This is a genomic window from Pseudomonas sp. AC083, from assembly GCF_979253165.1.
The window spans coordinates 1-55,070 of record NZ_CEEDDH010000020.1 but is presented as its reverse complement, the minus strand read 5'-3'; the positions used below and the strand labels follow the sequence as shown (position 1 = coordinate 55,070).

At 59.2% G+C, this 55,070-nt stretch carries 59 protein-coding genes (1 of these 59 running past the window's edge); 39 read left to right on the top strand and 20 right to left on the bottom strand.

Translation table 11 applies throughout. The annotated features are described in order from the left end of the window. Positions 1-599 carry the 5' portion of an AraC family transcriptional regulator gene (locus tag AC0IXA_RS23570; RefSeq protein ID WP_471814594.1) on the bottom strand. It extends 238 nt beyond the left edge of the window, so the window shows 599 of its 837 coding nt (coding positions 1-599); it begins with the start codon at positions 597-599; the stop codon falls past the left edge of the window. Positions 600-1,626: 1,027 nt separating this feature from the next. On the opposite strand from AC0IXA_RS23570, the gene AC0IXA_RS23565 reads away from it, so the two are divergent. After that, complete coding sequence (locus tag AC0IXA_RS23565; RefSeq protein WP_471814593.1) at positions 1,627-1,887, top strand: hypothetical protein; 261 nt, start codon at positions 1,627-1,629, stop codon at positions 1,885-1,887. A 79-nt stretch (positions 1,888-1,966) separates the two neighbouring features. Here the strand turns inward: AC0IXA_RS23565 and AC0IXA_RS23560 are convergent, their stop codons facing one another. The 3 genes from AC0IXA_RS23560 to AC0IXA_RS23550 are packed head-to-tail and all read right to left on the bottom strand — an operon-like array spanning position 1,967 to position 5,483. Further along, complete coding sequence (locus AC0IXA_RS23560; RefSeq protein ID WP_110599063.1) at positions 1,967-3,205, bottom strand: nucleoside permease; 1,239 nt, start codon at positions 3,203-3,205, stop codon at positions 1,967-1,969. 42 nt (positions 3,206-3,247) lie between these two features. Further along, positions 3,248-4,330, bottom strand: a complete 1,083-nt coding sequence (locus tag AC0IXA_RS23555) for a sugar phosphate isomerase/epimerase family protein (protein WP_471814592.1) — start codon at positions 4,328-4,330, stop codon at positions 3,248-3,250. Then, positions 4,320-5,483, bottom strand: coding sequence for a Gfo/Idh/MocA family protein (locus AC0IXA_RS23550; RefSeq protein ID WP_471814591.1), 1,164 nt, complete (start codon positions 5,481-5,483; stop codon positions 4,320-4,322). The genes AC0IXA_RS23555 and AC0IXA_RS23550 overlap by 11 nt, the downstream gene beginning before the upstream one ends. Positions 5,484-5,686: 203 nt before the next feature. Between AC0IXA_RS23550 and AC0IXA_RS23545 the strand changes: the two genes are divergently transcribed. Next, positions 5,687-6,700 carry a LacI family DNA-binding transcriptional regulator gene (locus AC0IXA_RS23545; RefSeq protein ID WP_471814590.1) on the top strand — a complete coding sequence of 338 codons (1,014 nt, stop codon included), beginning with the start codon at positions 5,687-5,689 and terminating at the stop codon, positions 6,698-6,700. Between the two features lie 5 nt (positions 6,701-6,705). Here the strand turns inward: AC0IXA_RS23545 and AC0IXA_RS23540 are convergent, their stop codons facing one another. Next, positions 6,706-9,087 (bottom strand): DUF3772 domain-containing protein, encoded by a 2,382-nt coding sequence (locus tag AC0IXA_RS23540; RefSeq protein ID WP_471814589.1) that lies wholly within the window; start codon positions 9,085-9,087, stop codon positions 6,706-6,708. Between the two features lie 165 nt (positions 9,088-9,252). On the opposite strand from AC0IXA_RS23540, the gene AC0IXA_RS23535 reads away from it, so the two are divergent. The 6 genes from AC0IXA_RS23535 to AC0IXA_RS23510 all read left to right on the top strand — a co-directional run bounded on the left by AC0IXA_RS23535 (position 9,253) and on the right by AC0IXA_RS23510 (position 12,408). Beyond that, positions 9,253-9,762, top strand: coding sequence for a CinA family protein (locus tag AC0IXA_RS23535; RefSeq protein ID WP_264364933.1), 510 nt, complete (start codon positions 9,253-9,255; stop codon positions 9,760-9,762). Continuing rightward, entirely contained in the window at positions 9,759-10,277 is a 519-nt protein-coding gene (locus AC0IXA_RS23530) for a hypothetical protein (RefSeq protein WP_264364934.1), read from the top strand. The genes AC0IXA_RS23535 and AC0IXA_RS23530 overlap by 4 nt, the downstream gene beginning before the upstream one ends. Before the next feature lie 7 nt (positions 10,278-10,284). Further along, a complete protein-coding gene (locus AC0IXA_RS23525) occupies positions 10,285-10,740 on the top strand; it encodes a DUF421 domain-containing protein (protein WP_024012534.1) in 456 nt (151 codons plus the stop codon). Between the two features lie 86 nt (positions 10,741-10,826). Continuing rightward, a complete protein-coding gene (locus AC0IXA_RS23520; RefSeq protein ID WP_024012535.1) occupies positions 10,827-11,054 on the top strand; it encodes a PLD nuclease N-terminal domain-containing protein in 228 nt (75 codons plus the stop codon). A 41-nt stretch (positions 11,055-11,095) separates the two neighbouring features. Continuing rightward, a complete protein-coding gene (locus AC0IXA_RS23515; RefSeq protein ID WP_471814588.1) occupies positions 11,096-12,265 on the top strand; it encodes a zinc-dependent alcohol dehydrogenase in 1,170 nt (389 codons plus the stop codon). Continuing rightward, complete coding sequence (locus AC0IXA_RS23510; RefSeq protein ID WP_016774259.1) at positions 12,262-12,408, top strand: hypothetical protein; 147 nt, start codon at positions 12,262-12,264, stop codon at positions 12,406-12,408. Before AC0IXA_RS23515 ends, AC0IXA_RS23510 begins: the two co-directional genes overlap by 4 nt. A gap of 112 nt (positions 12,409-12,520) precedes the next feature. On the opposite strand, the gene AC0IXA_RS23505 is transcribed toward AC0IXA_RS23510, so the two are convergent. Continuing rightward, a complete protein-coding gene (locus tag AC0IXA_RS23505; protein WP_471814587.1) occupies positions 12,521-13,747 on the bottom strand; it encodes an MFS transporter in 1,227 nt (408 codons plus the stop codon). 107 nt (positions 13,748-13,854) lie between these two features. Here AC0IXA_RS23505 and AC0IXA_RS23500 point away from each other — a divergent pair, with 107 nt between their 5' ends. Next, positions 13,855-14,310 (top strand): winged helix-turn-helix transcriptional regulator, encoded by a 456-nt coding sequence (locus tag AC0IXA_RS23500; protein ID WP_471814586.1) that lies wholly within the window; start codon positions 13,855-13,857, stop codon positions 14,308-14,310. Positions 14,311-14,468: 158 nt separating this feature from the next. Then, complete coding sequence (locus AC0IXA_RS23495; RefSeq protein WP_024012539.1) at positions 14,469-14,894, top strand: VOC family protein; 426 nt, start codon at positions 14,469-14,471, stop codon at positions 14,892-14,894. Here the strand turns inward: AC0IXA_RS23495 and AC0IXA_RS23490 are convergent, their stop codons facing one another. Then, positions 14,895-15,809: a LysR family transcriptional regulator gene (locus AC0IXA_RS23490; protein ID WP_471814585.1), complete on the bottom strand. Its 915-nt coding sequence runs from the start codon at positions 15,807-15,809 to the stop codon at positions 14,895-14,897. A gap of 202 nt (positions 15,810-16,011) precedes the next feature. Between AC0IXA_RS23490 and AC0IXA_RS23485 the strand changes: the two genes are divergently transcribed. The 3 genes from AC0IXA_RS23485 to AC0IXA_RS23475 all read left to right on the top strand — a co-directional run bounded on the left by AC0IXA_RS23485 (position 16,012) and on the right by AC0IXA_RS23475 (position 18,808). Further along, positions 16,012-17,352, top strand: a complete 1,341-nt coding sequence (locus AC0IXA_RS23485) for a nucleobase:cation symporter-2 family protein (protein WP_471814584.1) — start codon at positions 16,012-16,014, stop codon at positions 17,350-17,352. Between the two features lie 33 nt (positions 17,353-17,385). Beyond that, positions 17,386-17,895, top strand: a complete 510-nt coding sequence (locus AC0IXA_RS23480; protein WP_016774265.1) for a nucleoside deaminase — start codon at positions 17,386-17,388, stop codon at positions 17,893-17,895. Between the two features lie 178 nt (positions 17,896-18,073). Next, positions 18,074-18,808 (top strand): class I SAM-dependent methyltransferase, encoded by a 735-nt coding sequence (locus AC0IXA_RS23475; RefSeq protein ID WP_122750668.1) that lies wholly within the window; start codon positions 18,074-18,076, stop codon positions 18,806-18,808. Here the strand turns inward: AC0IXA_RS23475 and AC0IXA_RS23470 are convergent. The 3 genes from AC0IXA_RS23470 to AC0IXA_RS23460 all read right to left on the bottom strand — a co-directional run bounded on the left by AC0IXA_RS23470 (position 18,805) and on the right by AC0IXA_RS23460 (position 20,285). Continuing rightward, entirely contained in the window at positions 18,805-19,053 is a 249-nt protein-coding gene (locus tag AC0IXA_RS23470; RefSeq protein ID WP_016774267.1) for a DUF6555 family protein, read from the bottom strand. The two genes, AC0IXA_RS23475 and AC0IXA_RS23470, sit on opposite strands and share 4 nt — an antisense overlap. A gap of 84 nt (positions 19,054-19,137) precedes the next feature. Continuing rightward, the gene (locus AC0IXA_RS23465; protein WP_050977883.1) at positions 19,138-19,344 is read right to left on the bottom strand and encodes a hypothetical protein; all 207 of its coding nucleotides are present in this window, start codon (positions 19,342-19,344) and stop codon (positions 19,138-19,140) included. 176 nt (positions 19,345-19,520) lie between these two features. Then, positions 19,521-20,285: an SDR family oxidoreductase gene (locus AC0IXA_RS23460; RefSeq protein WP_076563347.1), complete on the bottom strand. Its 765-nt coding sequence runs from the start codon at positions 20,283-20,285 to the stop codon at positions 19,521-19,523. 116 nt (positions 20,286-20,401) lie between these two features. Between AC0IXA_RS23460 and AC0IXA_RS23455 the strand changes: the two genes are divergently transcribed. Continuing rightward, positions 20,402-21,346, top strand: coding sequence for a GlxA family transcriptional regulator (locus AC0IXA_RS23455; protein WP_206420537.1), 945 nt, complete (start codon positions 20,402-20,404; stop codon positions 21,344-21,346). A 12-nt stretch (positions 21,347-21,358) separates the two neighbouring features. Here AC0IXA_RS23455 and AC0IXA_RS23450 read toward each other — a convergent pair whose 3' ends face one another. Together AC0IXA_RS23450 and AC0IXA_RS23445 are read right to left on the bottom strand one after the other, a co-directional pair. After that, positions 21,359-22,126, bottom strand: coding sequence for a sulfite exporter TauE/SafE family protein (locus AC0IXA_RS23450; protein ID WP_471814583.1), 768 nt, complete (start codon positions 22,124-22,126; stop codon positions 21,359-21,361). 143 nt (positions 22,127-22,269) lie between these two features. Beyond that, positions 22,270-23,244 carry a hypothetical protein gene (locus AC0IXA_RS23445; RefSeq protein ID WP_471814582.1) on the bottom strand — a complete coding sequence of 325 codons (975 nt, stop codon included), beginning with the start codon at positions 23,242-23,244 and terminating at the stop codon, positions 22,270-22,272. A 143-nt stretch (positions 23,245-23,387) separates the two neighbouring features. Here AC0IXA_RS23445 and AC0IXA_RS23440 point away from each other — a divergent pair, with 143 nt between their 5' ends. The 6 genes from AC0IXA_RS23440 to AC0IXA_RS23415 all read left to right on the top strand — a co-directional run bounded on the left by AC0IXA_RS23440 (position 23,388) and on the right by AC0IXA_RS23415 (position 28,604). Beyond that, positions 23,388-24,254, top strand: coding sequence for a LysR family transcriptional regulator (locus AC0IXA_RS23440; RefSeq protein WP_341637811.1), 867 nt, complete (start codon positions 23,388-23,390; stop codon positions 24,252-24,254). Positions 24,255-24,378: 124 nt separating this feature from the next. After that, positions 24,379-24,939, top strand: coding sequence for a nucleotidyltransferase family protein (locus AC0IXA_RS23435; RefSeq protein WP_471814581.1), 561 nt, complete (start codon positions 24,379-24,381; stop codon positions 24,937-24,939). Positions 24,940-24,980: 41 nt separating this feature from the next. Continuing rightward, positions 24,981-25,460, top strand: coding sequence for an NUDIX hydrolase (locus AC0IXA_RS23430; RefSeq protein WP_471814580.1), 480 nt, complete (start codon positions 24,981-24,983; stop codon positions 25,458-25,460). A gap of 448 nt (positions 25,461-25,908) precedes the next feature. After that, a complete protein-coding gene (locus AC0IXA_RS23425) occupies positions 25,909-26,268 on the top strand; it encodes a DUF6124 family protein (RefSeq protein WP_471814579.1) in 360 nt (119 codons plus the stop codon). A 138-nt stretch (positions 26,269-26,406) separates the two neighbouring features. After that, positions 26,407-27,948, top strand: coding sequence for a T6SS phospholipase effector Tle1-like catalytic domain-containing protein (locus AC0IXA_RS23420; protein WP_471814578.1), 1,542 nt, complete (start codon positions 26,407-26,409; stop codon positions 27,946-27,948). After that, the gene (locus AC0IXA_RS23415; RefSeq protein ID WP_041480571.1) at positions 27,948-28,604 is read left to right on the top strand and encodes a DUF2931 family protein; all 657 of its coding nucleotides are present in this window, start codon (positions 27,948-27,950) and stop codon (positions 28,602-28,604) included. The genes AC0IXA_RS23420 and AC0IXA_RS23415 overlap by 1 nt, the downstream gene beginning before the upstream one ends. A gap of 432 nt (positions 28,605-29,036) precedes the next feature. On the opposite strand, the gene AC0IXA_RS23410 is transcribed toward AC0IXA_RS23415, so the two are convergent. Together AC0IXA_RS23410 and AC0IXA_RS23405 are read right to left on the bottom strand one after the other, a co-directional pair. Further along, positions 29,037-29,996, bottom strand: coding sequence for an EamA family transporter (locus AC0IXA_RS23410; protein WP_016774285.1), 960 nt, complete (start codon positions 29,994-29,996; stop codon positions 29,037-29,039). 168 nt (positions 29,997-30,164) lie between these two features. Further along, on the bottom strand, positions 30,165-31,091 hold the full coding sequence (locus AC0IXA_RS23405) for a LysR family transcriptional regulator (protein ID WP_258606037.1): 927 nt from the start codon (positions 31,089-31,091) through the stop codon (positions 30,165-30,167). Between the two features lie 112 nt (positions 31,092-31,203). Between AC0IXA_RS23405 and AC0IXA_RS23400 the strand changes: the two genes are divergently transcribed. The 11 genes from AC0IXA_RS23400 (at position 31,204) to AC0IXA_RS23350 (ending at position 40,932) form a co-directional block, all read left to right on the top strand. Continuing rightward, positions 31,204-31,956, top strand: a complete 753-nt coding sequence (locus AC0IXA_RS23400) for a 3-oxoacyl-ACP reductase family protein (protein WP_130910843.1) — start codon at positions 31,204-31,206, stop codon at positions 31,954-31,956. A gap of 7 nt (positions 31,957-31,963) precedes the next feature. Further along, positions 31,964-32,560 (top strand): NADPH-dependent F420 reductase, encoded by a 597-nt coding sequence (locus AC0IXA_RS23395; RefSeq protein ID WP_341638020.1) that lies wholly within the window; start codon positions 31,964-31,966, stop codon positions 32,558-32,560. A 49-nt stretch (positions 32,561-32,609) separates the two neighbouring features. After that, positions 32,610-33,002 (top strand): nuclear transport factor 2 family protein, encoded by a 393-nt coding sequence (locus tag AC0IXA_RS23390; protein ID WP_110599097.1) that lies wholly within the window; start codon positions 32,610-32,612, stop codon positions 33,000-33,002. 123 nt (positions 33,003-33,125) lie between these two features. Further along, positions 33,126-34,766: a sensor domain-containing diguanylate cyclase gene (locus AC0IXA_RS23385; protein ID WP_122506957.1), complete on the top strand. Its 1,641-nt coding sequence runs from the start codon at positions 33,126-33,128 to the stop codon at positions 34,764-34,766. Positions 34,767-34,922: 156 nt separating this feature from the next. Beyond that, entirely contained in the window at positions 34,923-36,506 is a 1,584-nt protein-coding gene (locus AC0IXA_RS23380) for an EAL domain-containing protein (RefSeq protein WP_471814577.1), read from the top strand. Positions 36,507-36,563: 57 nt separating this feature from the next. Beyond that, complete coding sequence (locus tag AC0IXA_RS23375) at positions 36,564-36,866, top strand: ArsR/SmtB family transcription factor (RefSeq protein WP_071171906.1); 303 nt, start codon at positions 36,564-36,566, stop codon at positions 36,864-36,866. Between the two features lie 63 nt (positions 36,867-36,929). After that, positions 36,930-37,904: a zinc-dependent alcohol dehydrogenase family protein gene (locus AC0IXA_RS23370; protein ID WP_471814576.1), complete on the top strand. Its 975-nt coding sequence runs from the start codon at positions 36,930-36,932 to the stop codon at positions 37,902-37,904. Positions 37,905-37,932: 28 nt separating this feature from the next. After that, entirely contained in the window at positions 37,933-38,274 is a 342-nt protein-coding gene (locus AC0IXA_RS23365; protein WP_341637804.1) for an antibiotic biosynthesis monooxygenase family protein, read from the top strand. Positions 38,275-38,438: 164 nt separating this feature from the next. Further along, positions 38,439-39,140: a DUF695 domain-containing protein gene (locus tag AC0IXA_RS23360; protein ID WP_341637803.1), complete on the top strand. Its 702-nt coding sequence runs from the start codon at positions 38,439-38,441 to the stop codon at positions 39,138-39,140. 42 nt (positions 39,141-39,182) lie between these two features. Further along, positions 39,183-39,617, top strand: a complete 435-nt coding sequence (locus tag AC0IXA_RS23355; RefSeq protein WP_217863675.1) for a bleomycin resistance protein — start codon at positions 39,183-39,185, stop codon at positions 39,615-39,617. 169 nt (positions 39,618-39,786) lie between these two features. After that, positions 39,787-40,932: an ATP-binding protein gene (locus AC0IXA_RS23350; protein WP_471814575.1), complete on the top strand. Its 1,146-nt coding sequence runs from the start codon at positions 39,787-39,789 to the stop codon at positions 40,930-40,932. A 39-nt stretch (positions 40,933-40,971) separates the two neighbouring features. Here AC0IXA_RS23350 and AC0IXA_RS23345 read toward each other — a convergent pair whose 3' ends face one another. Further along, entirely contained in the window at positions 40,972-42,828 is a 1,857-nt protein-coding gene (locus AC0IXA_RS23345) for an ABC transporter ATP-binding protein (RefSeq protein ID WP_056784851.1), read from the bottom strand. Positions 42,829-43,127: 299 nt separating this feature from the next. On the opposite strand from AC0IXA_RS23345, the gene AC0IXA_RS23340 reads away from it, so the two are divergent. Genes AC0IXA_RS23340 through AC0IXA_RS23330 form a run of 3 tightly spaced genes read left to right on the top strand, consistent with a single transcriptional unit; the run spans position 43,128 to position 45,015 of the window. Then, positions 43,128-43,778: a hypothetical protein gene (locus AC0IXA_RS23340; protein WP_400502929.1), complete on the top strand. Its 651-nt coding sequence runs from the start codon at positions 43,128-43,130 to the stop codon at positions 43,776-43,778. Next, a complete protein-coding gene (locus AC0IXA_RS23335) occupies positions 43,778-44,206 on the top strand; it encodes a phage holin family protein (RefSeq protein ID WP_024012566.1) in 429 nt (142 codons plus the stop codon). Before AC0IXA_RS23340 ends, AC0IXA_RS23335 begins: the two co-directional genes overlap by 1 nt. After that, positions 44,203-45,015, top strand: coding sequence for a DUF3618 domain-containing protein (locus tag AC0IXA_RS23330; RefSeq protein ID WP_471814574.1), 813 nt, complete (start codon positions 44,203-44,205; stop codon positions 45,013-45,015). Before AC0IXA_RS23335 ends, AC0IXA_RS23330 begins: the two co-directional genes overlap by 4 nt. Before the next feature lie 54 nt (positions 45,016-45,069). Here AC0IXA_RS23330 and AC0IXA_RS23325 read toward each other — a convergent pair whose 3' ends face one another. Further along, the gene (locus AC0IXA_RS23325) at positions 45,070-46,176 is read right to left on the bottom strand and encodes a M20/M25/M40 family metallo-hydrolase (RefSeq protein WP_471814573.1); all 1,107 of its coding nucleotides are present in this window, start codon (positions 46,174-46,176) and stop codon (positions 45,070-45,072) included. A gap of 502 nt (positions 46,177-46,678) precedes the next feature. Next, positions 46,679-47,572, bottom strand: coding sequence for a LysR family transcriptional regulator (locus AC0IXA_RS23320; protein ID WP_130930056.1), 894 nt, complete (start codon positions 47,570-47,572; stop codon positions 46,679-46,681). Between the two features lie 131 nt (positions 47,573-47,703). Between AC0IXA_RS23320 and AC0IXA_RS23315 the strand changes: the two genes are divergently transcribed. Then, the gene (locus AC0IXA_RS23315; protein ID WP_471814572.1) at positions 47,704-48,915 is read left to right on the top strand and encodes an MFS transporter; all 1,212 of its coding nucleotides are present in this window, start codon (positions 47,704-47,706) and stop codon (positions 48,913-48,915) included. Position 48,916: 1 nt separating this feature from the next. Here the strand turns inward: AC0IXA_RS23315 and AC0IXA_RS23310 are convergent, their stop codons facing one another. Beyond that, positions 48,917-49,075 (bottom strand): DUF2986 domain-containing protein, encoded by a 159-nt coding sequence (locus AC0IXA_RS23310; RefSeq protein ID WP_024012572.1) that lies wholly within the window; start codon positions 49,073-49,075, stop codon positions 48,917-48,919. Positions 49,076-49,204: 129 nt separating this feature from the next. On the opposite strand from AC0IXA_RS23310, the gene AC0IXA_RS23305 reads away from it, so the two are divergent. The 3 genes from AC0IXA_RS23305 to AC0IXA_RS23295 all read left to right on the top strand — a co-directional run bounded on the left by AC0IXA_RS23305 (position 49,205) and on the right by AC0IXA_RS23295 (position 51,752). Beyond that, complete coding sequence (locus tag AC0IXA_RS23305; RefSeq protein WP_471814571.1) at positions 49,205-49,702, top strand: anti-virulence regulator CigR family protein; 498 nt, start codon at positions 49,205-49,207, stop codon at positions 49,700-49,702. A gap of 152 nt (positions 49,703-49,854) precedes the next feature. Further along, entirely contained in the window at positions 49,855-50,829 is a 975-nt protein-coding gene (locus AC0IXA_RS23300) for a quinone oxidoreductase family protein (protein ID WP_471814570.1), read from the top strand. Then, a complete protein-coding gene (locus AC0IXA_RS23295; RefSeq protein WP_471814569.1) occupies positions 50,826-51,752 on the top strand; it encodes a LysR family transcriptional regulator in 927 nt (308 codons plus the stop codon). Before AC0IXA_RS23300 ends, AC0IXA_RS23295 begins: the two co-directional genes overlap by 4 nt. Positions 51,753-52,124: 372 nt before the next feature. On the opposite strand, the gene AC0IXA_RS23290 is transcribed toward AC0IXA_RS23295, so the two are convergent. Together AC0IXA_RS23290 and AC0IXA_RS23285 are read right to left on the bottom strand one after the other, a co-directional pair. Continuing rightward, on the bottom strand, positions 52,125-52,601 hold the full coding sequence (locus AC0IXA_RS23290; RefSeq protein WP_024012575.1) for a hemerythrin domain-containing protein: 477 nt from the start codon (positions 52,599-52,601) through the stop codon (positions 52,125-52,127). A 254-nt stretch (positions 52,602-52,855) separates the two neighbouring features. Continuing rightward, positions 52,856-53,071 (bottom strand): PLD nuclease N-terminal domain-containing protein, encoded by a 216-nt coding sequence (locus AC0IXA_RS23285; RefSeq protein ID WP_471814568.1) that lies wholly within the window; start codon positions 53,069-53,071, stop codon positions 52,856-52,858. Between the two features lie 189 nt (positions 53,072-53,260). Between AC0IXA_RS23285 and AC0IXA_RS23280 the strand changes: the two genes are divergently transcribed. Beyond that, positions 53,261-55,070 (top strand): beta strand repeat-containing protein (locus AC0IXA_RS23280; protein WP_471814567.1); only part of this gene is annotated, 1,810 nt, incomplete at its 3' end.

The following is a 55,070-nucleotide window of genomic DNA, read 5'->3' as shown; positions in this document are numbered from 1 at the left end:
ACACCACAGGCTTGCGCTAGGTCGTCGAGGCCGATGTCTTCGTAGGTGTGGGCATGCAGATAGTCGCGCGCAACCTGCGCAACCAGTGGCAGGCGCGGATCGAAGTCCTGACGCTTGCGCCAGTCGAGATGGCGGGTGAGGGACGCCAGCAGGCCATCCAGCGCAGTCTGCCGGACGATGCGCAGATCGCCGTCATGTAACACGTGGAAGGCTCGCACGATCGCCGTCGACAGGCGCGGATCGTGGCTCAGGGTGTCGGCAAAGCCTGGCTGACTGTCGGCGGGCGCCTCTTCGAACAGCGCGTGCAGTTCGCGCTCCAGCCAGTGCGGATCGAGGTACAGCATCGAGTAGGTAAAGCCATCCTCGGTCGGCGCATGGCCATCGTGGATTTCTCCCGGCTCAAGCAGAAACACATGCCCCGGCGTACTGCGATGACGCACGCGGCGGCAGTTGAATTGCTGGACGCCCTGCTCGGTAACGCCGACGAGAAAACTGTCATGCCAGTGCGGATCGTAGGCATGGCCACGGAAATGCGCACGAATCGACTCGATCCCGGTATCGACATCCTGCGAGAGAGAGATCCAGTTGCGTTTGTCCATGGGAGCACTCCAGGGGCGGTTGAGCAGGGGCGTTTTTAAAATACCGCGTGGCGGAGGAGAGTGTTTAGAAGATTTGTGCAGGTGAGAGGGGGCGAGTCAGACAGGGTGTCTTGGTTCGGGCGTTACCAGAAAATGCAGGCGAAAAAAAACCGCCTTCGCGGGGCGGTTTTTTAGTAGGCCTCGATTTGCGATCGAAGCCAGGTGCTGCACCAGCCACCCTAACCAGGATTGCCATGGTATGGAGTTTTACCGTTCCTTGCAACGGTTGAACAGCCGTTCGAAACAAGTGCGTCTTCGGCCCTGCGAAGAGTTTATATGTTTATGTTTGTTGAAAGTTGTCTGGCAGAAATAACATTTAACAAAGGCGTGTCGGTGTTTGATGAATAACGGTGTGAGTGACGCTTTTGTCCTGGAGTTTTCAGGTTAATATGCCCGCGCTCAACTGATAGAGCGGCGGAGAGGTTTGGCTGGGGGCGCAAAAGTTTTTACGCCCTTCGACGCGGATTCGCACCCGTGCCGGAATGATGTCTCGAAGGGATTTCAACCGGCCGCCTCACCAGCCACCCTAGCCAGTCGGCTGAAGGCACGCATGGTCCGGTAAGTTTGCTGGAGGTTTGGCCGCTAGCCCTGGAGGCCAAAACGTATGAAGCTTTTGCTGCGTACGCTGAGCCTTGTATGGAGATTGTTGAAAGCCTTGCGCTTTGACGAGTTCCTGCGAGACCGCTTTGACGACCTGAAATAAGGCTCGTCTGAGTGGGGAAGACCCGTTTCGGTTTCGATCGATTCGGGTCTTTTTTATTTGGGTAAACTGTCAGAAGTACGACTTGTCAGTTTGGTGCTTTGCATGTTGTAGGGCGTTTCGCCTGGATGTGTAAGCAACAGCTTAACGGTGTGATAAAAAGCGGCCTTCGTTTCTTCAATCATTGATTGCGTCAATAGCAACCATTAAGTCAATGAAGTTCTCATATCCACGGTGCGGCGTAAGATCGGCTCCATACCCAACCACTGCAACTCGGAGCACATCATCATGAAACGCCAGACTATCCTCGGTATCGCTTTCTCGGTTTTTGCACTGAATGCCTTCGCCGCCACCGAAACCGACCAGCTGTTCAGTGATGCGGTCGCGGCCGCCACTCAAACAGACCGCTTGTTCAGCGACGCAGTAGCCGCAACCGAAACCGATCCACTGTTCAGCGATGCAGTAGCCTCTGATGGCTCCGATCATCTGCAAGGCAATCGGGTCGCCGAAGGTGGCGCTGACCGTCTGCTCGAACGTCGCACCGCTTGAGCGCAACGATGAGCATCGATAACGAATGCCGCCTCAACCACAGGCGGCATTCGTTCTATTCATGCATTACAACTCTGCTCTAAACCGCACTCGGCAGCACAGCCTTGTCGCGGTCGCGGCTCTTGAATGTCGCCCAGAAACACAGCAACACCGCCACGGAAAAACCGGCTGGGAACAGCCAGATGCTTCTCCAGTCATGCCCCGCGCTTGATGTGAAGTGGTCGGTAATCCGTCCCGCGATCCAGAAACCAATCAACATGCCCAATCCGTACGTAGCCAAGGTGATCAAACCTTGCGCCGAGCTGCGGAAGCGTTCCGGTGCCTTGGCATCGGTGTAGATTTGCCCGGACACGAAGAAGAAGTCATAGCACACACCGTGCAGGGCAATGCCGATCAGCAGCATGAATGCCTGATCGTCGTCATTGCCGAACGCAAACAGCACGTAGCGCAACGCCCAGGCAGCCATGCCGACCAGCAGGGCGATCTTGATGCCGAAGCGATGGATGAACAGCGGCAACAGCAACATGAACAGCACTTCCGACACCTGACCGATGGCCATCTTCGCTGTCGGGTTGGTCACGCCTATCTCGGCCAGAAACGGGTTGGCATTCTGGTAATAGAAGGCCAGCGGAATGCAGATCAGGATCGAGGCGAGGAAGAACACCAGATAGCTGCGATCCTTGAGCAAACCCAACGCATCGACGCCGAGCATCTGCTTGAGGCTTGATGAGCCCGCTGCGCTTTTCAGCGGCGCAGTGTTCGGCAGACTGAAGCTGTAAAGCCCCAGCAACAGCGACGCGCCGGCGGACATCAGGAACGTATTGCGCAAGCCTCCAGCCGCGATGCTTTGCTGCGAGTCCCAGGCGAACACGAAGCTGATCACCACGCCGGCGACGATCCAGCCCACCGTGCCCCACACGCGAATGCGCGAGAATTCCAGCGCCGGGTCTTTGATCTGGCGGAACGCCACGGCATTCACCAGTGCCAATGTCGGCATGTAGACCATCATGTAGGCGAGCACATAGGGATAAAACGCGCTGAAGTCTGCCGCGCGATAGAGCTGATAAAGCAACACTGCGCCAAGCAGATGCAGCACTGCCAGAATGCGTTCGGCGTTGAAGAACCGGTCGGCAATCAAGCCAATGACAAACGGTGCCAGAATCGCGCCCCAGGATTGCGTGGCGAAGGCCATGCCGACCTGACCACCGCTGGCGGCCAGCGTTGTCGCCAGAAAAGTGCCGAGGGTGACGAACCAGCCGCCCCAGATAAAGAACTGCAAAAACATCATCACGCTGAGTCGCGCATTCATTACGTTCATTTCAGATCACCGTATTGTTTTTATGTCGGTAACGCGGATGAATCAATCGTCAGTCAGACCGAGCAGGCGTCGGTTGGAAGCAGCGTCAGCGCTGACTCCGGCGAAATCGTCGAAGGCCTTGGCGGTCTTGCTGATCATGTGTCGCTCGATGAACGCCGCGCCTTCCGCCGCGCCCTGTGCGGAGTCTTTCAGGCAGCACTCCCACTCCAGCACGGCCCAGCCGTTGAAGTCGTATTGGCACAATTTGCTGAAGATCGATTTGAAATCGATCTGGCCATCGCCCAGCGAGCGAAAGCGCCCGGGACGCTCGACCCAGCCCTGATAGCCGCCATAGACACCGGAGCGCGCATCGGGGCGGAACTCGGCATCCTTGACGTGGAACATGCGGATGCGTTGGTGGTAGCGGTCGATGAAGCCGAGGTAGTCCATTTGCTGCAGCAGCAGGTGGCTCGGGTCATACAGAATTGCGGCGCGGGGGTGATGATTCACCGCTTCAAGAAACTGCTCGAACGACGCGCCGTCATGCAAGTCTTCGCCGGGATGGATTTCGTAGCACAGATCAACGCCAGCCTCTTCGAAGCAGTCGAGAATCGGCAGCCAGCGTTTGCCCAGTTCGGCGAAACCTTGCTCGACCAAACCGGCCGGACGCTGTGGCCACGGATACACGTAAGGCCAGAGGAGGGCGCCGGAGAAGGTCGCATGGGCCGTAAGTCCCAAACGCTTGCTGGCACGAGCGGCCAGTTTCAACTGCTCAATGGCCCATTCGGTGCGCTCCTGCGGCTTGCCGCGCAACGCTGGCGGGGCGAAGTCGTCGAACAGGCTGTCGAACGCCGGATGCACCGCGACCAATTGCCCTTGCAGGTGCGTCGACAACTCGCTGATCACCACACCGGCGCGGGCGCAGACTGCGCTGAGTTCGTCGCAGTAATCCTGGCTCTCAGCGGCGCGCTGCAAATCGATGAACCGCGTGCCGAGGGTCGGTACCTGGATGGCTTTGTAGCCTTGCGAAGCGGCCCATTCGGCGATGTTGGCGAGGGAGTCGAAAGGCGCTTCGTCGGCGATGAATTGCGCGAGGAAAATCCCCGGACCTTTCAGGCCAGTCGAATTTTGCTGATCACTGTGCATTGTGCTGGGCTCCTGTCAGTGGGCCGGGTATCTCGCTCCACTTTTCATTGCCAAGGTGATTGGCGATCGCGGTTTCAATGAAGGCCATGCCGCGCAGGCCGGTCTCGATGCCCGGTACGCCTGGAGCCTGATGGCCCTCGGCGCCATGCACAATCGCTTCGGCGAGATCGCCGTACAGGTTGGCCATGGCTTCCAGATAACCTTCGGGATGCCCCGCAGGCAGGCGCATGCGTCGGGTTGCGGCGGCACACAGCCACGGCTGACCGACCCCGGAGCGCAGAACGCGCATCGGCTCGTTCAACGGTCGATGAATCAGGCTGGCCGGGTCCTCTTGGCGCCACTCCAGCCCACCCTTGTCACCGTAGACGCGGATCTTCAGCGGGTTTTCTTCACCGGCGCAGACCTGGCTGGCGAGCAATACGCCACTGGCGCCGTCGCGCATTTTGAACAGCATCGCCACATCGTCATCCAGTTGCCGCCCCTCGACATGGGCGCCAAGCATCGCGCTGATGAACTGGATCGACTGGCCGGCAACGAACTCGGCGAGGGAAAACGCATGGGTGCCGATGTCGCCGATGCAGCCGCCGATCCCGGATTGCGTCGGGTCGTCGCGCCAGCCGGCCTGCTTGTTGCCCTGCCCGGCGACATCGGTGCTGAGCCAGCCTTGCGGGTACTCGACGAGGACTTTGCGCACGCGCCCGAGCACGCCGCTGGCGACCATTTCGCGGGCCTGCCAGACCATCGCGTAACCGAGGTAGGTGTGTGCCAGCCCGTAAATTCGCTGGCTGTTGATGACCACCGAGTGCAGCGCCTGCACCTCGGCGAGGTTCAGCGCCGCGGGTTTCTCGCTGAACACGTGAAAACCGGCGCTCAATGCTTCGCGGGCAATCGGGGCGTGCAAATGATTGGGGGTGACGATGACCAGCAGTTGCATGCGCTGCTCGGCGGGCAGGGCGGCCTCGCGGGCGAGCAGGGTTTGCCAGTCGTCGTAACAACGCTCGGCCGCGACACCCAACGCCGCGGCGGTGCGCTGATTATTCTCCGAGTCGCGGCTGAACGCGCCACAGACCAGTTCGAAGCGTCCATCGAGCCCGGCGGCTTGCCGGTGGGCACGGGCAATGAATGAACCTTCACCGCCTCCAACAAAACCCATTCTTATTTTTGCGGCAGCGTACATGGCGGTCGTCTCGGTAGCTGGATGCAATGTTGATATGTGATGTAACCGGTTACATCGTGGGCGAAATCTAGGCTTGAATTAGCCGAGTGTCAAATGCCAGCGGATGATCGACAGCGTTTCGATCGCTCGTCGCCTGCGGTAAGCTCCGCGCCTGATCGGCATGAATCAACGAGGTGTTTTTGTCCAATATTCGCGAAGTGGCTCGGCTGGCCGGGGTTTCCGTGGCGACGGTTTCGAGGACTTTGAAATCGCCCGAGCGCGTGCTCGCGCCAACCCGTGAGCGCGTCATGGCTGCGGTGGAGCAGGCTGGCTATCGGCCGAACCTGATGGCCGTGCAGTTTCGCTCGCGGCGCACCGGCAATCTGGTGATTCTGGTGCCGACCATCGCCAACACCTTTTTTGCCCGGGTCATCAGCGGCGCGCAGCAAGCGGCGCAGGCGGCCGGTTATCGCCTGCTGCTGTGCGACACCCAGGGCCGGGAAGAACTGGAGCGGCAATTCGCCGAGCTGGTATACGCCTATCAGGCCGACGGGGTGATCCAGTTGCGCGCCTACGATCCTTTCGAAAACGCCCCGGCCGACGCCGATGTGCCGCCGATCGTTAACGCCTGCGAAGTGCTCAAGGCCGGGCGTTATCCAACCATCAGCCTGGACAACGTTGCCGCCGCCAAAGCCATGACCGAACACCTGATCGCATTGGGACACCGACGCATCGGCCTGATCAAAGGCTCGAAAAACAGCCCGCTGACTTTGGATCGATTGGCGGGTTACGAAGCGGCATTGCGCGAAGCCGGGATTGCCTTCGATGAAGCACTGATCTGCCATGGCAATTTCAGCCTCGAGGCAGGTTATGCAGGCGCGCAAAAGATGCTCGGCTTGGCCGAGCGGCCGAGCGCGCTGTTCTGCGAAAACGATGAAATGGCCATTGGTGCGCTCAAGCGCATCCGGCAGGCCGGGCTGCGTGTGCCCGAGGATATTTCCTTGGTGGGTTTCGATGACATTCCCATGGCTGCGTACTGCGATCCGCCGCTGACCACCATCTCGCAACCGGCCGAGGCCTTCGGGGCCAAGGCGGTCGAGATGTTGATTGCGCTGATCGAAAAACAGCCGCTGACAGAGCGGCATGTCGTCTTGCCGTTCGAGCTGACACCACGCAGCAGCACGGCCCGCATCGACAACTCGGGCAAGCGCTAACCGAATCACGCCGCTGGCGGCTTCGCCAGCGCAATGCCCGCCGCACCCAACCGCTTCAACACTTCGAACAACAAATCGCTCTTGGTCAGCCCGACGATCCTCGGGCTGCCGACATAGCCGGTGACCGTGAGGGTTATGCCGTCCGGCGACAATTTGCTGAAGCGCACGAATGGTGCCGGTTTATCGAGGATGGTTTCGTTCTCATGATAGGCGTCGAGCAGCAGTTGTTTGACCTGCTCAGGATCGATATCCAGTGGAAACATCAGCTCCAGCGATGCCACACCTTGAGCACTGCCGCCGAGGGTAACGTTGCGCAGGTTCTGCGAGATCAGCTGCGAGTTGGGCACGATCACGATCGAGCGGTCGCTGAGCTGGATTTCCGTGGCACGCACGTTGATCCGGCGGATGTCGCCCTCGACGCCGCTGATGCTGATCAGGTCGCCGACCTTGACCGGGCGCTCGGTGAGCAGGATCAGGCCGGAGACGAAATTCTTGACGATTTCCTGCAAGCCGAAGCCGATACCCACCGACAGCGCACTGACGATCCACGCCAGGTTGGTCCACTGCACGCCCAGCGACGACAGCGTCAGCAGAATCACAAAGGCGTAGCCGATATTGGAAAACAGCGTGCTCAGTGACGCGCACATGCCCGGGTCCATGTCGGTCTTGGGCAGGAACTCGTTGTCGAGCCAGCGGCTTAATGCACGGATCAGCCAGATGCCAATCAGCAGTGCCAGCAGTGCGTTGAGCAGATGCGCCGGGACGATATTCAGCTTGCGCAACCCGGCGCCGCCGAGGATCGACATGATGTTGGTGACCAGTTGGCCCAGCGTGGTGCCGATGCCGCCGACAAACAACGAAATCAGCGCCATCAGCATCAGGCCGGCGCGGCTGACCCCGGACAACAGGATCGACGTCTGCTCAAGGCGCCGGTCGCTGACGCCGAGCAATTGCTTGAGCGCCTGGCCGCTCGCGTGTTTCGGCGAAAACAGGTGCTCACAGGCGTCCTTGACCAGCTGAATCAGCAAGTAGAAGCCCGACAGCACGACATAGCCCCACACCAGCTCATAACTGATGAACCGTGCCAGCGAAACATAGCCGGCCAGCAGCGCAATAGCCGTCACCAACATCGAGAGACTGGCGACGCTGTAGATCAGCCCGGCGAACACGCTATTCGTAGCCGACGCGTCATTGGCTGCGACCAAAGCCTTGCGCACTTTGCCGACGCGCAACAGCATCGTGCCGATGATCGCCAACACCACAATGGAAATCACGCCGCGCCCGGCCATCACGATGTGGCTGCTCATGCCTGTGGCATTGGCGACTTGCACCAGCGTCACCAACACCAGCAACGAGCAGGCGAGGATTCGCGGATAAGGCTTGAGAGCCAGCGCCACTGGATCGGCAATCGACGGCAGGCGCCAGGACGGGTGCGCGGTGGAGAGCAATGCGCGGCTGAGCCCGGTGATCAGCACGCAGGCATAGACGACTTTCTCGAACTCTTCGGAGAAGGTTTCCAGCACCGGCGGCAGTGCGTCGTGGCGGGTGCAGGCGTAGAACAACAGCTTCAGGGCGATGGCGGTGGTGACGAACGTCGCTATGGCTGAGGCGAAGGCCAAAGCGCTTCTGCGCAGTCGGCCCTCCGCCACGCGATGAATGCAGAACCAGGTCAGCCCGCGCTCAGCCAGACGTCGGCCGAAGGTCCAGATCAGCAGCGCCAACAGCACCAGTACGCAGGTGTAAAACCGCTCGCCCGGCGCCCAGACCGTGGCCCATACGTCAGCCACCTGCTCGACGAACAGTCGCAGGCGCTGGCGGTCGTCTTCGCTTGGATTGACCAGCGGTGCCCAGAAATACGGGCTCAATACGCTGCGCGTGCTCAGGGTCAGTTCGCTTTCCAGCAGGGTGCGGCGGATGCCGGCGATTTGCGTGATCAGGTCGGCGGCGTTCTGTTTCAGTGCGGCGAGGCTTTTCAGGGTGCCATCGATCTTGCTTTTCTGCTCCGCCAGCGCCGCCCGCTGGGCGACGATATCGGCTTGCTCGGCGGCCACCTCGGCGTCTGGAGCGGTGCCGAGCACGCCCAGTTGCACCGCCAGTTGCGCCTGTTGCGGCAACAGCGCTGCTGACAATCGATCGACATCGAGAATGAACGCCTGCACCCGATCCTGCGGGCCTTCGAGCTGGTTGTAATTGTTTGCCGCCGAAATCTGCTGCTTGAGCCCGTCGAGGCGTTGTTGCAGGGCTTGCAGATCGCTTTGCGAAATCACCGGCATTGGCGCTGCGCCGGAGTTTGCCGGCGCGGCAACATCCGCCGCCCACAGCGCAGCGCTGCCCGGCATCAGTAGCAGCAACAGAATCAAAAACAATGACTTGAATGAACAACGCATGGGGGCGGCGGGCTCGAGTGGATTACACAGTCTATGAGGGTAGGTGATCGCGCCGAACGGGGCGGAAAACTTTCTCTGCAAGAGGCGCTTACACGCTCATCCAATCCGGCGGAATGATCCGCGCAGCGAGCGGTCAACCGGCAATAACAGCTTCGAGAGCATGCCATGTCCATTGCCAAGGAAACGATTGAATACCTGCGCCAACATTCACTGATCATCACCACCGCCGAATCCTGCACGGCCGGGGAGATCGTCATGTTGCTGTCGGAAGTACCCGGCAGCGGCGAGCTGATCGAGTGCGGCTATGTGGTCTATTCGCCGCAAGCCAAGCAGCGCCTGCTGCACGTCAGCCCGGCGACCATGGCCACCTTCAATCTGACCAGCGTGGAAGTGGCCAGTGAAATGGCCATCGGTGCGTTGCGCGACAGCACCGCCAACGTTGCCGTCGCCACCACCGGCATTCTCGGACCCGACGATATGGACGGCATCAAGGCCGGTACGGTGTGTTTCGCCTGGGCGTTCCAGTTCGATGACAAACATTTTCTGTTCAGCACCCAGCAATGGTTTGCCGGATCGCGCAGTGAAGTGCAGACCCTCGCTTCTGAATTCGCCCTGCAGCAGTTGCCCGATTATCACCGTCGCGCCTTGCGCGGCGAAGGAGGGTGGCGCCGATGAAGCACGACGCTGACCATCCAGATCTGCGCAGTCGGCAGTTCCCGGTGCAGGAGGACATGGCCTATCAGTTGAAGGTCTGGCGCTTCGAGCACATCGGTTGGTACCTGTTGGTGCTGTGCATGCTGCTGGGCCTGCTGGGGCTGTTTTCCCGGGGCGTGCTCAGTTCGCAGGACGCTCGCAGCGATGACGGTAAAGTCCAGATCGAATACGAGATGTTCCATCGCAACGGCTCGACCAACCCGCTGAAACTCAGCGTGCACACGGCGCCTGATGCCACTGTCGAACTCGACATCGGTGGCGAGATGCTCGATGGCTTCAGCGTCGAAACCATGCAACCGGCCCCGGTGCGTATGCGCAGCTCAAAACAGGGCATGCGCTTGTGGTTGCAGGCAGATGCCCAGGGCCAGGCGACGCTCTATGTGACGCTGCGCGGTGACGGATTGGGCCTGTTTCGCAGCCATATCCGCGTGCCGGGCTCGAGCGAAGTGAAGCTCACTCAATTCATTTATCCATAGGTGACCCATGGACTCGGTGTTGCGCGCACTCGCGATGTATCTGGCACTGATGGTGCTGTTCAAAATTGCCGGCCGGCGTTCGCTGGCCGAGCTGACGACGTTTGATTTCGTCCTGCTGATGATCATCGGTGAAGCCACCCAGCAAGCGCTGCTCGGTGATGATTTTTCTCTAACCAATGCGTTTCTGGTGATCATTACGCTGATCGCTGTGGATGTCGGTTTTTCCCTGCTCAAACAGCGTTCCAGTTGGGTGTCGCGGCTGATTGATGGCGAGCCGACGATCATTGTCGAGAATGGCAAGCTGTTGCACCGGCGCCTGCGCCATGCGCGGCTGGTCGAGGCAGATGTCATGGAGGCGGCGCGCTCCAGTCAGGGCATAGAAACCATCGACCAGATCAAATTCGCAATCATCGAACGCAACGGCAAGATTTCCGTGATCCGCCAGGATCCGGAAGGCGGCTGAACCTTTGACGCCGCACGGCCGCAATTTTTTTGAACGCTGAAAAAGCCTCACAGCCCAATGCTTACAAGTCATCGGAGGATTGCGAAATGAACGAGGCAGCCAGTTACTTCTCCATCGCCGTGGCGGTGATCATTCTGCTGGTCGATCTGTGGGCGATTGTCAGTGTGTTTCGCAGCAACAAAAGCGTCGGCGTCAAAGCCGCCTGGGCGATCGGTTTGATCGTATTCCCGGTGCTCGGCCTGATCGTGTGGGGCATCGCCGGCCCGCGCGGCGTCAAGGAAGGGCCTTCGTCGCCGGAACACAGTAAGGGTTAAGAATCCTGATTTGCGCACATCCGGAAAATGGGAGGTGAACGATGAAAGCTGTTGTATTTCATGGCGTCGGGGACATCCGCCTGGACGATGTGCCCGAGCCAACCATTCAAGCGCCGACCGATGCCATTGTCAGGCTGACCGCGTCGGCCATTTGCGGCACTGATTTGCATTTTATTCGCGGCAGTGCGCCGGACATGCAGCCCGGTACGATCCTCGGGCATGAAGGTGTGGGGATTGTCGAAGCACTTGGCGAAGACGTGCGCAATCTCAAGGTTGGCGATCGCGTGCTGATTCCTTCGACCATTGCCTGCGGCAACTGCTCGTACTGCCGCGCCGGCTATTTCGCCCAGTGCGACGTGGCCAACCCCAACGGTAAAACCGCTGGCACGTCATTTTTTGGCGGGCCGAAAACCACCGGGCCGTTCGATGGCCTGCAAGCCGAGAAAGCGCGCATCCCTTTCGCCAACATTGGTCTGATCAAACTGCCGGACGCCATCACCGACGATCAGGCGATTGCCATGTCGGATATCTTTCCCACTGCCTGGTTCGGCGCCGACATGGCGCGGATCAAGGACGGCGACACGGTGGCGGTGTTCGGCTGCGGGCCGGTCGGACTGTTTGCGATTATCAGCGCGAAACTGATGGGCGCCGGCCGGGTGTTCGCCATTGATGGCCTGGAAGATCGCCTCGCTCGCGCGCAGGCTTTGGGTGCCGAGTGCATCAACTTCGAGAAAGAAGATCCAGTTGAAACCATTGCGCGCCTGACTGCTGAAATTGGCGTCGATCGGGTGATCGAAGCCGTGGGCATCGACGCCAACCATTCCCATCACGGCCATCATCATCCTGCGCAGTGGCAACCGGGCGATGCGCCGGCGCAGGCACTGGAGTGGGCGGTCAAGGCTGTGGCCAAGGCCGGCACGATTTCCATCATCGGTGTCTATCCCGCCGGGTTCGACAGCTTCCCGATCGGTGAGGCGATGAACAAGAACGTACGCATCAACATGGGCAACTGTCATCACCGCAAATACATTCCCAAGCTGATCAAAATGACCCTCGCCGGGCGCGTCGATCCAGCGAAAGTGCTGACTCAGGACGAGCCTTTGACTGACGCGATTTCGGCGTTCAAGGCGTTTGATCAACATCAATCCGGCTGGATCAAGGTCAAGCTTGAACCGGGTAGCGATACCACTGCTGACAGGAGATCGTCATGAAAAAAATCTGCGTATGTCTGGGGTTCTGCTCGATGTTTCTGTTGAGCGGCTGCTTCGATTCCAACGATGCACCCAACAAGGACGGTGACAAAAGCAAACCGTCGGTGCAGATGCAGACCGAGAAGCCTGAGGAGGGAAAGTAACTGCTGGCCAATAATCCCTGTGGGAGCGAGCCTGCTCGCGAAGGCGTCGGGTCAGACAATTCGGTGCTGACTGATGCTCCGTCTTCGCGAGCAGGCTCGCTCCCACATTGGTTCATTCGTGTGAATAAACGTACTCCAGCCACACCCAATACATCAGCGCCACAGCACTGATCCCGCCTCCGAGAAAACACACCGCCACCCAGCCAGAGTGCGCATAGGTATACGTCGCCGCGATAGCGCCCAAACCACTGCCCACCGAGTAAAAGCACATATACGCACCGACCAGTCGGCTCTGCGCATCGGGCCGTGCGGCGAAGATCAGGCTTTGGTTGGTGACGTGCACCGCTTGCACGGCGAAGTCTAGGAGGATCACTCCGACGGCCATCGCCAGCAGCGAACTGTCGACAAATGCGATGGGCAGCCAGGACAGCGTCAGCAGCGCCAAGGCGATGCCAGTGGTGCGATTGCCCAAGCCGCGATCGGCCAGGCGCCCAGCCCGTGCGGCGGCGAGCGCGCCCGCCACTCCGGCCAGACCAAACAGGCCGATCTGCGTATGCGACAGCGACAATGGCGGCGCGCTGAGCGGCAGCACCAGCGACGTCCACAACACACTGAAGGCGGCGAAGATCAGCAGGGCGAAGATGCCGCGCACGCGCAGTACCCGCTCAGTCAAAAACAATTCCAATACCGAGCGCAGCAGTCGCCAGTAACTGCCCTGTGCGGGCGGTTTTGCCGAGGCGGGCAGGGTGCGCCATAACAGCAGGGCCAAGCCGATCATCATGACTGCCGAGACAAAATAAACGCCGCGCCAGCCGGCCAGATCAGCCACTACGCCGGAAACGAAACGCGCCAGCAAAATGCCCAGTACCACGCCACTGGTGACGGTGCCTACGGCGGCGCCGCGCTGCTGCGGGCGAGCAAGGCTGGCGGTGTAGGCGACCACCACTTGCACCACCACCGCCAGCAGACCCACCAGCATCATGGCGCCGAGCAGCACTCCCCAGCTCTCGGACAGGCCCACGGCACATAGCGCCGTTGCAGACAACAGCAGTTGGCTGACGATGAGTTTCTTTCGATCGAGCAGATCACCCAGCGGCACAATGAACAGCAGCCCGACCGCATACCCGGCTTGCGTGGCCGTGACCACTACGCCGATTGCACCGGATGAAACCCCGAGGCTGGCGGCCATCGATTCCAGCAATGGCTGTGCGAAGTAAACGTTGGCCACCGCCATCGCGCAGGTGATTGCAAAAAGCAAAGTCTGCAAACGACTCAGCCCGGTCGTTGCGCTGTCAGTTGCGGCTTGCGCATTGACCAGGGTTCGCGTCTGGCAGGGCATCCGTGCTTCCTCGTAGTGTGGTTTTGAATTGAAACCGAGGCGTTGATCTTTATTCATTCGGGTTGTTAAATGCAACCACATTCAATAGCCGATCCATCAGGAACCACATGGCCCGACAACAAACATTGGCGCAGAGCGAATGCCCGGTGGCCCGAACCCTCGAAGCCATTGGCGATCGCTGGGCCTTGATGATCATTCGCGATGCGTTCGATGACGTGCGCCGGTTCAGCGAATTCCAGAAACGTCTGGGCCTGGCCAAGAACATCCTCACGGTCAAACTGAAAATGCTCGTCGAGCTCGGCGTGTTGCAGATTCAGCCCGCGTCCGATGGCAGCGCCTACAAGGAATACGTGCTCACCGACATGGGCCGCGCGGTGTTCCCAATCGTCGTCAGCCTGCGGCAGTGGGGCGAGCGCTTCCTGTTCGCGGAAGGCGAGGAGCATTCGATTCTGCTCGACAATGAACGGGCCGAGCCCGTTGAAACCATTGTCGTACGCTCCAGAGGCGGTGCCGTGCTGAGCCCGGAGGATTGTCACCGACAGGTCGTCAGGCGCGGGCAGTGAAACCGGGCGGATAGCCGTGGCGCGTATCGATAGCCGCGCCTTCTCGTGACATGTCGGGTCGGCGTCTGGCGGGTTTTTGATCTAGGCTGTTTTCGATCCTCGATCAGCAGCGGTGCGCCGTTGCCATATCTCCAGCAACGCGATTACCGGAGTGCCTGATGAGCCTTTCACCTTTCCACCTCGCCATCCCGGTTTACGACCTCGCCGCTTGCCGGCGTTTTTACGGTGAAGTGTTCGGCCTGGAGGAGGGGCGGTCCAGCGCGCAATGGGTCGATTTCAACTTCTACGGCCACCAATTGGTGATCCACGAACAGCCGAAAACGGCTGCCCAGCAAAGCATTAATAGCAACCCGGTAGACGGTCACGACGTACCGGTCCCGCACTTCGGCATCATTTTGCAGTGGGAGCAATGGGAGGCACTGGCCGAGCGACTGAAGTCATTCGGCACGCAATTCGTGATCGAGCCCTACATTCGATTCAAGGGTCAGGTCGGCGAACAGGCGACCATGTTTCTACTCGACCCCTGCGGCAATGCGTTGGAATTCAAGGCATTCAAGGACATGAGTCAGGTGTTTGCCAAATGATCACAGCGTGGTGGTCTGGCCGTTGCGATCGCGTTCATAAACCTTGTTGGCCTGCAGCTTTTCCTTCAGCCAACGCTCGGCCGTGCCCAGCGGCCGTTGGCGTGCCCATAACAGGTCGACGCCGATTTGCCAGTCGGTATGCGGGTACGCCGACAGCTGCAACTCGACCAGTTCGCCATTGCCCAGTTCACGCTGGATCAGTTGGCGCGGCAGGGTCGCCCAGCCGAGGCCGGCGCGGACCATTTCCAGCAGGGCCAGATAGCTTTCCGCTTGCCACAGTTGCGTCGAACGCAGGTATTCACTGCTCGGCAGTTTGCTGGCGTGCGCACTGAACGCCAGGCGCCGGTGCACGTGCAAATCGTCGAAGGTGACGTTGTCCAGTTTCGCCAGCGGATGATCGGGATGGCAGACGTGCAGCATGATCAGTTTGCCCAGTTGCTGGAACGCCAGTTCCCGGGGATAGCCCGGCTGCGAAAACGCCACCCCCAGCACCGCCTCGCCACTGCTGACCAGTTCGCTGACATCGCCGTAGACCGGGTGGCGAATGATCAGATCGACAAACGGGAAGGCCCGCTCGAACGCTTGCAGCACCGGCATGATCGGGCCGTACGGCGTTTCAATCGCCAGAGTCAGGCTCGGTTCGACGCTATCGGAAAGGCAATCGGCGTGGGCCTCGAAGGTCATGCAGCGCTCCAGTACCGCCTCTGCCTGGACCAGCAATTTATGCCCGCTGGCGGTGAGGGCAGGGCTGCGATTGCGGCGGTCGAACAGCTCGACGCCAAGGTCGGTTTCCAGATTGGCGATCGCTGCGCTGATGGTCGATTGCGTCTTGCCCAGCTTGCGCCCGGCGGCGGAGAACGAGCCGCTTTTCACCACCTGGACGAACATCAGCAACTGATCGAGTGAGAAGCGCACGCGGTGTACTCCGAGGTTGAGCGAGACGGCGATTGTGCCGCGTCTTTGCCATCGAAAAAAGCGATGGTTGCCAATTTGTTTCATCGTTAAAAACATTCAAGGATGACCCCGCGTCTTCGAACGCCGGGGCCGATTCTCTCTGTGCATCTGTCCCTGAGCGCCCGCGATTACAACCAACGCTGCCCCTTCAGGAGCTTGTGCCATGACTACACAGCGCGTTCACCCGGTCGACGAGGTGTTGCCCCTGCGGCAGCTGGTCACCTTCGGTCTGCAGCATGTTCTGGTGATGTATGCGGGAGCGGTGGCGGTGCCGCTGATTCTCGGCAGTGCGATGGGGCTGACGTCGGCCCAGGTGGTTTTACTGATCAACGCCAACCTGCTGACGTCCGGTGTGGCGACGTTGATTCAGACCCTCGGCTTCTGGAAGTTCGGCGTGCGGTTACCGTTGATTCAGGGCTGCTCGTTCATTGCGCTGGCGCCGATGATCATGATCGGCAAGGAGTTCGGCCTCAGCCAGATCTTTGGGGCGGTGATCGCCGCCGGCTTCCTGACCATCGCACTGGCGCCGGTGTTCAGCCGCTTGCTGCGATTCTTTCCGCCCGTGGTGATTGGCAGCCTGATCACCATCATCGGTATTTCACTGATGCCGGCGGCGGCAATCTGGCTGGGTGGCGGCAATCCCGATTCGCCTGACTTCGGTCGCCCGGCCAATCTGCTGCTGGGCCTGGCCACGGTCAGTGTGACGCTGGTGATTTATGCGAAATTCAGCGGTTTCATCGGCAACCTCAGCGTGCTCATCGGCTTGTTTGTCGGCAGCCTGATCGCTGCCGCCTGCGGCATGACGCACTTCAATCGGGTCAGCGAGGCGGCGTGGTTCGAGTTGAGCGCGCCAATGGCGTTCGGTCCGCCGGAATTTTCTCTGGTACCGATTCTGATCATGACCCTGGCGATGCTGGTGATCATGGCCGAGACCACTGGCAACTGCCTGGCCATCGGCAAACTGGTTGGCAAACCGACTACGCAGCAGACCCTCGGCAACGCCTTCCGCGCCGACGGCTTGTCGACCATGCTCGGTGGTGTGTTCAACAGCTTTCCCTACAACGCCTTCACGCAAAACACCGGCCTGATTGCGCTTTCGAGCATCAAGAGCCGCTTCGTCGTCGCCGCCGCTGGCGCGATCATGGTGTTGATGGGCTTGTTCCCCAAGCTCGGCGCGCTGATTGCGGCGGTGCCGACGCCGGTGCTGGGCGGCTGCGCGATCGTCATGTTCGGCATGACCACGGTGGCGGGCATACAGGAATTGTCCCGGGTGCAGTTCGAAGGTACACGCAACGCCATCATTGTTGCGGTGTCGGTCAGCGTCGGCGTCCTGCCAATGTCGTTTCCGGCCCTGTTCGAACATGTCGGCCCGACGCTGAAACTGGTGCTCGATAGCGGCATTTTCCTCGGTGCGATCACCGCCATTCTGCTCAATGTGCTGCTCAACAAACAAAAACCATCGACCGACGCCGTCGGCGCTTCCACGGCCGAATTGGCTGACTGACCTTTGTCTTTTCCCACGGCCCAGGAGTTACCCATGAATCAATTCACTCAGCTTGTCCCGGCCGGCGTCAGCGATCTGGACCTGGCATTGCTGCGCCAGACCATCGCCCTGTCGCAGGCGTCGAAACAACGTGGCCGGCACCCGTTCGCGGCGCTGGTGGCGGACCGCGACGGCAAGGTCATTGCCGAAGCGGGCAACAATTCGATGCCGCCGGAAGGTGATCCCACCCAGCATGCCGAACTGGTCGCGGTCGCTGCGGCGGCGAAGCGGTTGTCACCCACGGAGCTGGAGGCGTGCACGCTGTACACCAGCGCCGAACCTTGCTGCATGTGCGCGGGCGCGGTGTATTGGACCGGTGTCGGGCGAGTGGTGTATGCGTTGTCGGAACATGCTTTGCTCGGGCTGACCGGCGATCATCCGGAGAACCCGACGTTCTCGTTGCCGTGTCGCGAAGTGTTTGCCAGAGGGCAGCGCACGGTCAGTGTCTTCGGGCCGATGCTGGAGGCAGAGGCGGCTGAGCCGCATAAAGGGTTCTGGTCTTAGTTGTTATGGATCGTTCCCACGCTCCTGCGTGGGGACGCATCCGCTGACGCTCTGCATCACTTTTACTTCGCCGGGATGACATCCACACATTCCCCAGCGGAATGCCCCCCATGAAATCATTGGATTTTTCTTCTCCACGCTCACCGCGTAGCGTGTCGCAAAGACAAGGAGAATCGCCATGACCCAACCCGCCACTGACGCCGCCGGCAAATTCGACACCTCCCGCGCCAACGAATATGCCCGGCAAAGCCGCATTGCCCTGGCTGGCTACGATGCCTGTCACGACCTGTCGGCCTGCATGCTCGCCGCCAGCCTTGGGCAGTCGCGTCCGGCAAACGTGCTGGTGGTGGGCGCGGGGGGCACCGCGCAGGAAATCATCGCCATGGCCGCGCTGGAGCCGGATTGGCACTTCACTGCGGTCGATCCTTCCGGGCCGATGCTCGATGCTGCGACCGAACATCTGCGCGCCAATGATCTATTGCACAGAGTCCAGATACATCTCGGTCATGTCGAAGACTTGCCGGCCGACGCATCTTTCGACGCCGCCACCCTGATCGGTGTACTCCATCACCTGGGCGGTGACGAGGCCAAGCAACAAATACTGCGCTCCATTCAGGCCCGCCTCAAACCCGGCGCGCCATTGATCGTGGCCGGCAATCATTACGCTTACGCCAGTCAGCCGTTGCTACTGCAAGCCTGGAGCCAGCGCTGGCGACAGCAGGGCGCAACCGCTGACGAGGTGCAGGCGAAACTCGGGAAGATTTTGCAGGGCGCTGATCCGCCGCACTCGGAGGCGGCGGTGCAGGCCTTGTTACATGGTGCCGGATTCGGCGATGCAACACGGTTTTTCAGCAGTTTGTTCTGGAGCGCCTGGCTGACGTGCAAGCTCAGCCAGGCGACCCGATTTGCCTAAGCCTCCGTCCAGTCCAGCGCTGCCGTCTCGCGCCATTTCACGTCGGTGATCCCATAACGCTCGGCCTGGGGTTTGGAAACCACTTTCAATGGTGGTTTACCCGGTTTCGGAATCGGCGCAATACCGGCGTCACAGCTCGCCCAATGCCAAGCGTCGGCGTTGCGCATACTCTTGGCGCGGATGACGAATGATTTTGGCTGGTCGTGATGTTTGTATTCGATGACGAAAATATCGGTGCTACGCATGAGTTCCTCCTTACGCTCATACGTAAATGATTTTGTCCGACAAGAAAAATTCAAAGGATTTTCTGGCCGGATGATCAGCGTCACTCAGCGCTCTAAAACGCGGTTCTTCATGAAGCCGCGCAGGTTCATCAGGAACAGGCAGAGCTGCAGAACGATGAGCGCGTAAGCCCCGGCATGGACGCCCCAGATCACCCACAGCAAATTGCTCAGACTGAAACAAACGAAACCGCTCATGCGCCGTTGCGGTCGTTGCGAACCGATCAGCCACGCGGCCAGAACGGTGACCAGCATCGCCGGCCATTGCACCCAATCCAGATATGCCAACACCCTTTCCTCTGCACAGATTTGCTTGATGCAGAAAGGGTACACAGCAACCGAAGGATGGTCACCGATGAGCCTTGAACCTTGTCCCAACAAAAACCACTTGGATCACAAACCCAAGTGGTCGGAAGTATTCGGCGCTTTAATCAAGCCACCGGAATAGGATTTTCCAGCAGCGACAGGTTGAACTGCTCGATCAACCCGTGCTCGTTCGCGCCCTGGTTGGCTCGCAGCGGCAAGACTCGGTCAACCAGCACTTCGGTAGTGGCGGTTTCCAGCTTGATCAGGGTTTCCTCGATGAACTCGCCCAGCGGCATGGCGCGCTCGTCGCCGCTCTTGTGAATCAGGTCGGTATCAACCCAAGGTGGCGCGATTTCCAGGACCTTGACGCTGGTGTCGCGCAGCATGAAACGCTGCGACAGCGAGTAGGAATGGATCGCCGCTTTGGTCGCCGAATACAGCGCCGTGGTCGCCAGCGGCAGGTAGGCCAGCACCGAGCTGTTGTTGATGATGTAGGCCTCGGGCTGGCGCTTGAGGTGTTCGACGAACGCCGCGCTGACGCGCACTGGGCCGAGCAGGTTGGTCTGCAACAGACCGACGGCCTGTTCATCGTTGTAGTCGCCGGAACCCGCGTTGTCGAAGGGCATGATCCCGGCGTTGTTGATGATCACGTTCAACGACGGATGGCGGCGGATGACTTCGGCGGCGACGTCCTTGATCTGCTGCGCATCGTTGATGTCCAGCTGCACGGTGTCAATGCCCGGATTCGCCTGGGCAATCTCTGCCAGCAGGGTCTGGCGACGACCAGCGATGATGACCTTGTTGCCGCGCTGATGCAGGGCCTCGGCCAGTGCGCGGCCGATGCCGGAAGTGCCGCCGGTGATGAAGATCGTGTTCGCTTCAAGTTTCATGAGCTGCGTCCCGCAAGTGGATTGATTGGTATGTGAGCCATGATGGAGAAAACCTGCTCCGACCTGAATGACGTATGTGGTAGTGTTTCAGGACATTCAACAAACGGAGCGCGACCATGCATCGAGTCGGCTATCTACTCACGGAAGGTTTTCAGGTCATGGCGCTGGCGACCCAGTCGGTGTTCGAGTTCGCCAACATCGTCACGGGCAAAGCCGTGTACAAGGTGCAGAACTTTTCCCAGGCCGGCGGCATCGTCAGCTCCTCGCTGGGCTTGCACGTCGATACGTTGCCGTTGACGCAGGCGGGGCTGGCCGACAGTTGGCTGGTGGCTGGCACGCTGACACCGCTGACGCCGCCCGATGCTGACGTGCTGCACAGCGTGCGCGGGCTCGCCGACGGCGCACGCCGCGTGGCCGGCATCTGCACCGGCTCGTTCGTACTGGCGCAGGCTGGTGTGCTGGATAACCGCCGCGTGACCACGCACTGGGCGTTCGCCCCGGCGCTGCGCAGGATGCATCCGTCGGTGAATGTCGAGGACGACCGCATCTTCATCATCGACGGCCCGGTGTGGACATCGGCGGGCATGACCGCTGGTGTCGACATGGCGCTGGGTATGGTCGAGAAGGATCTGGGCAGCGAAATCGCCCGCTCGGTCGCCCATCGACTGGTGATGCATCAGCGTAGGTCCGGAGGGCAGTCGCAACATTCGGAATTGCTGTCGCTGTCGCCCAAATCCGACCGCATTCAGAGTGCGCTGGATTACGCGCGCAAGCACCTCAATCGCCCGCTGAGCGTCGAAGAACTGGCCGAAGTGGTGCACCTGAGTCCGCGGCAATTCACCCGCGTGTTCACCGCCGAAACCGGCCAGTCTCCAGCCAAGGCGATAGAGAGCCTAAGGCTGGAAGCAGCGCGTTTGCTGATCGAGCAGAGCAGTCACAGTCTGGATGTAGTCGCCAGGGAAACCGGGTTTCGTGACCGCCGGCACATGCGCGAGGTGTTCATGCGCGGCTTTGGCGTGCCGCCGCAGGCGGTACGGCGGGATTCGCGGCGGATGGTATGACGTGACCAGAGTCTACGAAAAAATGTTGACCCCCATTCTGCCGATCAGGAATACGAGCAGAATCAGGAAAAAAACTCTGATGAAACTGCTCCCATACCGTAATGCCAAAAAGACACCGGTCAGTGCACCGGCCATATTGCATAAAGCAACTATGCCGCCAATCGCCCACAAGACATTACCGGAGGGGATAAAAAATATGAGCGCAGCGCTGAACGTCCCCAGATTAACCAGTTTTGCAGAGGCTGATGCATTGAGGAAATCAAAGCCAAAGACCTTGACGAAGATAAACAGCAGCAGGCTGCCACTGCCCGGGCCGAAGACACCATCGTAGAAACCGATCAGGCTGCCGAAGAAAACTCCAAGGCAAATGTCTTTCGTTCCGAAGTGGCGGTCTTTGCCTGCCAAACCAAGTTTTTTTTCCATAAACGTGTAGATAGCCATGACTATCAATATGAAAAAGACAACGATCTCCATCAATCTTTTAGGGACAAGGGATACTGAGAGAGCTCCGAGAAAAGAAAATAAAAAAGCGGCGAGCATGGTCGGAAGCATTAAATTCCAGCGGATTTTTATGCGCTTCAGGTAACCCGATATTGATGAAATATTGCCTGCCAGAACGGCCAGTTTGTTGGTGCCGAAAATGGTGGCAAGGCTGTACTGGGGTAGGGCATGTAGAAGTGCCGGCACCTGTACCAGGCCTCCGCCACCGACCGCAGCGTCTATCAGGCCACCACAAAACGCGAAGAAACCCAATGCAAAAACAGCGTGTTCAACATCCATGCGATAGATCCCTGCGGAACGTCATTTGGCCGGAAGGTTCATGAGTCGCTCGTGGTTTGGTTTAAATATCGTCAAAACATGCCGATCATTCTCCAAGCTCACATTATGAGAGTTCATCGGCATGCTTCGTTAATCCATAGAGATCAACAGGTCATAATCCGATGCATGGCGGAGAATGCATTGCCGACTCTTTCATTGTAATTGAGCATGATGCCCTTCAGTCGCGCAGGCTTGAATTCCAGACCTACCGTCTGACCGTAAGCTTGCGCGGCCGCCAAGGCATGCAATCCGTGTTTGTTCTCAACTTCTCCGGAGTGCCCCATTACGTAGCCTTTGGCGTTACGCAGGTTTTGCGTGTTTGTCCTCAAGAACGGATTGGCCGCGAGGAGCTTTGCTTCAATATATTGAGCGATGAAATTGTATTCACGACCGTTCCACAGTTCAGATGAGATTGAAACCATCATCGCATCCATAATTGAAGATTTGTGTTCCTGCGAGTTTAGTGCCGTTTTATGCTTGGCGACCCCGGTGTTGTATAGGAAGTCCGCGAAGTCATTGCATTCTGCAATTCTGAATTGTTCTTCAACCCAGGCTGACGCACCAAAAGCTGCAGTCATGTAGTTGTACATTCCGTCATGGCCCTGATGTCCGAGACCGAAATCATCTTTCGCCACTTCATGCATATGCGCCATGACATTGTGGTAACCCTCACGTCTGTCGGCAGATACCGATATCGCATCCGCCGACAGGCGCATGATGATTTTTGCCGAGACAAGGCTGGTGGTTTTATGGGTTTCATTCCACCCATTGAAAAAGCTCAATACCGACGAATCTATTACTGGCTTTTCGAGGAACGCCCTGAATGCGCTTTCAGCCGCCAGTTGCGCGTCTTGCGTGATGGAATGATTGAGTACCTCAAGCATGGCGTCCTTTATCTCAGAAACGTTGCCGACGCAGGCCAGCAACGGTTGACGCCGTTGGTTTTCTTCTAAGGTACGTCCGGGAATTTTCAAGTTGCGTATGTGCTTGGGCAGGGCCTGGATAAATGTCTCGCCAAAATCTTGCATGGATTTATGTTCAAGCGGTTCCAAACGACTCTGTGGCGATGCCGAGCTCATGATGTGTCCTTCTCCCTAAAGACCTATGAAATGTTTGGTTTTAACGCACTTTCTTGCCTTGCAGCGGTGAAATTAGCCCGATTTGTTGACCTGCGACAAGTGACTTATACTGACCCAATCATTCATTTTTAATGAGCGTTTACATGGAGTTTTCGCAACTGGTCATGTTCAAGGCAGTAGCCGATCTGGGCAGTATCGTCCGTGCCTCGGAGCGATTGCACTGCGTGCCGTCCAACATCACCAACCGCCTCAAGCTTCTGGAACGTGAGCTTGGAGTTGACCTGTTTATTAGGAAAGGCAGAGGATTGATCATCAGTCCTTCAGGTCGGCTTTTTCTCGGCTACACCAACAAAATCCTGTCTTTGTGCGAAGAATCGCAACGAGCGCTTGATCCGCTGTCAGCTCCTTCGGGAGAACTCAGGATTGGTGCCATTGAGTCATCCGCTACCGGCCGGTTACCCAAGGTGCTATCCAGGTATCATCAACTTTATCCGGCTGTACAAATGCAATTCAGCACTGGCGATTGGTCACAATTATCCGCAGAAGTGGTCAACTACACGTTGGACGGGGCAATAATTGCCGTCAGGCCAGAACATCCGGACATCGAGAGTCTGGAGATCTATGAAGAGGATCTAGTAGTGATTGCCTCACCGTCCGCGGGGGTGATAAACCAGCCAGAGGACCTGCGCGGTGTGGATTTATTCATGTGGCCTGAAGGATGTCCCTACAGAAAGGCTTTGTTAACCTGGCTGGAGCGGTACAAAGTTTTCAACCCGATAACAAGCATAGCCAGTTATGGCACCATCCTTGGCTGCGTAAGTTCAGGCGCCGGGATATCGTTGGTGCCGAGAGGCATGTTTGAACAGTTCCGCCAGCTCGGCGGTATTCAAGGATTCTTCTTCAATGACTTAAAGCCTGTGCAGAATTATTTTATCTGGAACAGGCACGTTGAATCTCATCGCGCAAAAGACAAGTTTGCCGATTTGCTCAAGGAAGAGTTCAAGGTTTGAGCAGTGGGCGGCAGTTGGCCCTATCCTGCAAAGTTCGCCTGCACTCGTCATTCAGCACAAGGGACCGAGCGCTTACAGAGACCACTGATTGGCTCTCGCAACCATGGTCATTGGATTGAAATAAATGAATCTGGAAGCGCAACTGCGGGATCTGATTGCTGAAGATCCCGTCCGCATGCACATCTTGCGAATAGTCAGGGATCTAAACTTGCCGGACTGCTGGGTTGCCGCAGGTTTTGTGCGCAGCCTGGTTTGGGATCATCTGCATCAGCGCCAACCTTCGCCGTTGCCCGAGGACATTGATGTCGTATGGTTTGACACAGCATGTGCCAGTGCGCAAACAGACCTGGCCTTGGAGGTCGAGCTTGCAGCACTGTGCAGTGGCTTGAACTGGTCGGTGAAAAATCAGGCACGCATGCACCAGCGAAACGCCGATGCGCCTTATGGAGCGGCTGCGGATGCAATTACTTTCTGGCCGGAAACTGCTACGGCAGTAGGTGTCAGGCTTGATCGGCATGGTGCGATAGAGGTTTCGGCGCCGTTGGGGCTGGAGGATTTGTTTGCGCTGAAAGTGCGGCCAACCGCCCGATTTGAAAGTGATAAAAACGCGGTGTTTCTGGAGCGCGTGCAGTCGAAGAGATGGCTCGAGATCTGGCCGAAGTTGACGCTCGTAACGCAGGGTTGATGCCACCCCGATTGATCGTTTAAACCGATAAGGAAATCTTTATGCATCCTGACAAGGCCTGTCCTGTTGTGCTTTGTTTCGCACAGCGCCCGCGAATCCTGTTGTTTCGACATCCACAGGCTGGCGTGCAGTTAGTAAAAGGAACCATTGAGCGCGGAGAAACACCCGCCGAGGCCGCTTTGCGAGAACTGGCGGAAGAGTCCGGTATCCACAATGCGACAATCAGTGAAGATTTAGGATGCTGGGAGTCTTGCCACCATGGACAAGTCTGGTCGTTCCAACTTTGCGAGGTGCGTGAGCCACAGCCAGAGCGATGGTCTCATCAGACACTGGATGATCATGGCCATGTTTTCGAGTTTTTCTGGGCTTCGCTCGATCACCTGCCGTATGACGATTGCGATCCTGTGTTTCGTCGAGCGCTGGGTTTTTTGATTGAGGCTTTGAAGTATCAGGGACAACTAGCGGCACACGACCGAGGAGCAAAATGGAGATTGACCGGCTGCTTAAGAAGCGACAGTTGAATGTGCAGGAGCAGAATGCTGTGACTGCCCATCGCCTGATCCCCTTGTAGGAGTGAGCCTGCTCGCGATGACGCCAGCCCATTCACCGCCACATAAACAGAAAACCCTTAGCCCGTTTAAACAGTAACTCAAGCATTAAGCAAACGGCTACAACGCCTTGCGCCATTCCCTACGACTACGCCAGAATCCGCCGGCTTGTGCGTCTAGGTCGCGGGTTCTATCGTCTGTCGGTCGCTGAAAAACAGTGATCGGGTTTGGTAGCCCGCCATAACTAGTCGCATTGCGCACCGTTCGCAGGCCTGCTTCAGGTCTCTGCTCAATGGTGGCCATGCGCAGGACACCTTCGGGTGTGCCGGTTCCTAGTTACCGGTCTACCAACCCGCGTATGGCCGCCACCTTCGTTTGGTAGCGAATGTGAAGGCTCCTTTTCCTAACTAGGAGTTTCACCATGTTCAAAGTCACACCCAATCCCCCAACCAGCGACCCCGCATCACCCTACGAATCCGGTGCATCGAAAAAACTACACGAAGCCGCCGAACGCGCCCTCGATCACTACCTCGGCCCCGCCGAAATCCTGGCCAGCACCAACACGCCGGAACAGATGTTCCTCGCCAACCCGAAATACGACACCGAGTCCCTGCTGGCCAACGCCAGCGAATCCCTCGGCTCGGCCACCACCATGCTCTACGACTTCGCCGCGCTGCTCGACAACCCGCGCCGCAGAACCCTTCTAGGCATCGCCCAGGTCGTCATGCTCGGCGAAATCGCGGTCAATCAGGCTTTGGACAAAGTCGAAATAGCCAAATAACCCGCAATGCGACGAGCGCAAGACCTCGTCGCAACACCCGGGCGCACCACGGCTGGCACACGGCCACGGCTTGCACCACCCGGCCTCGACTGTCACCCTTCGGGCCGTTCTTCAAGGATCAGAACAAGGAATCAAGGATTGAGTGGTTACGTTCCAAACCCGCCGAAAAACTACCGCTACGAACAAGCCAAACCCGTCGACATACACGCCCAGCATTGGGCCGAGTATGAGAAATACGGGAAAGAGCCCGCGCGCGAGCCTGAGAAAATAGGCATTGCGTTGAGGATCGGGGTTTTCTTTGATGGCACTGGCAACAATGCGAACAACTCTGCTGCGGGGTTGTTGTGCGGTGCTCAGCATCCGATTGCGCCGGAAGATATACCAGCTAGCTGCATGCCTTATATGAGTGATCCGGATAGTAGTTATGGCGCCGGGCCTACGAATATAAAAAAATTGTTTTCTCTGTATAAAAAGACCCAGAAAGCCGAAGGTGATGGCTTTCTTAAGTACGTCTCAAGCCCAATATATGTCGAAGGTATAGGCACTGAAAGCAATCAGATGGATAGCGCTGTAGGTGCTGGAACGGGGCGAGGTGAGACTGGTGTTACGAGTCGCGTACAAGCGTCCTTCACGCAGATAAAACAAGCTATCGAAGAGGCACTGCAAGAGAACCCCGACAGTGAAATTGCGTCCCTGACGTTCGATACATTTGGCTTCAGTCGTGGGGCTGCTGCTGCACGGCACTTCGCAAATGAAGTGGTGCGGGGTAAGCAAGGAGCTTTAGGAGATCTCCTAAACCGGAACGCCGCAGATTTCAGTCGCACCTTTGATAATAAATACGGAAACGGCATCAAAATGGGATTTATCGGGCTCTTTGACACGGTGCCCTCAATTGCCGGCTTCACCAATCTTGGCCGGGTGAAAAGTCCTATAGCTCCCGGTGTGAGGCTTTACCTGGACCGTCAATACTTCACGGATGTCGTACATCTCGTAGCGCGTGATGAGTGTCGCGCTAATTTTGCGCTCAGCCGAGTGAAGCCCGCGCACCCTGAGTACACTCTTCCCGGGGTTCATTCGGATATTGGCGGCAGCTATCTTGATGAAGTAGAGGAACGCGTGCTTGTCAGTCCGATGCAAACTCTCGATGTACCTCGGTACGTAGACGTTTCAACGACGTCGATTTATCACGACGCCGCGCGCGTAAAAAGCGAGTGGCTTGCTAAAGGATGGCCTGCGCATCTGCTGGATATTGTCACCCCGGCTTCCTTCAAAATTCCGCAGGAGCATCAAGACAGGCTTTCACCGGGGCAGAAGCGCGTATATGCCGCTCTACAATTGAAACGTCCGGTGAGTGGAAAACTTTCGAGAGTTTATTTAAGAGTCATGTATCAGCTGGCAAAAGAAAAGGGTGTTCAATTCATTGATATACCGGAAGATGACGAATACTCCGTGCCGGCAGAGCTGCAGCCTCTTTGTGACCGATTTCTCACCGGAAACTACAGAACAACTGCAGAAGAAGAGGCTTTGCTCAAGCTGAAGTACATTCATACCTCTGCAAACTGGAATCATCCCCTTGGAAGAAGAGACGGGAGCGGTATTGATGCTGTTTACATCAACGCCCCGACGGACGACGCGATCCGTGTACAACATCCTCACGTAGCTGATTGGAAGCTCTGGTAATGAAGTCTGTAATCGCTCTGCTTGTCGCCTTATTGTTAATGGGCTGCCAGAAAGGAGGTTTCGAAAGTGGAGAAAATGACCCCAAGTCTCCTTGGTGGCAAATAGGATTCGTTGAGCCGAATTACATGAAGATCTGGGTTGAGGACAGCTCGGTGCTGGATATCAATAACAGAATGTTTTTCAGAGTCGGTGGAAAATCCGCTCCCGGAGGCGAACCAGAAGATGGGACGGAGTCTGCCCGTGGTTGGGGAACAGTCGGTGGTTCTGGAGTTTTGGTTACCGGTGCTGACCTTCCTCGAATGATTTTTGTCCGTTGGCAGTCGATATCGGAGCAGAAAACCTATAAAGGCTTCATAGAGATTCCAGAAGAAGCGAGGCAACTGATGGTGCAGTCCACACATCAGCGGTGCCCGAAGACTCCCGAAAGAACCGCACGTTACTCCGCAACGCTGCTTGTGGGGCTCGCCCCGGGGGGAGTGCTTCAAGCGTGGGTCAGGGACTCCTGCCACCGCCCGATAAAAGTCTCCCATGCTCAAGGCGAACTCGAACCTCTCGGCCCGGAGCAGGGCAAGCATGGCGGGCGCTATGCCTATCCCGTGAGTGAGAAGGCCAAGCGTTACATTGATAAGTTCGGCATCCCGTACGGTAGTTGGTAAATGACGTGGATGGAGCGCCGTCCACTTTTCAACTGCTAGACCGTTTCACTTCTTTGAGTTGAATTAGGGGCGGCGTCTTGAGAATAGGAAAGGCCGACCGTTTCGATGATGTCGACTACGACGCAGGCTATGAGTATCGAGGGTTCGATTACCTGATTCTGGATGGTGTCGATCAGTTTCTCGTCAGAACTTACGATGACCACCCCGGTAGCGCGACGGTTGTACGCCCTGCCATGACCACAAGCACCAGACTCAGAACGCTGGCGGGATTCTTACGGACGGAGCTGGAGGTAACTGCGATTTATCTCTACAAGGGTGAAATAGGAAGCTATGCCCAGGTAGACCTCGAGAGCCTGCAATTCCGCTGATTCGGTATCGAGCCGGGGGCGATAAGTAGGACTCGCCAACCAAGAGTCCCGCCACCACACCCCCTCAAACCTCAGCCTTCACCCCAACCTTCACCGGCGCTTTGCGATACGTCAGCAACACAATCCCGCTCACCACAATCACTCCGCCCACGATCTGTCCTCTGCTGAGCATCTGATCCAGCACAATCCAGCCCATCAACAACGTCGCCAATGGCTCAATGTTCATCACCGGGGCGTTGCGTGGCATGTCCAGCCTGGGCACGGAAATGAACAACACAATGAAGCCGGTCCCATAGAGCACGACAAGCGTGGCAAGGGCCAGCCAGCCGGTTGAGGTGGCGGGGAGGTTGAGTCCGCCGGGGAGGGCGCCGGTCAGGCCGGCCAGGTTGACGCTGCTGAACACGATGAAGATGGTCAGCAGGCTGCGCACCGAGCCGCGCACTTGCGACAGTTTGTGGTCGGTGATCCACAGCGCGCAGGCGAATACGCTCGCGGCGCAGAAGGCGAGTGCGACGCCCAGTAGCCATTCCGGGCCGACGCTGGCGCTGTCTGACAGACGTCCGGGAACGTCCAGCACGAACACCAGCCCGACGAGAATCAAGCCCATCAACATCGCGGTGCGCGCGCTTGGTCGTGGGCCGCCCAGCGCCCAGGTCAGCAAGGCCAGCAGGATCGGAAACACGTTGGCCACCAGCAGCGCCAAAGCGACCGGGACCCGTGCTACGGCGGAATACAGACACAGACTCTGCGCAGTAATCAGCAGGCCCAACAACAGTTGCCAACGCCAGGCGCCCGTCGGCAGACGCAGGCTTTGCCGCTGCCACAGGACGAGAATGGCCAGCACCAGCAAGGTCCCGCCCGAGCGCATCAGAATTGCCAGCAGCACACCCGCGCCGTCATCAAAAGCCACCCGTGCCGCGACGTGGTTGCCGGCGAAGGCACAACCCATGCACAACAGAATGATCACGGCGAGATAACGGGGGAAGGGCGGGGGGACGGTTGGCGCAAACTCAGGACGGGACATGGCAGATCTCAAAAATGATAGCCACTCGGGGCGGCTCAGGTTTTTATTATGTTGTCGTACAACTGCCCGATTTGTACCGTAATCGAGCAGACGCGGCAAGCTCGAAAGGCTTGAATAAACGCTTGGGCGTGATGGTGGTTGAGTTTTAGAGGTCGTATAACTTGCCTTCTAAGCCCGAGCATCGAGAAGAGCGGCCCAACCATCCTCCCGAGCCTGACCGACCAGAAAATCCACAAACGCCCGGGTTTTGGCCGGTAACAGTTTCTGGCTGGAAAAGTACAAATAAATCTGCCCCGCATCGACATGCCAGTCCGGCAAAACCCGCTCCAGCGTACCGTCCTGCAGATAAGGCAAAACATCCGGAACTGCCAACAGCGCAACCCCCAACCCCAGTCGGGCGCACTGACACAGCGCTTGCGGATCGTTGACCAACAGGCGCGGCGCCAACTCCAGCGGTGCCCGTTGCCCGTCGGGGCCTTGCAGCATCCAGCTGCGCACCTTGCCGGTCTGCACCGAGCGCATGGCCAGATGATCCAGCGTCGCCAGCTCTTCGATGTGCCGGATGCGCTTGTGTGCCGAGAGGTATTCCTTCGATGCCACCAGAATCAGATGCGCCGGGGCGATGGCTCTGGCGACCACACCTTGCGCGAGTTCGATGCCGCCGCCGATAGCCGCATCAAATCCATCCGCGATGAGATCGACCTGGCGATTGTCGACGTGCCATTCAGGGGTCACGGCGGGGTATTGCTTGAGAAACTCGGGCATTAGCGGCAGCAGAAAATCCCTGGCGAAACCGGGTGCTGCGCTCAGACGCAAAAGCCCTGAAGGCTCTCCGGCATTGCCGGCCACGTCGGCGATCGCCGCCTGAACGCTTTCCAGTCCCGAACCGACGTTGGCCAGAAAGCGTTCTCCCGCTTCGGTCAGCGTGAGTTTGCGCGTGCTGCGCTGAAACAAGCGTACGCCGAGGTTGGCCTCCAGTTGCGCGACATTGCGACTGACCGCCGCGGGAGTCAGGCCCAGGCGCCGCGCGGCGGCAGAGAAGCTTCCCGCCTCGGCGCTGCGCACGAATGAGAGCAAATTGCCTAAGGTTTCCATCTGCGCACCTTCAACGAATGATTGAAAGTGATTCTAGTGGGCTTCCACTACTGGTGGAAGATCAAAAGGCGTCTCATAGCCTCATCAACTCCAACCACCCAGAGGCTTGACCATGAACACTTCCACGCTTCCACTGACCGGCAAAATCGCCATCGTTACCGGTGGCTCACGCAGCATCGGCGCAGCAATCGCCAAGCGGCTCGCGGCAGATGGCGCCAACGTCGCTATCACCTACAACGCATCGCCAGATCGCGCCGCAGCGGTCGTGCAGGAAATCGTCGCGGCGGGCGGCCAGGCTGTGGCGCTGGCGGCCGATGCGGGCAATCCCGAGGCTGTACGTGCAGCGATTGCCGAGGTTGCACAGCGTTTTGGCAAGATCGACATTCTGGTGAACAACGCTGGTATCAGCCTGCTCGGTGCCCCCGAGGACATCGCCTTTGAGGACTTTCAACGCATCCTTGCGGTGAACGTGACCGGCGTCTTCGTCGCCACTCAGCAAGCGCTCAAACACATGGGGCAGGGCGGTCGCATCATTCACATCGGCAGCTCGATGGTGCAATACGCTGCGTTCGCTACCGCCTCCGTCTACACCCTGAGCAAAGGTGCGCTGACCGGTTTCAGTCGTGGACTGGTGCGCGATCTTGGGCCGCGCGGCATCACTGTGAACACCGTCCATCCTGGCCCGACCGACAGCGACATGAACCCGGCCGACGGGCCTATTGCGGACTTCCTACGCCCGAACATCGCCATGGGGCGGTACGGCGAGGGCAAGGATGTTGCCAGCGCGGTGGCGTACCTGGCCAGTGCGGACGCCGGGTTTGTCACCGGCGCAGAATTAATCGTCGACGGCGGCTTCACAGCGTAAGGAGAGCATCATGACTATCAGCATCATTGGTACAGGCTCCATCGGCACCGCCATCGCTCGGTTGCTCGTCAACGCAGGCCTGCCGGTCAGTCTGGCCAACAGCCGTGGGCCGCAGAGCCTTGCCGGTTTGGTCGACGAATTGGGTCCACTCGCGCAAGCGGTGACCGCTCGGCAAGCCAGTCAGGCGGACATTGTTTTTCTGGCGGTGAACTGGTCGAAGATCCCCGACGCGGTACGCGATCTCGGGCCTTGGGATGGACGTATCGTGATCGACGCCAACAACCCGATCGAGGCGCCACTGTTCAAACCGTTCGATCTGGGCGGCCAGCCGTCTTCGCAAGTGGTGGCGCAGATGCTGCCCGGTGCGCACGTGGTCAAGGCCTTCAACCATTTGCTCGCGGCTCTGCTGAGCGATCCCTCCGCCGAGGGCGGCAAGCGGGTGCTGTTTTATTCCGGTGAAGATGCCGCGAGCAAAACCAAAGTTGCAGAGCTGATTACTCAACTGGGTTTTTACGGCATCGACCTGGGCGGTGTGCAGCAGGGAATGCTTGCGCAGTTTCCGGGCGGACCGCTGCCAGCCTTGAACCTGGTCAAACATGGTTGACCGCTGAGCCCGGGCAACCGGGCTTCACATACCAATCGAGGATTCAAAAATGTCTGGCTCAGATTCGCGAAATATCAATGAGGTGGAAAACTACGACGCCTTGCTGCGGGCCAACCTGCAGCGCGTGTTCAACGAGCGCGATGCACAGAAGCGCATTGCGGCGGTGCATGAGCTTTTTGCAGGCACACCGACGATGTACGAACCGACTGGCATCGTCACCGGGCGGGCGGCGATTTCAGAGGTGGCCGGTGCGTTGCTGGATCAGTTCGGGGCGGACTTCGCTTTTGTTCCCGAGGGGCCGGCGGTTGGGCATCATGGCCTGGGTTACCTGCGCTGGCATGCGGGCCCGAGCGCTGGGTCAACTGTTGTCAGCGGTGTCGACGTGGCGGAAATCAGCGAAGGGAAAATCGTGCGGTTGTGGGTATTGCTGGACCCGGCTTGAAGTTCAAACGCAGCTGGCAGACGCTCTCGTATTGGAAGTCCCTCAGGCGTGTCACGCACAAGCGCATATACTCGCTGAGGCGCTTTCGCTGCGAACTCCCAAAGAGACCTGTCAGGGCAGACGATGATCGACAGAACGGACCCCCCAAATGAATCGGCCAGCGACGAGACGCTGGGTGCCACGCAGCCCGTAACTGCGCTGAATTTGCGTTGGCTGATTCTCTCCCTGGTACTGCTGTCTGTTCTGGCGACGTTGGGCAACAGCCTTGTCACAGCCTACCGCGTGCAGCGCGATGCCTTGGTTGATCATGCGCTGCAATCGAACAGTGCTTATGCAGCTAAGGTCGCCTCGAGCCTCGCTGAATTCATTCATTCAGCACAGAACCATCTGCGTTACAGCGCCAGTGAATTGGGCAAGGCCTGGGGTGACCCCAGCGTCATGCGCGCCGAAGCGCTGCGCCTGCAAAAACAGGATGCCGATTTCAACTCGATTGCCATAATCGATAGCACTGCCAAGGTGCTGGAGGCGTATCCGGATACTCTTCAAATCAACGGCTCAACGCTGCGTTCGGATGCCATTCTCAAAGCCATCGATGCGAAGCGGCCCTTCATCAGCTCCGCGTATACGTCTGCCGCCGGCAATCTCGTCGTATTTATCTCCGAACCCGTTTACGACTCTGCTGAGCGTTACGTGGGCATCATCGGCGGCTCGGTTTATCTGCGCGAAGACAACGCGCTGCACACCCTGATCAGCCGCCATTTTCACCACGAAGGCACCTTTGCTTTTGTAGCGGATCAGGATCGCCAACTGCTTTTTCACCCTGAGGCGGCGCGCATTGGCGACACCCTGGGCTGGAGCAAAACCGTCGATGCGGCGTTGCGTGGCGAGAGCGGCTCGATGAGCGTGCGTAATTACAAAGGCGTACCCATGCTCGCGGGGTACGCTCAGGTGCCGGGCGCTGGCTGGGCGGTGGTCGCGCAGCAGCCGCGCGAAGTGAGTCTGGCGCCGCTGAACACCTTGATGCGCGATGTGCTGCTGGGAATGCTGCCCGCCGCCCTGATCGGCTTCGTACTGATCTGGTTCGGCACCTTGCTGATCTGTCGCCCGCTCAACCAGCTGTCGCGTATTGCCCGGCAGTTGTCAGCGCCCCAGGCCAGCGAGCAACTTCGCCACGTCAAGGCCTGGTATCACGAGGCGTTTTCCATTCGCCAGGCGATGCTTGCCGGCGTGCAGTTGTTGCAAGCGAAGCTGGGCCACCTTAACCAGCAGGTGCTGACCGACCCCATGACCGGACTGGCCAATCGCAGAGCCATGGATCAGGAGTTGCGCCGCCTTGAGCGCACCGGGCAGACATATTCGGTGTTATCGCTGGACATCGACCATTTCAAAAGGGTTAACGACACCTTTGGCCACGACAAGGGCGACCTGGCTATCAAACAGGTCGCGCATACGCTGCAAACTTATTCCCGCGTCGGCGACCTGGCGTGCCGAGCCGGGGGAGAGGAGTTCTTGCTGATTTTGCCGCAAACCGGTGTCGAGTCAGCCAGTGCCATCGCTGAGCGGATACGTCAGGCCATTGCGACCAGTGATATTCCGACCGTGGGGCGCATTACCGCTTCGATCGGCGTGGCGACGTGTGAACACTTACCGACTACTGCAGAAATCGTCCTCAAGAAAGCCGATGAATGCCTCTACCGCGCCAAACAGGGTGGACGCAATCGAGTGGAATCTTACTTGTCGATGGCCTCAAGCGATTCCGAATGAGGCTACAAATTGATGCATGTCACGGGGCTTTCAACTAATCGGCAGAGTTATTGATTCTGCCTCGATTCCACGCTAAAAGCAGCGGTAGGTGCCGCGCAAACGGCGCGTCCGGCAGTCGCGAAGACGCGTCATGGGCCAAATCATTCGGGCGGTGAAATGAAGCGTTCCAAGATCATGCGGCGGGGAATATTGCTGACGGCCCTTGCGGTGATCGTCCCGTTGGGCATGACCCTCGCGGCTGGCTGGATGCTGTCGATCTACGCGGCTCATGACCGCCTGCAAACGCTCGCCGCGATTGCCAACGATCGCGCCAGTCAGACATTTGCGCAGGCCTCCCAGGCACTGAAAAGCATTGCTGTCACTGACCTCGAACCCTGCTCGCCACAGGGCATCGAGCAGATGCGCATGATTGCCATCAATACGTTTTCGGTCGAGACGGTCGGCTACGAAGAAGATGTATTTGCCTGCACGTCATGGGGCGCCACGCCGCCGCGGTCGAAGCAATGGGCGGAGGATTTCGTCACCGACGACGGGGTGAAGGTGTCCATCGATGCGCAGGATGACAACGAGCTGATCAAACCGATGCTGGCGTTGCAGTTTGCTGCGTTCAACGTGCTGGTCGACCCGGAGCAGTTTCGCGAAGTCGTACTGGATGAAGGCGTCAGGCTGGCCGTCGGCACACGTCAGGGCCGCTTGCTCGGCCCGGCGGACCCGAACATGGCGAGTTTCCTTGCCTTGGTGCATGAGGGGCCTACGCATGGCCTCAAGGACGGCTTTCTCTACACACTGGTGGCCCAGGGCAACTTCACCGTAATTGCCGCAATCCCGCGACAGGAACTGCTGCGCAGCCTCTGGCAGCACGTGCTTTATCTGCTGCCGATCGGTCTTGTCATCAGCGTAGGCCTGGTCATTGCGAGCCTGCGCTGGTGGCGTCGCAAGCTGTCCCCGCTGGCGGCACTGGAGCGCGCGGTGCAGCGACAGGAGTTCGTGGTTCATTATCAGCCGATCATCGAAATTGAGACCCGGCGCTGCATCGGCGCCGAAGCCTTGATCCGCTGGCGCAAACCCAACGGCACGCTGGTCTACCCGGACGTGTTCATCCCGCTGGCCGAATCCAGTGGCTTGATCGAAGCGATCACTGACCAAGTGGTTCACCGCGTATTCGCAGACCTTGGCGCCATGCTCGCCAGTGATCGTTCACTGCACGTAGCGTTAAATCTGGCCGCAGCCGACGTCAGCTCCGGGCGACTGATCCCTGCTTTGTTGAATGAAAGCCGTCGCCTCGACGTGCAACCCGCGCAGATATGGCTTGAGGTGACAGAGCGCAGCCTCGTCGATCTAACGTCAGCGAAAATAACGCTGGAGCGCGCGCGGAGCGCCGGGTTTGTTGTCGCGTTGGATGACTTCGGCACCGGCTATTCGAGTTTGCAATACCTGCAGCAATTACCGCTGGACGTGCTCAAGATCGACCGATCCTTTGTTGAGCAGATCAGCGAAGCAGAGGAGAAGACCTTACTGGTCACTCACGTCATTCAGATGGGCCATGCGCTACGGCTGACACTTGTCGCTGAGGGTGTCGAGACCCCGGCACAGCTGGACTTCCTGGGCGCCAACCAGGTGCGCTATGCACAGGGATGGCTGTTTGCGAAAGCCATGGAGTGCGCACAGTTCCAACAGCTCTATCTGGACGGTCGGCCTTGCACCGACGCGCGCATTCTTCAGGACCCGATTGTTTCCTGAAAGAAACGAGTCAAAAAACCACATTGACATATCGAAAAATCTCGATATCCTCGGCGCATGGAACTGATCGAAATCTTCAAAGCCCTCTCGAACCCGACGCGCCTCAAGATCCTTGAAGGCCTGAAGGATCCCGTCAAGAACTTCCCCCCGCAGGATGAGGGTGACGTTCTCGTCGAGGGTGTCTGCGTCAGCAGCATCCAGGAAGGTATCGGCTTGTCGCAGTCGACGGTGTCGAGTTACCTGGCCACGTTGCAGCGGGTGGGGCTGGTGGAAGTGCGACGCATCGGTCAATGGACCTACTACAAACGCAATGAGGCTGCTATCAGCGCGCTTGCAGAGGTCATAGGGAAAGAACTGTAAATTTTTTTACTTTAGGATATCGAGAATTCTCGATATCCCTCTTTATCGATACGAGGTTTTGCCATGAAAGCGATGATTTTGAAATCCTTCGGCGGTCCTGATTCGTTCGAACTCAGCGACGTTCTAAAACCGGTTCCGCAAGCGGGTCAAGTGCTGGTCCGAGTGCACGCTACTTCCATCAATCCGCTGGATTATCAGGTTCGGCGCGGTGACTATCCCGATCTGGTGCCGCTGCCAGCCATTACCGGTCACGACGTGTCGGGCGTGGTTGAAGCCATCGGGCCGGGCGTCAGCGCTTTCGCGCCGGGCGACGAGGTCTGGTACACCCCGCAGATATTCGACGGGCAGGGCAGTTATGCCGAGTACCACGTCGCAGCCGACAGCATCATCGCCAGAAAGCCTGCCGCGCTGAGCCACCTTGAGGCGGCCAGTCTGAGTCTGGTCGGCGGTACGGTTTGGGAAGCGCTGACCGTGCGCGCCGTGCTCCGCGTTGGCGAAAGCATTCTGATCCACGGCGGCGCGGGCGGGGTCGGCCATGTGGCGATTCAGGTGGCCAAAGCCATGGGCGCCAGAGTGTTCACCACCGTGCGCGAGGCCAACGCCGAGTTTGTCCGCAGCCTGGGCGCTGATGTGGTGATCGATTACACCCAAGAGGACTACGTCGAAGCGATCATGCGCGATACCGCCGGGCATGGCGTTGATGTGGTGTTCGACACCATCGGCGGCGATACCCTGTCTCGCAGTGCCGACGCGCTCGCCCAGCTTGGCCGCGTCGTCTCGATCGTCGACATCGCGCAGCCACAAAACCTCGTTCAGGCCTGGGGCAAGAACGCCAGCTACCACTTCGTTTTCACCCGGCAGAATCGCGGCAAGCTCGATGAATTGAGCGCGTTGGTCGAGCGCGGCCAGTTGCGGCCCCACGTTGGCGCGGTCTATTCCCTTGCCGACATCCCGCTCGCCCATGCCCGACTGGAGAGCGCCAACAACGGTCTGCTGGGAAAAATCGCCATCGCCGTCGAGCCTTCACTCATCGTCTGAATCCGCTCACTGATTTTGGAGAAACATCATGGTTTACGAGATCGCTGTGCTGCCCGTTCATCCGCAACAGACTGAAGCCTTCCGACGCGCATTTGCCGAAGTCGAACCGTTGCTCACCCGCGCCAAAGGTTACGGCGGCCACTTGCTTGCGCAAGGTATTGAAACCCCCGAGCAGTTCAATCTTATCGTGCGCTGGCAATCGCTTGAGGATCACTCGCCGGGCTTTGAGGACAGTGAAGACCACCAGCGGTTCATGCTGGGGCTGGAGGATTATTTTTCCGCAGAGCCGAGCGTGTATCACATTGAGGGTGGTGCTTATCCGGGTGGCGATTTTGGCGTACCGGACAACGGTGCCAGCGTAGGCATCTGAGGGAGTATGTGGCTGTTCGTCACACGCGGCTGTGACTGGTCTAGCACTGCTTGTGATGAATTGCCACTTTAATTCCTCTTTGGCCTGTTCATGGGGCAGGGGTGGCAGGCAAAATGCGCCGTTTTCCATATGTCTCGTACTGCTGCTCATCCAAGGAAGGCCACTTGAAAGTCACTCCCCACGCTTCCCTGCGCCCTGATATCTGGCCAGCCGTTGTTTTATTGGTGCTGGCAAGCCTGATCACGACCGGCTGCACGCGCTCCCATACTCCAAAACCGGTAGAGCGCGATCCTTGTCTGGATGCCGGTCCAGCGCATACAACGGCCTACAACAAATGCATGAGCGAGCGGGAAGAGCGCCAAGCTGAAGCGCTCAGAATACTGCTCAGTGATGATCCTGCTGACAATCCGCAACGGCAAGTGGCCGTGCCAGGCGACAGCGATTTCCAACCGTCTGATTTTCCTGACGACCCGATGCCAGCGAGTTTTCGCATGCCTTCCGACCTCAATCTCAAGGATATCCAGGCGTTTCCGTACAAGGCTCGCATCAGCTGGAAATACGTGTCGGATCGCTTCCTGCCGAGTTCAAAGGAATCCGCGCGGATGATGCAGGTGGACCGCCTGATAAAGGCGGCCGTAACGGCGGATGGGGTCGCGAAGTGGGGGTGCACGGTCACCGGCGGAAAGCGTCAGGTGTGGGTTTTCTACACCCTGGACGACGCGGCCTTTGTCAGCCGTGTGCAGGCAGCTCTGGCGCAGACCGGGCCTTATCCGATTGAATTCAGCAGCCGTAAACAGGCAGATGTCAGTGCTGAGGTGCAGAATGCCGAGCAAACTCGATTGACACCCAAGCGATGCCTGGAGTGAAACAACCCTCGCTGCATAAGCTTCTGAAACGGATTTCTCGCCATGCTTGAACGAAACAAACTGGTTCCTGAACTGATGGTCACCGAGCTGTCGAAGAGCTTGGCATTCTGGGTGAACTGTCTGGGCTTTGAAGTGGCCTATCAGCGCCTCGAAGACGGTTTCGCTTACCTGGATCTGAACGGCGCGCAGGTGATGCTGGAGCAGTTCGACCCGCAGGCTGGCCAGTGGCTCACCGCGCCCCTGAGCACACCTTTTGGGCGAGGCATCAACCTGCAAATAGATGTAGTCGCGGTCGCGGCTGTCCTCGAAAGACTCGAACAAGCCGGTTTTCCTCTCTTTCGCAACTGCCGCGATACTTGGTATCGGGCAGATACTGTCGAAACAGGGCAGCGGGAATTCATTGTGCAGGACCCGGACGGTTATCTCGTCAGGCTGGTTGAGCGATTAGGTGAGCGGCCGGTCCGGGCCGCGGAGTAGGTAAGCCCCGCGACACTTCAGCCCCTCGATTTTCCTCCAACGTTAGCCCAGCGCTTTGGTGGTAGGCTGCATAACGTCAGCCGTACCTTCTGTACTCCTGAATTGCCCTTTCCGAAATCTGCGCCGGCTCAGCTGCTGGCGTTGATGGATTTCCCTGCGGACTACAGCCATGCGCCTGCCAGATTTCATTCTCGAAAACCTAGAGCCGATCCTGCAGGCCTGGGAAGATTTCGCCCGCACCATCGAGACGCCGGGGGTGGAGCTCGATAACGTCGCGCTGCGCGATCACGCCGAGCAGATGTTGCGCGCCATCGTCATCGATCTGCGGACCAAGCAGACCATGAGCGAACAAATCGCCAAAGCCCAGGGCCAAGCGCCGCGCGACGATGAAGAAACAGCTGCGGAAACCCACGCGGTGACGCGGCTGATGGCCGGCTTCACCATCGATCAGATGGTGTCGGAATACCGCGCGCTGCGCACCAGTGTGCTGAGCCAGTGGCTGCGTCAGGTCAAGGATGGCAAATCAGTGAATGTTGACGACATGACGCGTTTTCACGAAGCCATCGACCAGGCGCTGGCCGAGTCGATTGCCAGCTACTCCCGTGCCGTTGAGGCTTCGCGAAACGTGTTTCTGGGGATTCTCGGCCATGACTTGCGCACGCCGCTGGGGGCGATTCTGCTCGGTGCGGATATGTTGCGTCGTACCGAAGCTACCGACCCGCGCACCGGCAAAGTGGCCAGGCAGATCTACGCCAGCGTGCAGCGCGCCAGCCAGATCGTGGGCGACCTGCTGGATCTGACGCGCTGCCAGATGGGGCCGGGGATTCCGGTGAAAAAATCCCTGATCGATCTCAGCCCTGTGTGCGAGCGGGTGATCGAGGAAATCCGCGCCTTTCATCCGCAGGCCAACGTGCGTTTCGATGCGACGGAAGCGGTGATGGGAGCGTTCGATGGCGCCAGGATGGAACAGGTCTTTTCCAACATCATCAGCAATGCGGTGACCCACGGCGATAATCAGTTTCCGGTTACGGTTGCACTGGAAGCTCGGGAGGATTGCGCGGTGTTCACGGTGCACAACGGCGGGGAGCCGATTCCGGAAGACGTGTTGCCGTTCATCTTCAACCCGATGGGGCGCTTCTCGCAGCGCTCCGTAGTTGATCACGGGCCCGTCGCTGGCCTCGGGCTGGGCCTGTTTATCGCCTCGGAAATCGTCGCCTCGCATGCCGGCTCAATCGAAGTCAGCTCTGACCTGAAGGGCGGAACCGTGTTTCGCGTAAAGCTTCCGATTGATGCCGAAAGCCCCGTCACCATATAGGCCAATCGCTGGAGGGCCGGCCCCGGCCCTCCAGCCTGATCACTCCTCCATCACCTCAACCAAACCGCGATCCTCACCCAGGAACCCGCCACTCTGGTGCTGCCACAGCCGCGCATAGGTGCCGTTCTTCTCCAGCAATTGCGCGTGGGTGCCTTGTTCGATGATGCGGCCTTCGTCCATGACGATCAGCCGGTCCATGGCCGCAATGGTCGACAAGCGGTGGGCGATGGCGATCACGGTTTTGCCCTGCATCATTTCATCGAGGCTTTCCTGGATCGCGACTTCAACCTCGGAATCCAGTGCGCTGGTGGCTTCGTCGAGCAACAGGATCGGTGCGTTCTTCAGCATCACCCGGGCGATGGCGATGCGTTGGCGCTGCCCGCCGGAGAGCTTGATACCGCGTTCGCCGACCAGCGTGTCGTAACCGCTGTGGCCCTGCTTGTCGCTCAACTGACTGATAAAACCATCGGCCTGGGCGTTCACTGCCGCGCGATGGATGTCTTCGTCGGTGGCGTCCGGGCGACCGTAGGCGATGTTGTCACGGATCGAACGGTGCAACAGCGACGTGTCTTGGGTAACCATGCCGATCACGCTGCGCAGGCTGTCCTGGGTGACCTCGGCGATGTTCTGCCCATCGATGCGGATCTCGCCGCGATCAACGTCGTAGAAGCGCAGCAGCAGGTTGATCAGCGTCGACTTGCCCGCACCGGAGCGGCCGACCAGGCCGATTTTTTCGCCGGGGCGAATGTGCAGGGTCAAGCCGTCGAGCACTTGGCGTTCGCCGTTGTAGTTGAAGCTGACATTGTCGAAAACCACTTCGCCGCCGGCCGGCTCCAGCACTTTGGCATCCGGCGCATCCTGGACTTTCGGGCCGCTGGTCAGGGTGGCCATGCCGTCCTGGACGGTGCCGATGTTTTCGAACAGCGAGGTCATCTGCCACATGATCCAGTGCGACATGCCATTGATGCGCAGCGCCATGGCGGTGATCGCCGCGACGGCGCCGGTGCCGACTTCGCCCTGATGCCACAGCCACAACGCATAACCGCCGGCACCGAGAATCAGCGCGACCACCAGCGCCTGATTGACGATTTCGAACTGGCTGACCAGCCGCATCTGGCGGAATCCGGTGAGCTTGAAATCTTCCATCGCTGCACGGGCAAAGTGCGCTTCACGCTTGGAGTGCGAGAACAGTTTGACCGTGGTGATGTTGGTGTAGGCGTCGGCAATCCGCCCGGTCATCGACGAGCGCGCATCGGCCTGTTCCTGGCCGACCTTGCCCAGACGCGGCACGAAATACACCATCGCCAGCCCGAACAGAACAATCCACGCCAGAAACGGCAGCATCAGCTTCAGCGCAAAGCCACCGGCCAGCGCGATGATCGCAATGAAGTACACGCCGATGCCGGGGAGGATTTCGATCAGGGTGAACAGCACCTCGCGCACCGACAGCGCAGTCTGCATGACCTTGGTCGTGACCCGGCCGGAGAACTCGTCGGAGAAGAACGACAGACTTTGCCGCAGCATCAACCGGTGAAAGTCCCAGCGCAGGCGCAGCGGCAGATTGATCGCAAGGATCTGGTGCTGAACCATCGTGCGTAGCGCCACCAGCCCGATGCTGACCACTAGCACAATGCCGATGCCCCACAACACGCGGCTTTCCTCATCACCCGCGGCGCCGCCGGATTGCCAGGTCGAGAGCAGATCCACCACTTGCCCGAGGAACGAAAACAACCATGCCTCGTAGATCGACACGCTGGCGCTGAGCAGGGCGAAGGCCAGGATGTAACCGCGTGCCCCCCGGGTGCAGGCCCACAGAAATCGCATCAGGCCGACTGGCGGTGGCGGCGCCTCATCGGGCGGGAAGGGGTCGAGCCTTTCTTCAAACAGGCGAAGCATTGCGGTCTCCGAAGTGATCAGGGTGTGGGGATTCTGCCATCTATCGGCGTTGTTGCGGGTTTCAGCGTCGTGTTGCAGATAAATGCTTGTGCCTTGTCTTGACCGCAGTCAGGCGCAGAAGCTCAACGCAATCGTGCCAAGCGCAACCTTTCGTCGCTGATCCAGACCTGATGTCGCACGCTCATCAACCTCTTTGAACTCTCGCGCAAGCTGCTCCGTCATCTTCTATGTGGGGGCTCGAGGCAATGTTGCCGTGTAGTCCCGTTTTTCCGTTTTCAAGTCAGAACGCGAGGGGCCACATGAATACTCAAGACAGCAGGGCAGGCTTTGAATCAGGTGATCCGAACAGCAAGCCTGGACAGGGTTTTGAACATTTGAAGGACGACGTCAACGAAGCAATTGGCGGCGCGCGGCAACAGGCCGACGCGCAATTCGGACAGTACCGCGACACCGCGGCGGAACAGATAGAAGCATTGGCCCAAGGCGCAAAGAGCTTCGTCTCGGAGTTGCAGGACAAGGACACGCTGGGCATGTCCGACTACCTGACGGATATGGCGGATTCCATGACCGGGCTGGCGGGCAACCTGCGCGGCAAGAGTGCCGAGCAGTTGCTGCATGATGCGGCGGATCTGGCGCGCAGCAATCCGGGGCTATTCATCGCTGGCAGCATCGCCATCGGTTTCGGCCTGTCGCGGTTTCTCAAAGCCGGCACGGCCGCAGCAGCGACGGTCAGCGCCGAGCACGATCCGGCGGCGGGCACGACATCGACGCCACCGCCAGCCGATTACGGCGCGCAGCGGCCTTATGAATCGTCAATGCCGCCGTCGACCCACGCTAATCCGGGACTGGCCACCGGCATCACTCCGACCTCACCCAGTGACAGCGATCACCCCTCTGATTTTGCCGCGGCTTCCGTACCGCACGCATCCGACGCCAAAGGAGAACTGTGATGAACAGAGATGAATCTGATCTGAGCGGGGCAAGGCCCCTCGGCCAAACGGATGACGCTTCGGTGGTCGGCCTGTTGCGACAACTGTCGCGCGAGGTGCCAGCGTTGTTCACCAAGGAACTGGCATTGGCAAAAGCCGAACTGCAGAACAGCCTCAGCACGCTGAAGGCGGGTATCGGTGCGGTTGCTGGTGGTGCGATCGTGTTCCTCGCCGGCTTCATCATTCTGCTGATGTCGGCGGTGTACGGCCTGAGTATGTTCATGGCGCCATGGCTGGCCGCGCTGATCGTCGGCGTGGTGGTGATGATCATCGGCTTCGCCATGCTGCAATCCGGGAAGAAGCAATTCGAGCCATCTCACTTCAAACCTGATCGCACCCTCGACGCCTTGAACAAGGATCAGGAAGCGCTGCGGAGGAAAGTCTCATGAAAAGCGAACTGGATATCGAAGCGGAAAAAAGCCCGGAGCAGATCGAACGCGAAATCGATGCGCAACGCGCGAGCATCGGCAATATCGTCGATCAACTGGAGAGCAAATTCACTCCCGGGCAAATGATCGATCAGGCTTGGGGAATGATGCAGAGCAACGGCTCGACGTTCTTCACCAACCTCGGCACCAGCGTGCGTAATAACCCGGTGCCGGCGGTGCTGACTTCGGTGGGGCTGCTCTGGTTGATGATGAGCCAGAATCGCCCGCCCGTGCCGCAACCGACCTATCGCAGCGGGCCGGATCAGGACAAGGCCGGCGAGTGGGCCGACGGTTTGGCCGACGGCATCGACAGCGCCCGCGCGCATTTGCACTCGACTACAGACTCGCTGAAGGGCGGCTATGAGGCGCTGAAAGGCAAGGCCAGCCACCTCGGTGAAAACGTTGGTGCAGCGAAGGAAAACCTCAGCCATGCGATGCATGACGCCAGTGATCGACTGTCGCGTAATTCGCAAGTGCTTGGCCAGCAGTTCAGTCACATGCTCAAGGAGCAACCGCTGATGGTCGCTGCCGCTGGGGTTGCGCTCGGTGCATTGCTCGGCGCGGCGTTGCCGACTACTTCCACTGAACAGCGCTACATGGGCCGTACCAGCGCGGGCATGGTCGACAAGGCCAAGCAGAAAGCTCAGGAAGGGTATGAAGCAGTGCGTGACACGGTGACTCGGACCACTGAACAGACCGAGGTTGAAACCAAGCCGGATCCGGCGCGGCCGTCGTCTTCGGATTTGTCACAGGGGTTGGGAACTTCTTGAGGGTGAAAAACGAGGGAGGCCTGTAATGGGCCTCCCTTTTTATTGGGCTGCGGCTCAAGTCGATACCTCGTTCTGCGGGCCTTGCAGATATTTCACCAACGTCTGCGCGCACGCTTCAATCGCGCCGTCGATCACCAGTTCGAAACCATGGGTATTTTCGGTCGGGATTGCGATGCAGCCGGCCTGGGCGCTGATGCCTGAGCTCATCACCGCGCTGGCGTCGGAGGCGAAATCCACCAGCAGGGCGAACTGTGGATCGAAGCCGCAACGCTTGGCTGCGTCGGCCAAGGCCATGACCACGCCGCGCGAGTAATAGCCTTTCTGGTCGCCGGTATCGATGATCGGGTCAACGCTCAATCGCGTTGCGTACTCGCTCATCACCGGGCCGACTTCCACCGCGATTGTGGTGTCGCCGGGCAGGTGCGCAGCGGCGTACATTGCGCCGGCGTTGCTTTCTTCCTCGAGGGTGGTGAAGACAAAGTAGGTGTTGTGCGCCAATTCGGTCGGGCTGCGCTTGAGTTGCTCGGCGGCCTGGAGCATGGCGACGACAGGCGCGCGGTCATCGAGAAAATGCGCAGCGGTGGCGTCACCCACCCGGAACGGCGTGCGCCAGTGCTGGCTGAGCACGACGCGGGTGCCGGGACGCACGCCCATGTCTTGCAAGGTTTGCGGGTCGTGGCGGGTGATGATGTGCACGTCTTTCCACTCCACCGCGCCGCTCATCACATCCTGGCCCTGCGGCGAGCCTGTGGTGGCGTGCATCGAGCCGAATGAGAGCACGCCGGGCAGGGTTTGCGCATCGCCGAGAATATCCACCGGACACACACCGAAATTCACCGGATTCGCACCGCCGAGGGCAACCACCCGCAACGTACCGTCCGGCTCGACGCGTTTGACCAGCATGGCGATCTCATCCATGTGGCCCATGATGCGCACAGCGTGCTCGCCGTCCGGATCGGGTTCGCTGCCCTTGAGCAAACCAATTACATTCCCGGCCCGATCGGTCCACACCTCGTCGCAATGGCGCCGCAGTTCTTCCAGGCAGATCGCCCGGACCTCGTCCTCCTGACCGCCGGGCCCGCGTGCCATGAGCAAACGGCTCAATAGTGTTTGGGTGAATTCCTGTGTGTTGCGCGGCAAAGGCTTTTGGTTATCCGACATGCATGCTGACCCTCCTTGCATCGGCGGACGTGTATCGACCGCTCAGAATTTAGGGGGCAGATTGACGGGAAAATTCAGATGGGTTGCGGCCTTCTGATTCACCTGCATTCCCTGTGGGAGCGAGCCTGCTCGCGAAAGCGGTGGGTCAGGCGATGATGATGTTGAATTTGCCGACGCCTTCGCGGGCAAGCCCGCTCCCACAGAGATTTGGATTGGGCTGAAGATTGTGGCCTTGCCCCGGACCATTGTGGGAGCGAGCTTGCTCGCGATAGCGGTGGGTCAGGCGATGATGAGGTTGAATGTGCCGACGCCTTCGCGAGCAGGCTCGCTCCCACAGGGATTTGGGTTGCGCTGAAGATTGTGGCCTTGCCCCGGACCATTGTGGGAGCGAGCCTGCTCGCGAAAGCGGTGGGTCAGGCGATGATGAGGTTGAACGTGCCGACGCCTTCGCGAGCAGGCTCGCTCCCACAGGGATTTGAGTTGGATTGAAGAGTTGCGTTTGTCAGCGGTTGTATTTCAGCGCTTCGACAAACGCTGCAAACGCTGCCGAGCTCTGGCGTCTGTTCGGGTAATACAGGTGATAGCCCTGAAACGTCGGGCACCATTCTTCCAGCACTTCCACCAGTCGCCCGTCGGCCAGATACGGCGCGACCAATTGTTCGGGCACGTACGCCACGCCGATGCCATCCACGGCGGCGTTGAGCACATGCATGATGCTGTTGAACACCAGTTGCCCGTCGACCTTCACGCTGAAGTCCTGACCCTTGTGCGCAAACTCCCAGGCGTAAATGGCGCCGGCCGGTTGATGGCGGATGTTGATGCAAGTGTGCTCCGTCAACTGATGCGGCGTGGCGGGTGCCGGGTGACGAGCGAAGTACTCGGGCGAGGCCACCACGGCCAGGCGCCAGTCCGGGCCTATGCGCACGGCGATCATGTCTTTGCTGATCGATTCACCGAGACGGATGCCTGCATCGAAGCGTTCCTTGACCACATTGGTAAATCCGTAATCGACGTAAAATTCCAGGGTGATGTCCGGGTAGTCCTGCAAAAACTGCGCAAGCATCGGCCGGATGCACAATTCAATCTGATCGTCCGTGCAGGAAATGCGGATCGTGCCGCTGGGCTTGTCGCGCAATTCGCCGAGGGCTTCGAGCTCGGCGCTGATCTGCTCGAACAGCGGCGCAATCGAATGCATCAAGCGTTCGCCAGCCTCGGTCGGCGAGACATTGCGCGTCGTACGAGCGAGCAAGCGGATACCCAGACGCTGCTCCAGCGCGCGGACCGTATGACTCAGCGCAGACGGCGTGACGCCGAGGCGGGCGGCAGCCTTGGTGAAGCTTTGCTCCTGGGCCACCGCCAGAAAGGCCTGCAGGTCGTTGACTTTGGCATTGCTCATTGCTGAATTTCTCTCAAAAGCACATGAAGATTACCGCTACTAATCAAGTTAAGCCCGATCCGTCAAGCTTTGCAGCCTGAGTAACGGGGCAGAAGTGCCTCGATGATTTCTTCTTCAAGACAGGTTTTCGCATGACGGCTCAAGTAATCGATACCCCGACAGCCCAGCCCATGGAAGCGTCCACTGACGGCGAACAACGGGCGTACTGGAGCGGCGTATTCGCGATGACCTTGTGTGTCTTCGCCCTGATCGCTTCCGAGTTCATGCCGGTCAGTCTGCTCACGCCAATGGCTACGGACTTGCACATCAGTGAAGGCCTGGCCGGCTATGGCATTGCCATCTCCGGCGCGTTCGCGGTGCTGACCAGCCTGACGATCACCAGGCTCGCCGGCTCGATGGATCGCAAGCGCCTGTTGCTGCTGTTGACCGCGCTGATGTGTGCGTCCGGGCTGGTGGTCGGCCTAGCGCCCAATTACACGGTGTACATGATTGGCCGCGCATTGATCGGTGTGGTGATTGGCGGCTTCTGGTCGATGTCAGCGGCGTTGGCCATGCGTCTGGTACCCTCCGCCAGCGTGCCCAAGGCACTGGCCATTTTTAACGGTGGCAATGCCCTGGCGACCGTCGTGGCGGCGCCGTTGGGCAGTTATTTGGGCAGTGTGATTGGCTGGCGCGGGGCGTTTTTCTGCCTGATACCCGTGGCGTTGATTGCGCTGCTCTGGCAATGGATCAGCTTGCCCGCGCTCCCGGCCGCGCCGCGCAAGTCCAGCGCAGCCAATGTCTTTGCGTTGTTCAAAAGCCGCAGGGTGGCGTTGGGCATGCTTGGCGCCGGCCTGTTCTTCATGGGCCAGTTTGTTCTGTTCACCTACCTGCGACCGTTTCTGGAGACCGTGACCCGGGTCGACGTTTCGGTGCTGTCGATGATTTTGCTGGTCATTGGTGTGGCCGGGTTTATCGGCACGGTGATCATCGGGTCGGTGCTGAAGTCAGGTCTGTACAGAGTAGTGATCGCCATCCCGCTGTTGATGGCGATCATCGCGGTGGCGCTCATAGGGATGGGCAGTTCAGTGGTGGCGACGTTTGTGTTGCTCGGCTTGTGGGGATTGATCGCCACTGCCGCGCCGGTGGGCTGGTGGTCGTGGCTGGCGCGCACGCTGCCCGACGATGCCGAAGCCGGCGGTGGGCTGATGGTGGCGGTGGTGCAGTTGTCGATTGCCTCGGGTTCTACCATCGGTGGTCTGCTGTTCGACGGCAGCGGTTATCGGCTGACGTTTTTCGCCAGCGCGGCATTGCTCGTGCTGGCGGCGCTGATGACCTGGCTGACGTCGCGGCAGACAGCCTGAATCAGCTTTCGCTGTTTTCGGCCGCCGCTTGCGCCGCTTCGGCTTCCAGCTTCAGGCGGTCGGCCTTGCAGATGTATTTGGGCTTTTTCGGAGCCAGTTTGGCATTGGCCTTTTTGGCCTTTTCCTTGAACAACTGCTGCAGCTTCTTTTGGCGATTCATGATTTTTCGATCAGGGGTGGAGAGGGTGGGAATCCTGACGCAAGGCCGAGTGGTCAGCAAGAAGAAATCCACTAAGCTGAGCACATTACCCCATACTTCAAAGCATCCCCCACACCGAAGGAATCGCACATGAGAAAAGCTCGCAGATTGATTGTCGCGTTGTCTTGCCTCGCGCTTGTAATCGGCAGCACGACGGCACTGGCTGACCCCGGCAATGGCAAGGGGCAGGGTGGTCAGGGCGGCCAGGGCAACGGCAAGGGCAAACCGCAAAACATGCAGGATCACGGCAAACAGGGCGGGGGCGGCCAAGGCAATGGCAACAAGGGCCAGCAACCCTCTGGCTATCGCGGCGGGCCGAGCATTGATCGCGGCAATATTCTCGGCATCGTCGGCGGTTATCGCGGCGAATACTGGAATCCGGGGCCGCCGCTGCCGCCGGGTATTCAAAAGAATCTGGCGCGGGGCAAGCCATTGCCCCCGGGGATCGCCAAGAAGCTGGACGGGCGCATGCTCGGCCATTTGCCGCACTATGACGGCTACGAATGGCAACAGGTGGGTACCGACCTGATCCTTGTTGCGCTGGCCACCGGGCTGATCTACGAGGTGCTCAACGGCGCGTTCGATTAATTTTTCAAAGAGGAGCGGCAGCAATGCCGCTCCTTTTTTATGCGTGGATAGCTGCATCAAGTGCAGCAATGAACTGCATTCAGGCTGGGTTGTTCGTTGAGTGCTGCGCTTTCAGACTGAGCTCAACGCTTAACAAATCAATGGAGATGACCATGGCCAACGCAATTCGCTTCACCGAAACGGGCGCACCGGATGTCCTGCAATTGCACGCTGTCAGCGAACAGGCCCCCGGGTCCGGCGAGGTCTGGCTGGAGCAAGCGGCGGTGGGCGTCAATTACCTCGATGTCAGCCAGCGCAAAGGTGCAGTGCCCGTGGCGTTGCCGTCGGGGCTGGGTCTGGAAGGCGCGGGTCGGGTGGCGGCGGTCGGTGCCGGTGTGAGCAATGTCCGCGTCGGTGATCGGGTCGCTTACGCCACTGGCCCCTTGGGCGGTTACGCCTCGGCGCGGCTGTTTCCGGCAGAGCGTCTGGTGAAGATCCCTGATGAGCTGTCGTTCGAAGAGGCGGCGGCGGTGTTGTTCAAAGGCATCACCGCGCAGTATCTGCTCAAGGCGACTTACCCGGTCGGGCCGGGCACGACGATGCTGCTCTACGGTGTCGCGGGAGGTCTTGGGGAAATCATGGTGCCATGGGCCAAACACCTTGGCGCAACAGTAATCGGTGTGGTGTCGAAGCAGGCCAGTGTCGACAAAGCTCGCGCGTCCGGCTGTGACGAAGTGCTGGTGTTCGATGCCGAGACCCTAGCCGCCGACGTGTTACGTATTACCGAGGGGCGCAAGGTCGACGTGGTGTATGACCCGATTGGCCGGGTGTCTTTTCAGGCCTCGCTGGACAGCTTGCGCCCACGCGGATTGATGGTCTCGTTCGGCGCGCAGACCGGCGCGCCGGCGGCGGTGGAAATGGCCACGCTGAACGCCAAGGGCTCGCTGTTCCTGACCCGTCCGTCGCTGGCCGCGCACACCGCCACGACAGCCGAATATCAGGAGCGCGCGCAAGATGTGCTGGCCGCTGTTGCCGCCGGTATCATCACGCCGCAAATCCGCGCGCGTTATTCATTGGCTGACGCGGCACAAGCGCACGCCGATCTTGAATCGGGCCGATCATCAGGGGCGATCATTTTACAACCATGAATCTGGATGTTCTGAGCAACCCGCACAGCGATGAAATCGCTGCTTTCCTCGCCGTCGCCGCGCAAGGCTCGTTTGTCGCGGCGGGGCGTTTGTTGCAGCGTCATCCGACCATCGTTTCCAAGCGCCTTGCGGCGATGGAGAAGCGACTGGGCGTGCGGTTGGTGGAACGCTCGACGCGCCACGTGCGTATCACCGAGGCTGGGCTGCAACTCGAGCAGCGCCTGCGCGCAGCCGTCGAGTTGATGAACGAAGCGCAGCAGCAAGCGGTGCAGGGTGCCAGCGAAGTACGCGGCACCCTGCGCCTGGCGTTGCCGGCGGCGATGGGGCGGTTATGGCTGGGGCCGCTGCTGCCGGAATTTCTCAAGGCTCACCCGCAGGTCTCGCTGGTGGCCGATTACAGCGAAGGCCTGGTCGACATCATCGAACAGGGCTTCGACGCGGCTATTCGCATCGGCGAGCTTGATGACAATCGGCTGATTGCAAAAAAGCTCAGTGAGCATCGCCGGATTCTCTGCGCGTCACCGGGCTACATCGAGGCCCACGGCATGCCGCAAACCCCGCAGGATCTGCTGCAGCACAATTGCCTGCGCTTCAGCGGGCTGGCGTCGTTCCCGCTGTGGCGTCTGCATCGCGGCAACGAAGTGCAGACCATTACGCCACACGGCAACCTGACCGCCAGCGACAGTGAATCCCTGCTCGCCGCCGCCCGCGCCGATGCCGGCATACTCGGTGCCGGCGACTGGCTGATGAGCCGCGATCTGACGGCAGGGCAGCTGATTCACGTGCTGCCCGACTGGCATCTGGATTCGGCGGGCGGCGTCTATCTGGTCAGGCCGTCTTCGCGGTTTCCCGCGGCGGCAGTGGTGGCGTTCAAGGAATGGATTGAAGCGAAATTCGAGACCGGGCCACCTTGGGCGGTTTGATCACAACCTGCATCAAATCCGACACTGGCCCTGTGGGAGCGAGCCTGCTCGCGAAAGTGCAGTGTCAGTCATAGAGGGTCTGGCTGACCTGACGCCTTCGCGAGCAGGCTCGCTCCCACAGGTTTCGTGGCTTGCTCAGGAATTGCCGAACATACGTATATCCAATGTGGGAGCGAGCCTGCTCGCGAAAGCGGAGTGTCAGTCATAGAGGGTCTGGCTGACCTGACGCCTTCGTGAGCAAGCTCACTCCCACAGGTTTCGTGGCTTGCTCAGAAACTCCCGAACGCCCAAATATCCAATGTGAGAGCGAGGCCCAGTTTGGGCGCACAAAAAAGCCCGGCATTGCTGCCGGGCTTTGGTGTCTTCAACGCTTTACGCGGCGATCTTGTTGGCCGCCATTTCCTTTTTGTGACTGGCTTTCATGGCTTCCATCTGTGCGCCCAATTCCTCGAGCTTGGCCTTGCCCAGAAGCTTCTGCGCTTTCGGGAACATTTCCTGTTCTTCCTCTTCGATGTGATGCTCCAGCAGCTCCTTGACCACTTTGACCCGACCGGCAAATTCCGGGGTGCCTGGATCGGTTTCTTTCAGATCAGGCAGTACCAGTGAGTCCACGGTGCGGTGCTCTTCCTTGGCTTCGTAATACATGATGTCTTCTTCCTTGCTGCCGGCTTCCTTGAACGCAGGGTAGAGAATCTCTTCTTCGAGGCGGGTGTGGATGGTGATTTCCATTTCCAGTTTGCCCAGCAACTCGACGCGTTTTTTCAGCGCGCGGTCGGTGGACTCACTCAGTTGGCTGAGGATGGCTTTGACTTTTTCATGGTCGGCTTTGAGAAGGTCGATGGCATTCATTTTTTGAGGCCTCTGCTTTTCACGGATTGAACACAGCGTTCTTTTTCGCGCTGCTGTGTATTCAGGAAGAGGCTATCGCAGGACTCATGCCAACTCCCCGATCAAGCGCAACCCTTCTAAATCAAGGGCTGGCATCGAAGCAGGCACAATGCTTTCGTGCAGCCTGCAAGAAATCCGCGCGGCGGGCATTGCATATAACAAGCCCGGCAAAAGCCGGGCTGCGGGTGATGCTTGAGACGGGCCTGCGTCATTGCTTAACGGCTGGCCTGGGAAGGCGAGCCGCGACCGACATGCTTGGGCCCCGCCAACGCCCAGGCGATCAGGCCGAACAGCGGCACGAACACGATCAGCACGATCCACACGCCTTTATTGCTCGATTTCCCCTCGCTTTTACGCACCCGGTTGATGGCCCAAAGCTCGATCAGCACGAGAATGACCGCCAATACGATCCACACGGTTTCGATTTGCATAGGCTTAACTCCTGATGGTCTGTGCGTTAGGCGACGAGAGGGGCGTTGGGTTCATTCTTTTTGCCCGGCTGCGCTTACCTGAAAATACCGACTAGAGTTGATAGCGCAGACAACGCAAACCACTGTGGGAGTGAGCCTGCTCGGTCCCACAGTTGGCGCAAGCATCCAGCGTGAGACAGGGAGGTTTCAATGGACGGTATACAGGGACATGGCGCCCCGCACTTCATGCGCAGCGCCTTACTCATCGCCATCGCCAATGCCTTGATCTTGAATGACGCACAAGCTGCATGCGGTCCTTTGGCAGCGGGGGCCTACAGCGTTTCGCAAACCTGTTTGCCCGCTGCCGGCGTGGATGCGTCCATCACCACCCAGCCCGGCACGACCATCACCACCACCGCCGGCTCTTCACTGTTGAGCAGAGGCAATAACGCCAACTCGACGCTGAGCCTCAGCGGTACCACGATCAACAGCACACCGCCGACAGCGGCTAATGCCGTGTTCGCCAACGTGATCGGCGGCAGCGGCAACGCCGGCCTGACGCTCGATGGCGGCAGCAACACGGTCAGTGTCGCTGGCAGCGGGCTGGACGCTCTGGCAATCACCAACGCCGGTACAGGTTCGTCGACATTCTCGGTTACCTCCGGCACCACGCTGAATATCCTCAACACCGTGGTCGGCAACGAGCACGACGGCATCGATATCAATGGCAGCGGTGGCGGGGCGATTAACCTGAGCCATCAGGGCAGCGGCCAGATTACCGTGTCTGGTGGCAACGGCATCTGGACCAAGGCCACCGGCACTGGCGAGACCAACGTCAATGTCGGCGCCGGGGTGAACATCCTGGTCAACAACGATGACGCACTGTCCGCCGGCCCACCGATCGGCGATGAAACCTTGCCGACCGCTGGCATCGGCAACCACGCCGGCGTGCACACCCGCGCGATCAATGGCGACACCACCGTGGTCAACGCTGCCAGCCTGCAGAGCGTCGGCATGAACGCTTTCGGGATCTTTACCGAGGGCGGCAGCGGCAACACCAGCCTGACCAACAGCGGGACGATCAGCACCAACGGCTTGAACGGTTTCGGCATCCGCTCGTTCTCCACGGTCGGCAACATCGCCATCGTCAATAACGGCGCGATCACCACCACCGGTGGCGCCGCTCATGGCATCTACGCCAATGACAACGTTGGCGCAACCGGTTCGATCAGCATCGAAAACAACGCCGAACTCAACGTTGGCAGCACCGCCAATACTGCCGGTTCGCGGGCGATCTACGTCATCAAGCGGGGGACTGGCGACGTCAGCGTATCCGGCAGCGGCAACATCAATGTATTTGGCAGCCCAAACACTACCCGTGCCTACGCAATCATCGTCAGTGCCGAGAACAACAATGCCCTGATCGATTATTCCGGCGATCTGTTCGCCAGCGGCTTCGGTGCCGGCGGCATCCGTGTTGATTCGACCGGCGGTAACGTTCAGGTCAACTATCGCGGCGATCGCATCGAAACCCTGCACAGCAATGCCAACGGCCTCTACGCCTCGACGCAGTCGCCGACCGGCACAGTGAACGTCGACGCTGGCGGCACGATCATCACCCATTCGGATGCCGGAACGGGCGATGGCAGCGGCATCGGCGCCTTCGGGATCCAGGCGCTGACCCTCGGCGGCGACGTCGGCATCCGCTTCACCGGCCCGCTGATCGACGTCAACGGCGCGGGCGCGGCGCTGTTGGCCGGTAACGCCTTCAATGGCGGCAGCGGCCTCGGCACGATCAGCATCAGCAACAGCGGTGAGCTGGTTGCGCGTGGCGATCAGCAGCGCGGCATCCGTACGCTGTCGGTCACTGGTGCGCAGAACATCGTCAACACCGGGGCGATCCAGACGCTCGGGGCCAGCAACAGTCAGGGCATCGTCGCCCAGGCCAGCGGCGCGGCGGACGTGACGGTGAACAACAGCGGTGCGATCAGCGCACGCGGCGCTGGCTCCTCGGCCATCG

Coding starts and splice junctions, on each gene's coding strand:
- AC0IXA_RS23565 (WP_471814593.1), top strand. CDS start 1,627: ATGAAACGCCAGACTATCCTCGGTATCGCTTTCTCGGTTTTTGCACTG.
- AC0IXA_RS23560 (WP_110599063.1), bottom strand. CDS start 3,205: ATGAACGTAATGAATGCGCGACTCAGCGTGATGATGTTTTTGCAGTTC.
- AC0IXA_RS23555 (WP_471814592.1), bottom strand. CDS start 4,330: ATGCACAGTGATCAGCAAAATTCGACTGGCCTGAAAGGTCCGGGGATT.
- AC0IXA_RS23550 (WP_471814591.1), bottom strand. CDS start 5,483: ATGGGTTTTGTTGGAGGCGGTGAAGGTTCATTCATTGCCCGTGCCCAC.
- AC0IXA_RS23540 (WP_471814589.1), bottom strand. CDS start 9,087: ATGCGTTGTTCATTCAAGTCATTGTTTTTGATTCTGTTGCTGCTACTG.
- AC0IXA_RS23535 (WP_264364933.1), top strand. CDS start 9,253: ATGTCCATTGCCAAGGAAACGATTGAATACCTGCGCCAACATTCACTG.
- AC0IXA_RS23530 (WP_264364934.1), top strand. CDS start 9,759: ATGAAGCACGACGCTGACCATCCAGATCTGCGCAGTCGGCAGTTCCCG.
- AC0IXA_RS23525 (WP_024012534.1), top strand. CDS start 10,285: ATGGACTCGGTGTTGCGCGCACTCGCGATGTATCTGGCACTGATGGTG.
- AC0IXA_RS23520 (WP_024012535.1), top strand. CDS start 10,827: ATGAACGAGGCAGCCAGTTACTTCTCCATCGCCGTGGCGGTGATCATT.
- AC0IXA_RS23515 (WP_471814588.1), top strand. CDS start 11,096: ATGAAAGCTGTTGTATTTCATGGCGTCGGGGACATCCGCCTGGACGAT.
- AC0IXA_RS23510 (WP_016774259.1), top strand. CDS start 12,262: ATGAAAAAAATCTGCGTATGTCTGGGGTTCTGCTCGATGTTTCTGTTG.
- AC0IXA_RS23505 (WP_471814587.1), bottom strand. CDS start 13,747: ATGCCCTGCCAGACGCGAACCCTGGTCAATGCGCAAGCCGCAACTGAC.
- AC0IXA_RS23500 (WP_471814586.1), top strand. CDS start 13,855: ATGGCCCGACAACAAACATTGGCGCAGAGCGAATGCCCGGTGGCCCGA.
- AC0IXA_RS23495 (WP_024012539.1), top strand. CDS start 14,469: ATGAGCCTTTCACCTTTCCACCTCGCCATCCCGGTTTACGACCTCGCC.
- AC0IXA_RS23485 (WP_471814584.1), top strand. CDS start 16,012: ATGACTACACAGCGCGTTCACCCGGTCGACGAGGTGTTGCCCCTGCGG.
- AC0IXA_RS23480 (WP_016774265.1), top strand. CDS start 17,386: ATGAATCAATTCACTCAGCTTGTCCCGGCCGGCGTCAGCGATCTGGAC.
- AC0IXA_RS23475 (WP_122750668.1), top strand. CDS start 18,074: ATGACCCAACCCGCCACTGACGCCGCCGGCAAATTCGACACCTCCCGC.
- AC0IXA_RS23470 (WP_016774267.1), bottom strand. CDS start 19,053: ATGCGTAGCACCGATATTTTCGTCATCGAATACAAACATCACGACCAG.
- AC0IXA_RS23465 (WP_050977883.1), bottom strand. CDS start 19,344: ATGCTGGTCACCGTTCTGGCCGCGTGGCTGATCGGTTCGCAACGACCG.
- AC0IXA_RS23460 (WP_076563347.1), bottom strand. CDS start 20,285: ATGAAACTTGAAGCGAACACGATCTTCATCACCGGCGGCACTTCCGGC.
- AC0IXA_RS23455 (WP_206420537.1), top strand. CDS start 20,402: ATGCATCGAGTCGGCTATCTACTCACGGAAGGTTTTCAGGTCATGGCG.
- AC0IXA_RS23450 (WP_471814583.1), bottom strand. CDS start 22,126: ATGGATGTTGAACACGCTGTTTTTGCATTGGGTTTCTTCGCGTTTTGT.
- AC0IXA_RS23445 (WP_471814582.1), bottom strand. CDS start 23,244: ATGAGCTCGGCATCGCCACAGAGTCGTTTGGAACCGCTTGAACATAAA.
- AC0IXA_RS23440 (WP_341637811.1), top strand. CDS start 23,388: ATGGAGTTTTCGCAACTGGTCATGTTCAAGGCAGTAGCCGATCTGGGC.
- AC0IXA_RS23435 (WP_471814581.1), top strand. CDS start 24,379: ATGAATCTGGAAGCGCAACTGCGGGATCTGATTGCTGAAGATCCCGTC.
- AC0IXA_RS23430 (WP_471814580.1), top strand. CDS start 24,981: ATGCATCCTGACAAGGCCTGTCCTGTTGTGCTTTGTTTCGCACAGCGC.
- AC0IXA_RS23425 (WP_471814579.1), top strand. CDS start 25,909: ATGTTCAAAGTCACACCCAATCCCCCAACCAGCGACCCCGCATCACCC.
- AC0IXA_RS23415 (WP_041480571.1), top strand. CDS start 27,948: ATGAAGTCTGTAATCGCTCTGCTTGTCGCCTTATTGTTAATGGGCTGC.
- AC0IXA_RS23410 (WP_016774285.1), bottom strand. CDS start 29,996: ATGTCCCGTCCTGAGTTTGCGCCAACCGTCCCCCCGCCCTTCCCCCGT.
- AC0IXA_RS23405 (WP_258606037.1), bottom strand. CDS start 31,091: ATGGAAACCTTAGGCAATTTGCTCTCATTCGTGCGCAGCGCCGAGGCG.
- AC0IXA_RS23400 (WP_130910843.1), top strand. CDS start 31,204: ATGAACACTTCCACGCTTCCACTGACCGGCAAAATCGCCATCGTTACC.
- AC0IXA_RS23390 (WP_110599097.1), top strand. CDS start 32,610: ATGTCTGGCTCAGATTCGCGAAATATCAATGAGGTGGAAAACTACGAC.
- AC0IXA_RS23385 (WP_122506957.1), top strand. CDS start 33,126: ATGATCGACAGAACGGACCCCCCAAATGAATCGGCCAGCGACGAGACG.
- AC0IXA_RS23380 (WP_471814577.1), top strand. CDS start 34,923: ATGAAGCGTTCCAAGATCATGCGGCGGGGAATATTGCTGACGGCCCTT.
- AC0IXA_RS23375 (WP_071171906.1), top strand. CDS start 36,564: ATGGAACTGATCGAAATCTTCAAAGCCCTCTCGAACCCGACGCGCCTC.
- AC0IXA_RS23370 (WP_471814576.1), top strand. CDS start 36,930: ATGAAAGCGATGATTTTGAAATCCTTCGGCGGTCCTGATTCGTTCGAA.
- AC0IXA_RS23365 (WP_341637804.1), top strand. CDS start 37,933: ATGGTTTACGAGATCGCTGTGCTGCCCGTTCATCCGCAACAGACTGAA.
- AC0IXA_RS23355 (WP_217863675.1), top strand. CDS start 39,183: ATGCTTGAACGAAACAAACTGGTTCCTGAACTGATGGTCACCGAGCTG.
- AC0IXA_RS23350 (WP_471814575.1), top strand. CDS start 39,787: ATGCGCCTGCCAGATTTCATTCTCGAAAACCTAGAGCCGATCCTGCAG.
- AC0IXA_RS23345 (WP_056784851.1), bottom strand. CDS start 42,828: ATGCTTCGCCTGTTTGAAGAAAGGCTCGACCCCTTCCCGCCCGATGAG.
- AC0IXA_RS23340 (WP_400502929.1), top strand. CDS start 43,128: ATGAATACTCAAGACAGCAGGGCAGGCTTTGAATCAGGTGATCCGAAC.
- AC0IXA_RS23335 (WP_024012566.1), top strand. CDS start 43,778: ATGAACAGAGATGAATCTGATCTGAGCGGGGCAAGGCCCCTCGGCCAA.
- AC0IXA_RS23330 (WP_471814574.1), top strand. CDS start 44,203: ATGAAAAGCGAACTGGATATCGAAGCGGAAAAAAGCCCGGAGCAGATC.
- AC0IXA_RS23325 (WP_471814573.1), bottom strand. CDS start 46,176: ATGTCGGATAACCAAAAGCCTTTGCCGCGCAACACACAGGAATTCACC.
- AC0IXA_RS23320 (WP_130930056.1), bottom strand. CDS start 47,572: ATGAGCAATGCCAAAGTCAACGACCTGCAGGCCTTTCTGGCGGTGGCC.
- AC0IXA_RS23315 (WP_471814572.1), top strand. CDS start 47,704: ATGACGGCTCAAGTAATCGATACCCCGACAGCCCAGCCCATGGAAGCG.
- AC0IXA_RS23310 (WP_024012572.1), bottom strand. CDS start 49,075: ATGAATCGCCAAAAGAAGCTGCAGCAGTTGTTCAAGGAAAAGGCCAAA.
- AC0IXA_RS23305 (WP_471814571.1), top strand. CDS start 49,205: ATGAGAAAAGCTCGCAGATTGATTGTCGCGTTGTCTTGCCTCGCGCTT.
- AC0IXA_RS23300 (WP_471814570.1), top strand. CDS start 49,855: ATGGCCAACGCAATTCGCTTCACCGAAACGGGCGCACCGGATGTCCTG.
- AC0IXA_RS23295 (WP_471814569.1), top strand. CDS start 50,826: ATGAATCTGGATGTTCTGAGCAACCCGCACAGCGATGAAATCGCTGCT.
- AC0IXA_RS23290 (WP_024012575.1), bottom strand. CDS start 52,601: ATGAATGCCATCGACCTTCTCAAAGCCGACCATGAAAAAGTCAAAGCC.
- AC0IXA_RS23285 (WP_471814568.1), bottom strand. CDS start 53,071: ATGCAAATCGAAACCGTGTGGATCGTATTGGCGGTCATTCTCGTGCTG.